Here is a 57,671-nt window from a genome sequence, read left to right as displayed (position 1 = left end):
ACGGCACCGTTAAAAAGCATCAAGACAACAACGAACAATGGCAATCGGGAGATTTCTATGCCTAAGGGGATTAAACGAACGGCTGGTTTCCAGTCCAGCCAGATTTCTCGCCGCGAACTCCTAGCTAGCGTGGCCGCCTCGGCTGCACTGGCTAGCGTCGGCTCCGTCCTGCTGAAGCCCGGGCATGCCAATGCGGCCGAACCGACCAAGGGCGGATTCATGAAATTCGGCGTGGGGGGTGGGTCCCAGAGCGACACGCTCGATCCGGCTACCTGGCCCAGTACATTCGCACTTGCAGCGCTCGGCGGGTCAATGTGCAACAATTTGACAGAAATCCTCCCCGACGGCTCGGTGGTGCCGGATTTGGCCGAAAGCTTTGAACCTTCGGAGGGCGCTACCAAATGGATGTTCAAACTCCGCAAGGGCTCCACTTTCCACAACGGCAAAAACGTCACCCCTGCGGACATCATCGCATCTATGCAACACCATATGGGTGAGGGGACCAACTCCGGCGCGAAGGCCATGCTGGCCCAGGTTGGTTCAGTCGCGGCTGATGGAAAGGACGGCGTCACCTTTGAATTGAAGAGCGGGGTCGCCGACTTCCCATATCTGCTCGCCGACTTCCACCTGCCGATCATGCCGGCGAAGGCTGAGGGCGGCCTAGACTGGACTGCGAAGGTCGGTACCGGTCCTTTCCTGCTTGAGCAATTCGATCCTGGCGTGGGCGCGAAGCTAAAACGCAATCCGAACTACTACAAGGAAGGCAAGCCTTATCTTGACGAGGTCGAGTTCCTGGTCATCACTGACGGCGTAGCCCTCACCAATGCACTTGTTACTGACGAGGTGCAGTTTATGGAAGGTGTCGATATCAAGACTCTCAACATGTTGAAACGTAATCCCGACATCGCGCTGCAGCTGGTACCCAGCGCCGGTCATGATTCCTTCGACATGAACACGCAGGTGGCGCCGTTCGATAATAAAGATGTTCGCCTGGCACTCAAATACGCCATCAATCGAGAGGAGATCATAGAGAAGATCTTTTTTGGTACAGCGAAACTTGGCAACGATAACCCGTTGGGGCCATCGATGCTCTTTGCCGTTGATCCGCAGCCGCAACATGCCTACAATATCGAAAAAGCGAAGGAGCACTTGAAGAAGGCGGGATACGAGACGCTGAAGATAGACCTGTCGGTAGCTCCTTCGGCTGCCACAGGAGCCGTAGAGGCCGCCTCTCTATTCAAGGAGCAAGCCGCCAAGGCCGGCATCGAAATCAATCTGGTACTTGAGGCCAACGACGGCTATTGGGACAAGGTATGGCTAAAGAAACCGTTCGCTTCGGCCGAATATTTCGGCCGTGCAACTGCCGACTGGCTCTTCACCCAATTTTATCAGACGGGCGCTGATTGGAATCCAACCCATTTCAGCAACAAGCGATTCGATGAGCTCTTGGTCGCAGCCCGCGGCGAAACCGACCAAGCCAAGCGCGCTTCCCAATACGCGGAAATGCAGCAAATTTTGCACGACGAAGGTGGCGCGATTGTGTATGCCTTCTTAAACTATACCAATGCAGTCTCCAAAAAGGTTGGTTTCGACAAAGTCGGCGGTGTATTTCCGCTGGACAATGGGCGTGCGTCTGAGCGCTGGTGGTTGACTGCATAGTTTGGAAATCGAACGATTGCGCGAGCGCCTGATTCGTCAGGCGCTCATCACCTTGGCGCGTTTCTTCCTTGGGACTCGGCTCAATGCCGATTGTTAACACGCCACGTAAGGGCATGCGATACAACGTCTTCGGCGGTGGCTCCGTAGGTCGTTGCACGCTGCGCGCTACATCATTGGGCAAACGTCCAATCACGGCTTTGCGGCTGACATCTGCCTGCCGACTGACATCGGCGGCAACGATTGTACCGCACCCCCATGTCCCTGCAATAGTGACTACTCGACTACTCGGAAGGCCGAAGAAATGATCCTCCGCAACTTAAAGATGATACCGCCTCTTATCCGAACAATCATCTCACGGCTGCTCCTCGGCGTTTTGACGCTGGTGGCTGTCTCGGTTATCATCTTTTCGACCGTCAGCATGCTTCCAGGCAATTTTGCGACCGCGATTTTGGGTCAGTCCGCTACCCCGGAAACAGTTGCGGCTTTTAAGTCCCGCCTTGGCCTCGATCAACCCGTCGCGACCCGTTACTTCAATTGGGTCGGCGGCATCCTCCACGGTGATCTCGGCGAATCCTTATCGTCCAGTCCAGGTGCACCCCGGTTCGTTGCCGACATTATTTCGTCGCGCCTCCGCAACACATTCCTATTGGCTAGTGTGACCGCGCTCATTGCGGTTCCACTTTCGATCGTCCTCGGCGTCCTCTGTGCATTGTATCGGGGTGCCGCCTTCGACCGGGTCGTGAACGGAATTTCGCTAACAACGATCTCAATTCCAGAATTTCTTATAGCGTATATCCTACTCATTTTTGTCGCCGTAAGACTGCGCTGGCTGCCGACCTTATCCAACGTCAAGGACGGCATGGACGTAGCCGAGTGGGTCCGGCGTATGACCTTGCCTGTCTTGGTCCTGACGATCGGGATTATTGCCCATATGATGCGCATGACCAGGTCGGCGATTATCGGCGTGTTATCCAGCCCCTATATCCACATGGCAAAATGCAAGGGTGCTTCCCCGGCACGAGTCATCCTGCGGCATGCGTTACCCAACGCTTGGGCCCCCATCGCCAATGTCGTGGCCGTAAATTTGGCTTATCTGGTGGTGGGCGTCGTGGTGGTGGAGACAGTCTTTGTCTATCCCGGGATAGGCCAGACAATGGTGGACGCAGTTCGCACGCGCGACTTACCGCTGGTGCAAGCGTGCGCACTTATATTTGCGAGCGCCTACATCCTCCTGAATCTCGTTGCGGACATTATCGCAATCTCCACGAATCCTAAGCTGCTCCACCCGAGGTGATGGATATCGTGAACACCCCCAATACAACCGATATCTCTTCGAGCGCCAAACTCACCTCAGGCAGGCGCAATAGATTTAGCTATGCCCTCCGGAAAGCGCCCCTCAACGTGAAGCTCTGCTTCGCCATCGTCGCGGTTTACCTGTTCGCTGCCTTTTTCGCAGACCTAATTGCTCCTTTCGGCGAATCCGAACTGGTCTCCCGGGAACCATTCGCGTCCTGGAACGGCATAAATCTGTTTGGCACGGATCAGCTTGGTCGAGACGTCCTCAGCCGACTTATTTATGGCGCGCGCAATTCCATTGGTATCGCCATCATAACGACGAGTATCGCTTTTTTGATGGGCGGCACGCTGGGCATCATCGCCGCGTTCTTCCGTGGTTGGGTGGACCAGGTGGTCTCACGCCTCATCGATATCCTCATGGCGATCCCTGGGTTGATCTTTGCACTGATGCTGCTGTCCGTTTTCGGAACATCGATCCAGAACCTGATCTTAATCATCGCAATTCTCGATTCAACCCGCGTTTTCCGACTCGCCCGCGCGTTGGCAATGGACGTTGCGGTGTCAGACTACGTGGAGTCTGCACAGGTTCGGGGGGAGAACCTGCTATGGATCATCACTCAGGAAATTCTGCCCAACATTCTCCCAATACTGGTGGCAGAATTCGGCCTGCGGTTTTGCTTTGTACTGCTGACCACCTCTTCGCTGTCATTCCTCGGCCTTGGCGTCCCGCCACCGATGGCGGACTGGGGCTCCATGGTTCGCGAGAATGCTAGTTTGATCACCTACGGGGATATCACCCCATTGATCCCGGCGGTTGCCATCGCTCTGATTACCGTAGCCGTCAACTTCATAGTCGATTGGTATCTGCAGATCAGGGGTGGCTCCAATGGCTGAGGAGAACGCAACGATCGAGAAGGTTGAATCTTTGCCGAGCGGAACGGAACGCGGCCCCTTGCTACTCACGATTCGCAATCTCGTCATCAATGGTTTAGTCGACGATACCACTGTTCCAATTTTGCGTGGTATAGATCTTGACGTTCACCGCGGCGAGGTTATCGGCCTGATCGGTGAGTCCGGTGCCGGCAAATCGACGCTTGGGTTGGCAGGACTGGGGATCGTGAACGAAGGCTGCATAATCGTCGATGGAAGCATCACTTTCGACGGTATCGACCTCCGCAACTGCCCGGAATCGGTCAAACGGCATCTGCGCGGCGTCCGCGTGGCCTATGTAGCGCAGAGTGCCGCCGCATCCTTCAACCCTGCGCATAAGCTGATCGATCAGGTGGTCGAAAGCTCTGAGATCCATAAGACAGAACCACGCAAGCGAGCCGTTGAAAGAGCGGTGACCCTGTTCGGTGAGCTTGCCCTCCCGGACCCCGCTCGGATCGGCGAACGATATCCCCACCAGGTCTCTGGCGGCCAGTTGCAGCGCCTGATGACGGCGATGGCGATGAACTGCGCGCCGGACCTCATCATCTTCGACGAGCCGACGACAGCCCTCGACGTGACGACTCAGGTCGAGGTCCTTGGGGCCATTCGCAAAGTCGTCCAGCAGTTTGGAACGGCCGCCATATACATCAGCCATGACTTGGCACTCGTGTCGCAGATGGCCCACCGGATCGTGGTCCTGAAGGACGGTGTCAAGGTTGAGGAAGCCGAGACGCGGCGAATGCTTGCGTCGCCCGAGCACCCTTACACCAGAACTCTTTGGGCGGTACGGAGCCTCGAAAAATCGGCGACCGTGGCGGCGCGACCTATTCTCGATATTCGGCATATCAACGCGGCTTATGGGCACGTGCGGGTGCTGGAGGATGTCAGTTTCACGGTGCCGCGCGGTCACACAGTTGCGGTGGTCGGCGAATCCGGCTCAGGCAAGTCAACCTTGGCCCGAGTCGTTTGCGGGTTGCTGAGAGTTCAGCAAGGCGAGGTGATGTTTGATGGCACTCGGCTTCCGCCGTTACGAAAAGAGCGCACTCGCGACATACTGCGCCGTATCCAACTGGTATATCAATCGGCCGACACCTCGCTGAACCCCAGCCACACAGTGCGCACGTTGCTCTCGCGTCCACTGCGACTCTATTTCGGACTGAAGGGGTCGGCCGCCAATCAGCGCGTAAACGAACTACTCGACATGATCGAGATGAGCGGGGCTTATATTGATCGCTACCCTTCGGAGCTTTCCGGCGGGCAGAAGCAGCGCATCTCGATCGCGCGCGCGTTGGCGGCCAATCCTGATCTGATCGTTTGCGATGAAGTGACCTCGGCGCTCGATCAAGTGATACAAGAGGGCATCCTGAAGCTGTTGATGTCCCTCCAGAGGGAACTGTCAGTCTCTTATCTCTTCATCACGCATGACCTTGCCACCGTGAAGGCGATTGCGGACGAGGTCGCCGTCATGCACCGTGGCCGAGTGGTTAGATTTGGCGAGAAGAATGCCGTTCTCTCGCCACCGTTCGATGACTATACGCAACTGCTGATGAGTTCGGTGCCACAGATGGACCCAGACTGGCTGGATGGCGTGATTCAGAAGCGTCCCGGCGAAAGCACCCATGAACCAGCGCAGGTGGTGCCGGGCAAGAGGACGAAGAGAGCAGATCGATTAGGATAATTTTTTGCCGTGCCAGGAACTGCGGATAACGACCGCATGACCTTTACTCGCCGCCGGCTCGCTCCCGCTAGCGTCGTGTAAGCTCACAGAAAACAGAGGCCCTGTATGTCCAGAAATCCCATCTCCCGCGTCCGCGCTAAGGGCGACGCCTTCTTCATCGGCGTCGCCCTCGGGCGAGCCAGCGCCGGCTTCCTCGAACACGCCCCGCGCAGCGCGCAAGATCGTGCACTGGAGAAGCGCTGGCTCGGACTATCTGAAGACGCTGGAATCCGCGGCTCGCGCGACCTATCCCCGCTTTGTACGCGAGATCGAGGGGATCGCCGCGGGCGTCGGGCAAGATTTCGAAACGGTCTTCCTCTGGAACTGTTGGGGCGACCTGCAGCTTTCCGAGGACGTCTCCCCGGCAACGAAAGCGCTCGCTACCACGGGCTGCACCTCGCTCCTCATTCCGCGGGACGGCGACGGCCCGCAGTAATTGCCCATAACGAGGACGGCGATGCCGAGATTCTCGGCGCCTGTCTCTGGGCCGAGGTCGAGCCCGATGAGGGCCCGGCCTGGAGCGGCTTCATGTACCCCGGCCAGTTGCTGGGGCACACATTCGGCTCGAACGAGGCAGGGCTCGTCCAGACTGTCAACAACATTAGCGCCCATGATCTTCAGCCGGGCGTGCCGCGGCAGATCATCTGCCGCGCGATCCTCGATGCGAGAAGTCTGGACGAAGCAGTCGACATACTTAGCGTAAGGACCGTGCCCGTGGTTTTCATCACAATCTCGGTGAGGCGAAGACCCGCCGGCTTGCCTCTGTCGAGGCGCCCGCCTCCGGCTGCGCCGTTCGGGAGGTCGCCTCGCCGCGTGCCCACGCCAACCACCTGCTCTTCGAGGAATTCGACGGGCTGGAGCAGACGATCGCCCTCTCTTCCCGCAACCGGCTGGATGCGGCGGACCTAATGATCGCGGAAGGCGCGCTCGCGAGGGGCGCGGAGGCGGTGCTCTTTGATGAGACCACCCCGATCTATCGCGGCGAGGATGGGCGGCGGGACGATTACGCCCAGACCCTTGCCACGGCCGTCTTCGCGCTTTTCCCGGATCGGGTCGTATGGCGCGTCCACGTCACGCCTGAGGAGCGCAACGCTCTTAGCGGGACGGTGCGCGTCGTCTAAGCCAGCCGGACAACCCGAGGAGTCATCCGGAAGGCGCGGATTAACTTCAATGACGACTGGGCCAACTGGATCTGGTGGCCGGCGTAAAGCGGGTGATGGTCGTCATGGACCATACCAACAGGGCAGGGGAGTCGAAGGTCCTAAAAGCCTGCACGCTGCCGCTGACGGCCAGGGCGTGGTCGATCGGATCATCACCAACCTTGGCGTGCTCGACGTCGTCGAAGGCGGTTTAGGTCGTGTGGACTCTTGGGATTCCCATGGCTGAGCAAATCAGATTCAAGGCTGTCTTTTGGAGACAGCCATGGGTGTTCTCGACCGTCTGATTCTTCGTGACGACCAGTGGGAGCGCATGTCGATGCACATCATCGGCGACCAGCGGACGCGAGGTTCGTCGGGCCGCGACAACCGGATGTTTGTGGAAGCGGTGCTTTGGATCGTTCGCACTGGCTCTCCCTGGCGCGATCTGCCCGATGCATTTGGAGATTGGAACAGCGTCTTCCGCCGGTTCAGCCGGTGGAGCCGCAAGGGCGTCTGGTGGCGCATCTTCGCGGCGATGTCGGATGATCCCGACTTTGAGTATCTGATCGTCGATTCCACCATCATCCGCGCCCACCAGCACGCCTCGGGGGCCAAAAAGGGGGGTCTGAAGATCAGGCCCTTGGCTGTTCGCGTGGCGGTCTGAGCACCAAGATCCACATGGCCGTCCGAGGCCTTGGGTGCCCAGTGCGCTTCATCCTGACGGCTGGCCAACGCGGCGACTGCCCGCAGGCCTATACTTTGATCGAGGGATTGCCCGCAAAGGTCGTCATGGCCGACGCGGCCTACGATGCCGACCCCTTGCGCCAGGAAATCGCAGACAAGGGCGCCATCGCCGTCATTCCCAACAACCCGTCACGGGCGCTCAAATATCCGATCGACAAGCACCTCTATGCCCAGCGTCACCTGATCGAATGCTGCTTCTCCAGGCTCAAGCAGTTCAGACGTGTCGCTACACGATTCGAGAAGACAGCCCGAAACTACCTTGCCATCGTCACCATCGCTGCAACCGTCCTTTGGATCAGATAAGTGTCCACACGACCTAAAGCTCGTTGAACTTGCCAACGGCATCACTGACAGCGAGCTGCGCAGCGCAACCGAAGCAACGATCGTTGACTGATCTACCAGGCCTCTAGTGCAAGCTAGACGTCACCGAGCCCCTATCAACATCCCAGGTGCTCCCCTGAGCACTCCATCCATCGGACAGCGATCAAGCCCTGTCCGGACTCTTCCGAAATCTGCGATAGTGGGGGCGCTTTCGCTCGGTTCCTATTTCGTTTTCGGCGGATCAGGTTGCGACTTGTCTAACCATCTGGCTCCGGTCGGAATTCTGAATCCCTGCTTTGCTCCCTGCCGCAGCATTTCCATGAGAATTTCGGCAGCCGGAGGCATAGGTGTCTGTGGATCGTGGATAAGATAGATCTCGCGTTCGACTGCCGGACCCACCAACTCTTTTTGGGCAAATTCACAAAACTGCATCATGGGCAGGACAAGGCTGGGTACCGCGGATACGCCTAGATTGGCGGATACGAGGCCTGCAACCGCGCCGACGTCACGAACCTGTGTGACGGTCCCGAGTTGAATTTCGGCAATTTGCAAAGCGCGATCCACACACGTGCGAATGCTGCTCAAAGGATCGAATGCGACGAAGTCTTCCCCAGCCAAGTCGTTCCAGGACACTGTTTCCATGTTCGCAAATCTGTGAGAGTTTGAGCAGATGCAGATCAGTCTATCCGCCGCGATCCGTTCGCAGACCAGCCGTCCTTTCGCCTTTGGAAAGGAAGTGATGCCGAAATCGACTTGTCCGTTGGATACGCAATTAACAACCTCCTCCGCAAAACCGTCCTTTACCGATATCCTAACGTTGGGCCTGGCTTTTCGGAATTCGGAAATGACCGTTGGCAGTAAGATGGACGCGACCGACGAAAGTGCCGCCAGGCTCACGACCCCATTCAGTCCGCTATGGTAAAGCTGGAACCGCGACAGTGCGCTGTCGAATTCCTCAAGGACACGGCGCGCGTTCATCAAGAACTGTTCGCCAGATGCTGTGACAACGACCCGCCTTGTGGTGCGCTCGAATAGGCGGGTATCCAGTTCCTCTTCAATCTCCACAATTGTTCGGCTTAAAGCCGACTGCGAGATGTTCAGAAACTGTGCTGCGGCGGTATACCCGCCGCGCTCCGCAATCGCGACGAATGCACGCAAATGCCTGAGAGTGATATTATTACTCATTCGCGATTGATCTTACCAAAAACATGTTCAACGCGCAATAGTTGGACGCGAGATTGATGGCCTGATATCGGGCAAGAAGTGCGGACGGCGGGTTGCGCAGACCCCCGGTGTCGGGCCGGTCGGTGCGTCGCTGCTGGTGATGAAGACGCCGGAGCCTGGGGCTTTTCGATCGGCCCGACACGTTGCCGCATGGCCAAGCTTAACACGAAAGATCATTCACCTGCTGACAAAATCAGGCTCAAGGCGCGCCGAATACAGAGTTAGCGGAGGGTGGAGGGCATCCATTTTTCACTAACTTGACAACCCAGGGGGGCGGTGATCAGCCGCCATCTTGATCGTCGGGTTTCACTGCGCGGCTGATCGCGTTTTCGGCGGCGGACGCTGGTTCATGTGTGCTTTTGTACTCGGGGACGAGATCGGCTGCTGTAGAAGGCGATAGCTTGATCCATCAATCTTGATGACGACGGAGGTCGAAAGTGCGGTTGCGGCAGGATCGCCGAAGCCTTGCCGCATTCGCCAAATCCTTAATTTGTAACAATATGGGACTCAGGTCAGGGCTCGATAATAGGCAGGTCGATGTAACAACCGGCAGGCCCTCGATGAAATTGGAGGGCGGGCGGATCGCCGTCGACGGGAACCTTTGCAAAGGTGGTCTTGTCGCTACCTGCGAGACACACCCTCAAACGGTAACCAGCCGGGACACGGGCGGAAATCGGATGAACGTGAAAGTCAGGATCGCCGCCTCGCCGGGTTTTAGCGGCTCGGCGTCGCGTTTCAGGTAGCTATGCTGCGCTCCAAGCATGCTGAATGGTGAGTCCGTCCACACCTTTCGGTGCAGGGCGCGAAGCTGGCCGTCGGTGAGATAACAGGACACTCCGTCGGGCTTCACAGCCTCCAGATAGACGAAAAAGTTACCGTCCTCGCGGGTCGAAGTGATGTTCAAATGGACCACGGTGTGTCCTGTTATCTCGACATCGCCGGTCTGCGGCTCGCTCGTGTAGCAAAGGCGAGAGGCGTCGAACTGTCGCCGATCTCCGTAATCTACCTTGCCCGCGTCGTTATTGGTGGCCCACCGATTCGATCTGACATCTCCCAAGGCAGGGTCGACCTGGAGCGTGTCGAAACCCATCTCGCAAGGCGACTCGCTTAGGCCAAAGTTATTTGCCATGTGCCACCGACGGCGGGTGGCAAGGGGAGGCCATGAGCGCGTCGATTTCCAAACGCCTTCCCCAAGGGTGTAGTAATGGAGAACTTTTCCCTGCTCGTTGGCGGCCTGACCGCTAAAGCACGCGTCCGCGAAGCGAATGTCGTTTGCCTGCTGCGTTGGTGTCGTGGGAGGAATTGTCTTACCGGGGCCGAGGAGTGGTTCGTAGGGAATGTCGCCGCCATGGTTCCACGGACCAATGATCACGTTCATCGGATATGACTGTCGCAGGAAACGACGAATGGCCCCTTGCGCGGTGCCGGCATCGAACCAGCCCGCCCAGGTCTGGGTTGGGGTCGCTGAGCTATCCAGTGTGTCCGCTACTTCCTGAATACTCCAGTCAAGCATGGAGGCCCGCCCCAGGACGGGGGACGATCGTCCTTGAACGCCACCCGTTCAAATCCCTCCCAAACAGACGGAACCCGCTCGTGATCTCGTAGAGCCGCGTTGAGCTCCGGCTCGCCGTTCGAGCCGACTGGACGCACGCCCGGCGATTTCTCGCCGTCCGCGAGCGTCAACAGATTGCGGTCGAGATCTTTGACTCGGTTGCCCCACGTCTGCCCTATGAAGGCATTCGGCACTCCTCCAGGAAAGTAGTCATCTTCATAAGGATCGTAGTCTGGAAATCGTGGAATGATGCCCTTGAGCGCAACATGGTTTCGTTCTGCCATCCAGTCGGCAGTAATGGCCGTGTAAGAAAAGCCGTAGCCCACGACGCGACCGGTGGACCAAGGCTGCGCGACGATCCAGTCAAGCACCTCGCTAAAATCCAATGTCTCATCGCGCGCGCGATGATATGGCCACACTCCGAAAGAGGCTCCGGTTCCGCGAACATCCCCAACGACAACGGCATAACCGTACGGCACAAATTGGTCAGCAAGGTGGTTGGACGGCCGCCCTTTGATACCGCGCCAGTAGCGGGTCATGATCAGAATAGTATCAAGACTAGTGCTGGGATCCTTATCCGATGGGCGGGAGACATCCAAGGCGAGCTTCACGCCGTCGCGCATCGTCACGTATGTCGATTCCACCTGTCCGACCTTACAGGCCTTCGCAGCAGCACCTTCGAGATCGAAGCGGAAAATCGAATTTGTCGTCCGCTGATGAGAGCGACTCATACAGTCTCCTTATCTCTGATCTTTCCGGAATGCTTTATCGTGTCCGATCCGCAGGTGAGGCTCGTTCTCACGATCGGAATCATTGGCGCGTACCACAGCACTGCGTCCAACATTATTTGGCTATAGATTGATCGCGAAAGGACACTAATAAAGCTGTCTGGTCAGGTATTTGCGTGTTGGTTGCGATTGTGGGCGAGGCGACACAGGACCGCGGCCTGGTCTTTGAACATCACTCATTGGCTGGTGGCACGAGGCGATAACATGGATTTTCGTTCATGCCCCGTTCGGAAGGCTTGAGGACCCCAACTGCTTTGCCGCCGATCGCCCAGCTCGTGACCGACATTTCGATATTGATTTTGTCGGCGTCACGGTCCGGATTTGCGCGCGACCTGCCGTCGACCTTCAATTCCAAGCTGGACACGACGGTCATGCAAACCTGAGCGGTGGGCTTGCCCCCCGCGATCCGCGCCAGCAACGGATGTCAGAGCGCCTACCGATTATTGCGCTCACGCGATCAATCTATGTCCACAAAATGTTGGACGCGCAATATTTTTTGCGGACACTGTGAGGATCACCCGCAAAGAGAACACCCATGAACGAAGTTGTTACGAAGCAAGAAAATCAAGCGTTTCATATTATCTTCAACCGGCCAGAGCGGCTGAATGCCGTCAACGAAGACCTCTATCAACAAACGTTGGATGCGCTGAAGTTTGCAGATGAAAACCCAAATATACGGTGTGTGATCCTTTCCGGAAACGGCCGGGCATTCTGTGCGGGCGCCGATCTAAAGGCCCACAAATCTGGCGACCGGACGCGCGATGAGCGCGAGGCCTATATCATGCTCGGGCAGTGTGTTTGCGAACAGATTCAGACGATGAAAACGCCTGTTATCGCCCAAGTCCATGGTTATGCCGTCGGGGGCGGAGCAGAAATCGCGACCTCTGCGGATTTTCTGATCATATCCGAGGATGCCCAGCTCGGGTTTCCGGAAGTTGCCATTGGTACTTATGTAGGGGGAGGTGTGACGGTCCGACTCCCTAGCCTTATTGGATTAAGAAATGCGGCAAGTCTTTTGCTGCTGGGCAACAGGATCACCGGCGCGAAATGCTTGGAGATCGGCCTGGCAACCGAGGCTCCGCCAGCGGATCAGCTGGTGGAGCGTACCACCGCGCTGGTGGAGCGACTCGTAAAGAACGCGCCGTTGCCGATGGCCCGCCTTAAGGCGGCAATCAATTTCCCGAAAAGCCCTGAAAGCCTATTCCGTGCCGAGGCCGAAGACGTGCTGGCGATCATGGAAACGAAGGATTGGGCCGAGGGAGTCGCAGCTTTTGCCGAACGCCGCTCCCCCAAGTTTGAAGGAAAATAGGAATGGACGCCCTCAATAAAGCAACAGCGGTGAGCCGCATACTTGAGCCGCATTCCGTCGCGGTCATTGGCGCATCTGCAAGTCCCTCCAAGCGCGGATATCAGATCATCAACGCCTTGCAAAAGGCCGGCTACAGTTATTCTATCCTTCCGGTAAACCCAAAGGGAGGGGCGATCCTGGGTTTGACCGTAGTCACCGAAATTGATGCCCTTCCGGAGGGCGTTGATATTGCGGTGATAGTTCGGCCGGCTGAGGAGGTGCCAGATCTTCTTCTGCAGTGCGGCAAAAAGGGCATCGCGGGTGCCATTATTGTCGCACATGGGTTTGGCGAGCGGGGAGACCAAGCAGCAAGCACGGAAAAGAGATTGCGTGACGCCTTAGCAGAAAGCGGGGTCCGCATTATTGGGCCCAACACGTCAGGCATGGTAAACTGTACCGTACAGGCGGACCTAATCGGCCTGCCGGAACTGCCCCCAAAGGGACCCGTCAGCGTCTTAACGCAAAGCGGTAACATGATTTTGACGGTGCTCGAAGACAGCCGCGCGATTAACGGTCCCGGCTTCGATGTCATTGCTGGTTTAGGGAACCAGGCTGATGTTGGATATGACGAACTGATCGAAGAGCTTTGTCTACGCAAGAGCACTCGTTCAATTGCGATCTACAATGAAGGTTTCATTGATGGGCGGCGTTTTCTGAATTCGGCCGCACGAGTAGCGGAGAGCTGTCCGATTGTAATGCTCCGAGGAGTGCGATCCCACGAAGGTGGAAAGGCGGCGCTTTCTCATACGGGTTCAATTGCCGGGGCCGACGATATTGCTCTGAGGGTGCTGCCGCAAATGGGCGTTACGCTGGTAGATCGCTCTGACGAATTGCTTCCGATAGCTGCACTTCTGGCAACCACGCCTCTTCCCAAATCACAAACTGGGATAGTGGTGCTGGCTGACGGTGGTGGACATGCAACGCTTGCAGTTGATGCGCTATCGCGTGCGTGCGTGCCCCTTGCGTCTCTTTCTGGGGAAACCAAAGCTAAGTTGAGAAAGGTGCTCGGGGAGGAAGCCAGTGTCGAAAATCCGATCGACGTTTACAGCGCCTTAGATGCCCATCCGGATGTCTTTCCGGAATGCATTGAGATCTTGGCGGCAGATCCAGAGGTAGGGCTCATTCTGACATCCGGGATGTTTGGAGCGTACCACCTAAGGTTCGAAGCTTCTCTTGTGACAGCTGAGAATTCGGCCGCCGAGCGTATCGTTGCATTGCAAAAGACCTCTGGCCTTCCTCTAGTTTTCCATAGTTGCTACGCCAGCCGAATGCCTGAGAACCACCAGATCTTGCGAAATGGCGGCATGCAAGTCTTTACCTCGTTGGATTGGGCTGTTGCAGGCGCGAGAGCGCTCTTCGAGAGGGCAACCTGGCTTTCAAAGCACAGCAGCCACAACGCAACGTTGGCAACTGGGGGGCCGCGCGTGGTCGTGCCCAACGGCTTGTCGGCAGAGACGACGGCTCGCGAGATACTGCAGAAATTGGGCGTGGACACTGGTCAATGGTTGGCTGCTGTCGACGCGGCATCAGTCGAGGCAGCCGTTTCCGGGTTCGCAACTTCTTGCGCGGTGAAGGTCGATTCGGCGGCGGTCAGCCACAAGTCTGATGTAGGCGGCGTGCGTCTCGGTGTGACGCGAGAGGCGGCGCGAGCTGCCGCCGCCGATATCGCAGGGGCCCTGGCGTCCCACGCCGCGCCGGTGACAGGCCTAGGTTTTATCGTCACGCCGATGGTGGATCGGGGTGTGGAATTGTTCGTGGGCGCTACCAACGATCCTGTTTTCGGTCCGGTGGTCTTGTTCGGCTCAGGCGGTGTGCTGGTTGAGGCGGCTGAAGACGTCACTTTCCGCGCGGCACCGGTTTCTCCAGAGGAAGCCTTGAACATGATTGAGGAAACGCGTGTTGCGAAGATCCTCGACGGTTTCAGGAACTTTCCGAGAGTCGACAAGCTATCTCTCGCCAACTTCATCTCGTCCTTGTCTGTGGCGGTCTTGAGAATGGAAAATCTTGCGGAGCTCGACATCAACCCGATTATCGCTAACGAAAGCGGTATCTATCCGGTGGATGTGAGGTTGGTCGGAAAATAATAGCCGCCGTGCACGCAGGCGATCCTTTGGTTGTCGATGACCAAATCGCTTATTTTCAGCCAAAGGCCTAGCCGATGGGCGAATTCGTTCGCATTTTCGAGATGTCGGCACGCGACGGGCTCCAAAACGAGCGGCGCCTCGTGCCGGCTGCTGAAAAGATTCGACTTATTGACATGCTGTCGGACTGCGGCTTGCAGAAGATCGAGGCAACCTCCTTCGTGTCGCCGAGGTGGGTGCCGCAGATGGCTGACGCTGCGGGGGTTATGGCCGGTATTCGCCGTGCGCCCGGCGTCGTCTACGCGGTGCTGGTCCCCAACTTGAAGGGCTATGAAGCGGCGCGGCCGGCCAACGCTGACGAGATCTCCGTATTCGCGTCGGCCTCCGAAACCTTCAGCCATAAGAACATCAACTGCTCAATTGCCGAGAGCCTCGAGCGGTTCCGCCCCGTGCTCGCCGCGGCTACCGTCGACGGCATTCCGGTGCGAGGCTATGTCTCCTGCGTCACCGACTGTCCTTACGAAGGGCCGATGCCACCGGCTGCCGCCGTGAGGGTTGCGGCCCAACTCCTCGCGATGGGCTGCTATGAGATTTCGCTTGGCGACACAATCGGGCAAGGGACCCCTGCCACTATCGCTGCCATGCTCGATGCCGTGTTGGAAGAGGTGCCGGCCGAGAGGCTTGCCGGACATTACCACGACACGGGGGGTCGGGCCCTCGATAACATCCTTGTAAGCTTGGAGAAGGGCTTGCGCACCTTCGACGCCGCGGTTGGAGGCCTTGGCGGCTGTCCTTTCGCCCCCGGTGCGAAGGGCAATGTGGACACCCTCGCCGTCGCCGCAATGCTAGCCGACAAGAGCTATGAGACGGGTCTCTATATAGAGCGACTGGGGGCGGCGGCCCGCTTCGCGGACAGCCTGAGAGGGGGCGGCCATGAACTTCGAGACCATCCGTGTCACGACTGACGAGATCGGCGTCTCTACGTTGACTCTCGCCCGCCCGGACAAGCACAACGCCATGTCGGGACAGATGATCGCCGAACTTACGGCCGCCGCCGAACTGCTCGCCAATGACGACAACGTGCGAGCGGTGGTGCTGACGGGCGAGGGGGACAGCTTCTGTGCCGGTGCCGATCTCGCCTGGATGCGGGCGCAGGCCTCCGCCGCGCGTGACGAGCGAATCGCCGAGGCCAGGAAGCTGGCCCTGGCTCTGCGCGCGCTCAACGAACTACCCAAGCCGCTGATCGGCCGCATCAACGGCCAAGCATTCGGCGGCGGTCTCGGCCTAATGAGCGTCTGCGACGTCGCGATCGCAGTCGACACCGCGAGGTTCGGCTTCACCGAGGTCAGACTAGGCCTCATCCCCGCGACTATCTCTCCCTATGTACTGGCTCGGATGGGGGAGGGCCGGGCGCGGCGGGTCTTCATGTCAGCCAGGATATTCGACGCCAATGAAGCCAGCGAACTCGGACTGCTTTCCCGCGCCGTGCCTCCGGCCGACCTGGAAGCGGCCGTCGAGGCCGAGGTCCGGCCTTATCACTCGGCCTCGCCGCAGGCCGTCGCCGCCGCCAAGGCGCTTGCGCGCCGACTTGGACCGGCAATCCACGACGCCCTCATCGGCGAGACGGTCGCGTCGCTGGCCGATACGTGGGAAACGATCGAGGCCGCCGAAGGAATCGCGGCCTTCTTCGATCGCCGCAGGCCGCTTTGGCAGGTGTGAGGCTGGCCGGGAGCCGGTCGTCGCTCGAACAGGCCGGAGCAACGAACGACTATTGTCGCTTGGCAGCTAGTCATCTGAATCTAAAATTCGCTGCATAAGGTCTGTTCGGCCTTTTGGCAGAAGCGCTTGACTGATGAGAGGATGTCGTCGGCGGATTTGACCCAGCTATAGGGCTTTGGGTTCTCATTGTGCCGCTCAATGAAGGAGCGGATGTCGGCTTCGAGTTGGCTGGTCGAGGTGTGGACGCCGCGGCGCAGCTGCTTGCGGGTGAGTTCGGCAAACCAGCGTTCGACCTGGTTGATCCAGGATGCCGATGTCGGCGTGAAGTGGACATGGTAGTGCGGCCGTCGCGCCAGCCATGACCTGACCAGCGCGGTTTTATGAGTCGCGTAGTTATCCATGACGATGTGGACGTCGAGGTCCGGCGGAATACTGGCATCGACCTGCCTCAGGAAGTCCAGGAACTCCGTGGCCCGGTGCCGTTTGTAGCACTTGCCAATAACGAAGCCGGAGGCGACGTCGAGCGCTGCAAACAGCGAGGTCGTGCCGTGCCGGACATAGCTATGTGTCCGGCGCTCGGGGATGCCCGGCATCATCGGCAGCACGGGCTGCTCACGGTCGAGCGCCTGAATCTGGCTCTTCTCGTCGACGCTGAGCACGAGCGCCCTATTGGGTGGCGACAGGTAGAGCCCGACGATGTCGCGCACCTTGTCGACGAACAGCGGATCGCTCGACAGCTTGAACGTCTCCGAGCGGTGCGGTTGCAGCCCGAAGGCGGTCCAGATCCTGCGGATCGTCGTGTGCGAGAAGCCGGTCGCACCGGCCATCGATCGGATTGACCAATGGGTCGCATCGCTGGGCGTGGAGCGCAACGTCCGCTCGATCACGGCGGCGACCTGATCGTCATCGATCGTCCGGGGCCTGCCTGGCCGGGCTTCGTCCAGCAGACCCTCCACGCGATCCTTGAGGAAGCGGCGCCTTCACTTGCCGACCGTATGCTCATGCACCCCCAGCTGAGCCGCGACGGCCTTGCTGGGAATGCCGTCGGCGCAACGAAGAATGATCCGGCACCGCTCGGACATGGATCGCGCCACACGCTGCCGACGCACCTGTCGTTCCAGATACTCGCGCTCTTCCCGCCCCAGAACCAGAGGCGCCGTCGGTCGGCCAGTCGCGTTCGCCATCGCTGCACTCTCCATCGAATAGGCGCACAGCTTACAATGTAACGAACTTCAGTTCCAGATGACTAGCTAGGGTCAGGACTTCGGTAACGGGGCCGTCCTCGTCAAGGCAAATTTGATGCAAGAAGGGATCGCCCATCCGGGTGTGCGGAGAGCGTGATTGCATTTTGGTTGTGCTATATCGCCTGCTTCCTGCCGTATGAGGTTCTGCCCGGGTTCATGCTTCGGTCCGTGGTCGGCGCGGCGGCCGCCAACATGATGCTTGTCCAATGGTTCCGATGCGCCCATCTCATTGGCGTGCTCGCCCGGCGGGACGGCATCAGTCCAGACCACGGCGTCATCGGGACCACGTCCCGGGTCGGGGACCTCGCAGGTCTGCGCTCAGGCAGACATCAACACGGAGATTAGCTCATGCATGGATCGGCTCTGGCGCTCCTTCCCAGCAGAAGTTTCTTCCGTCCAGCCACATCCGATGCAGGATCACACCGATCCGACGCGCCAAGGCCACCATGGCCCGCTTGGTGCCGCGCCGTTTCGCGACCCGCGAGGCCCATGTCCGCAACCACGACCCACGGCCCCGGTTCATCATGACGGTTGCGGCCTGGCATAAGGCGCGGCGTAAATGGGCGTCACCGGCTTTGGTGATACCGCCTGTCACGTCGCGCTCGCCGGACTGCTGCCGTGAAGGGGTGAGGCCGACCCACGGGCCGACTTTCTTCGACGACGAGAACCGAGCCGGATCATCCACGGCCGACTTGAAGGTCAATGCGACCACCGCGCCGACGGCCGGCATGGTCATCAGCAAGCGGCAGGTCGGGTCGTCCTGTGCTAGGCTGCGCACATGCCGCTCCAGTCGCGCCAGTTCATGGCGGAGGGTGGCACGGGCGCGAAGCATCGGCTCGGTTGCCGCCACAAGCGCAGTGTTGCTGGCAACCAGTTCCTGAATGCGAGCATCAAACCGTCCTTTGGAGATTGCGCCGACTTTCAAGCCGAAGTTCCGCAATAACCCGCGCAAGGACATTTCCAGAGCGATCACGCCCTGCTGGATGGATTTGCGCGCCCCGAGGAGTGCGCGGATCTCCTGGGCAGACACCGACTTGCAATGGACCGGCCGGAACCAGCCCAAATGTAGCAGCCGGGCAATACCTTCAGCATCGCGCCGGTCTGTCTTGATCGGCATGGCTTTCAGAGCACCCTTCACTTGCCGGGTTTCCATCAGAACCACTTCCAGGCCGGCTTCGGTAAGCCCACGGTGCAGCCATTGCGACAACGGCCCGGCTTCCATCCCGATCATCGCAATTTCGCCCTGTTGCTCCAGCGCGAATTGCGTCAGCGCCGCGGGATCGCTGCCGACCTCAGCCTCCTTCACGATCTTGCCGTGCTCGCTGACAACGCAGACCGCAGTCTTGGCGAGTGAGACATCCAACCCAATGAACAGTTTCATCCCGTAATCCTCCTGTCAGAATCAGATACGGGAGCGTCGGCGGCGACCGGTCAGCATGCAATCGGTAACGGGCAGCGCACGACGCAGGCCCCGTTACAGCATCTCATTGATTGAGCCAAAAGATGAAAGCTGCAGCGAAAGCGATCGCTGATAGAAACGTGTGAGCACAGCGGTCGTATCTGGTATGGATGCGTCGCCAGTCCTTGAGGCGTGCGAACAGGTTCTCGATCTTGTGGCGTCGTCGATAGAGCACTGGATCGTAGCTGTGCTGGATTCGGTGCTTGGCATGAGGCGGGATGCAAGGGGTAATACCGCGTTGGATAAGTGCATCGCGGAAGCCGATGGAGCTATCAGCTCGGTCGGCGAGCAGATAGCGCGCTGGCGGTAAGGCCTCGACTATCGCTGCGGCAGCCTTGTGATCGTTGGCCTGACCCTCGGTCAGGTAAAGAAGCAGGGGACGGCCATCGCCATCGCAGACCACTTGCAGCTTGGTGGTCAGTCCGCTGCGGCGCGACAATCAACGTGAGAGCGCGTACCTTGATTGTCGCCGCGCAGTCCGCCTCGGCTGCGCCCGATACATCGGGGTAGAGCCCCCTTTTAAGCAGGCTGGCGGCAGTGCGATGCGCCTTCAGGTGGGTGGCATCGATCATCAGTTGATCCGAGCCGCTGCCACGCGCAGCAAGTTCAGCCAAGATACGGTTGGACACGCCGAGCCGGCTCCAGCGGATGAACCGGTTGTAGATTGTCTTGTGCGGCCCGTATCCTGCTGGCGCATCGCGCCAACGAAGCCCATTGCGGATGACGAACAATATCCCGCTCAGGACGCGCCGATCGTCCACCCGCGGCACACCATGCGACAAGGGAAAATACGGCTCGATGCGGCGCATCTGCTCCGGCGACAACATCAATAGCTCACTCATTGTGGCACCTCCGCCGACAATGAATCAGGGCGCTGAACGACCCACAAGCTATTTAATAGGTCCTGACCCTAGCCGTGAGAATGCGGGACATACGGCAAAAGGGGACCGTTCTCGAACCGCGAATGTTCCGAGACCGGCTGGGCAAAGCATGTATTTTCCGCATTGGTGTGATGTCTCCACGGCGACCGTGGTCGCAATCTGGGCTTACCTTGAAACCGGATCTTGCACTGGTCCTTCTGCCTGACGAGGACTGTCGGCGCGTATCTCACTCGCATGTGCGAATTTAACTCTTCGCACCTGCACAAAAATGTGCCAAACGCGGCACCCATGGTTGGTAACGTTGGGGAAGGAGCCCTCTTGAGTGCAGTTGCTAACACCAAGGCGATCACACCGCCTGATATCCGTTCCCGGAAGGGTGGCACTCCACTCGTCTGCCTGACGGCCTATACCATCTTGTAGTGCCTCAGCTTGTACGACGGCCTCCTGGCCTTCCGTGCCACGCACGCGATGAGGTTCGGTCACTCTACCGTGCAATGGCGTTCAGAAATACGACAGGCAAACCACAATAGTCATGTTTAGGCTGAAGACTTTTCAGCTGACCGCGAAAAAAGGAAACGGGAGTTCTTCCGCTCCTTGGGAGGCCCCTCGACCTCACTTTCTCTGGAGAATAGAGGGCGCCAGTCGGCGTTCCCCTGTGAATCGGCTATTATGTGGTTGCATTCTTCTGCAGCCTTCTGCAGCTTCTCGAAGACAAACAACTTCCTTTGCGCACGCTGTCTTCGAGTGATCTCGCATTCGCCAGATGCGCCGCAATCGCGCTGGCCAGCATGCAGCCAGTCCCGCGCATCGACGCGGCAAGGCGTGGTGAGTCGAAGCGGGTGGGTTCTTGATCGGAACGCGACAGAATATCGGTCGATCGAGGTCCCGATGCATGGCCGCCCTTGATCAGCAGGGCCTGCGCTCCGGCGTTCAGCAATTCCCGGCCTTGCAACAGTGCGCCGTCCTCATCCACTGCCAGTTCCGAGCCAACCAGGAGCGCCAGCTCGATGAGATTGGGTGTGACGAGACAGCAAAGCGGCAGCAGATCACGCTTCATGACGGCGATGGCGCCGGCTTCCAGAAGCGTCCGGCCTGATGTCGACGCCAGCACCGGGTCCAGTATCGCCGGCACGTGCGGATTTTCACGCAGCACCGCTGCAACGGCAACGATGATCTCGGCAGTCGCCAGCATGCCGATCTTGATGGCCGTTACCTCGTTGGCCTGCAGTGCGGCGCGCATCTGATCGGCTTGGTGACGAATGACTGATTTCCATGACGGCGTCGTGCGTCTGCACCGTCAGCGCGGTGACGGCGAGGCAGGTGCGCACGCCAATGGAAGAGATCGTCTCGATATCGCGTGCAATTCCGGCACCTCCGCTGGAGTCCGAGCCGCCAACAACAAGCACATGCGGTTCTCGCCTCAGCGCCATCGGTCTGTCTTTTCGATCCATTCTCGCGTGCGCGCTTGGGGATCGGCATTCAATGTGATGTCGGTGACCACCGCCGCGCTGTCCGCACCGGCCGCAAAGACACCGTCGAGCCTGTCCGGGTTGAGCCCACCAATCGCGACCAATGGAATCGCTGCGACGCGGCGCTTCCACTCGTTGATCCGTTCGACGCCTTGCGGGGGCCATTTCATCTTCTTCAGGATGGTCGGGTAGATGGGGCCGAGCGCGATGTAGTCGGGCTCGGCGGCCATCGCCGTTTCCAGTTCGATATGATCATGCGTGCTCAATCCGAGCCTCACGCCGGCTACCCGAATCCGCGAACGATCGGCGGTCTGCAAATCCTCCTGGCCAAGGTGCACCGAAGAGGTTCCCAATGCCCCTCGGTCAACAGGTTACCAAAGTGCCCCAATGACATTCAATTCCGAACTGGCGCTAAGGAGCTGTCTTCATTAAGCTTATTGTGGTCCTGATTGGTAACTTAAGGCCACCCAACACGCGGATTGGTAACCCACAGGAACAAGTTTGGTAACCCTTATCGAGTTATTGCCGCTCGCACTCTCGGCGGATTCGTTTCAGCTCTAAGCCCGGCTTAATTCCGGACAACGACAGATAATTCTGAACGGCATAGCGCTCCTGCAATCTTGTAAGAGCGCCGGCAGAATACTGCCGGGCGGTGATTTCGGGAAAGGAAGTATCCTGTTCGGGCCAAAGCGCGATTTTAGCGATGTAGATTTAGGCCGATCGCGCCGTCGCTTGATCCGCGGCTCAATCCGGTAAGAGGGTGATGCGGCAGACAGTCTCTTCCTCAACGCGCTTTTTGCTGTAGACGAGCGGCACATATTCACCTTTAGACCATGTTTCGGCGAGATCGCCGTAATGGACCGAGCGCGGGTCGCCGGACTGGCCGGGCGCGTTGATGCAGACGCTGTTGTCCCAGTCGCCGACATCCATGACGAGTCGAACGGACGCCCCTAGGGTGACGCCGAAATCGCTCATCCGGTAGCCGGCGAGCATGGGCGTCGAACGGCTGCCGCCGAGTGGGAGGGGACCGACATTCCACTCCGTGACATTCTCCGGCCTGATGCGGCTGGTGGCATGCTCGAAAAGCGCCCGGTGCAAATTGCCCCATTGCCAGGCGAACGGATCCGCGCCGAGCCGCGCGCCGCAATCGGTAAAACCGGCTGAAAGCGTCGAAAGCAGCATGTCGTCGCGTTCGGCTTCGTCCCATCGGAGCCCGGGCTCGGCCAGAAGGGAGAGCATCCGGTCGACATCGCCCGGTAGCAGCAACTGCAGCACCGTCGGGTTCGGAGCGAATCTTGCGAGAAGCGCCGGGCGGAGGTGCTTCATCCACCAGACTTCGAATAGCGCCGCGGGGGGCTCGTGGCTTCAAGCCGGTGGTCCCAATTCCTGAGCAGATCGAGTGCCTTTTGCGGAACATCGTCGAAAAGTTGCCGGTCTGCAACTTTTTCAAGCATGCCGCAGATCGTGGCAGCCGGCCGGGAGTATACGTCCGTCTGCAACGCCATTGACGCTTTCAGCGTGTGTGAGGGATCGCTGGTGAGGACAGACCTGATGCGCCGGGCGCGGCTCACTTCCGCCCATTCATGTCCAATCGACGGGGCTTTCGGATCGCGGTCTGCCGGCAGGTTCATTTCGTTGGCGGAAGCCACGAAGCCCTCGGACGGATTGTATTTGCGTGGAAGTTGATTGGCAGGTAGGAAACCGTCCCATTCATGGCTACCGTGGCCGGGCACGGGCAAAAGACCTTCCCAGTTGGGACGGACAGGCGCGAAGCCGGCCGTGAACCAGCCAATATTGCCCTCCACATCGGCGCTGACATGGTTGACCGAAGGCGTGCCCCAATGGGAAAGCGTTTCAGAAAAACCCTTCACCGAGTTGCTACCGCAGGTAGGATAGGCTGCCGAGATACGCGGCCGAGCCCGGCGACAGCCAAACGGAGCGTATAGCGATCACCAGCCGCTTCTTTGAATTCTCGTACAGGATCGGACCGTGTCGGGTGAAGGAGAGCGTCAGCGTCTGGTCGGCAAAGCCCTTGACCGGAAAGGCCTCTTCGATGCGGGTAATCTTCTCCCAAAGATCGCCATTGCGGTAGGAATCCGGATCGCCGCCCTTCGTCTCGTAGACATATATGTCTTCCTGGTCGGCCCCGAAGATCGTGAGACCGAAGGCGATCTTCTCATTGTGGCCGAGGGAGACGCCCGGCGCGGTCGGCTCGCCCGTGCCTATAACATTGAGGCCCGGCGCTTCCAGGTGCACGAGGTAACGTAGCGATGGCACGGCATGCGCCCGGTGCGGATCGCTCGCGAGGATCGGCCGGGCGCTTTCGGTTCGGGAGCCGTGGACGGCCCAGTTGTTGGAGCCTTCTTCCATCTTTGCCTGGATGACATCGCCGAGATCGATCACCTCGGTCCACTTCCAGATGTCGTCCAAGGTAACGGCAATGCGGGCCTTGTCGAAGGTGACCGGCGCGGTCGCAAGCTTGAGGAGGCGCGTTGCGGCAAGCGGAATATCGGCCAGCGAAATGCCTGCGGACGCCTTCGGTCGGACGGGCGGGTCGATCTCGCAGCGCATCAGATCCGTCTCGGCATCAGCCAGCGCCATGATGTTGGCGCGCAGGATCTCCGACAGCCCGTTGCCGATCAGCGCGTTGGTGCGGACGCGGACAACATCGGAAGGCTGCCACCAGGCTGGCTTCGTACCGAACAGAGCAAATTCGGGCGGCAGGCGACCGGGCTCCGCTTCGCAGAGCGCGACATAGGCATTGATGCCGGCGGTGAATGCGGTGCAAATCTCTTCCGTATCCGGCGCGTAGGCTGTCCATTCCGGACCCAGGTCGCCGCGGTAGAGGAAATGCCGGGCGGCATGGTCTTGGGCCAGGTAGCCGGGGCCAAAATCCGCGGCGAGGAGGCCGAGGCCACGCTTGCGCCACAGATCGAGCTGCCAGAGCCGGTCACGGGCGGCGTTGAACCCCTGCAGCAAGAACAGATCCTGTTCGCTTGCCGCCCTGATATGCGGAATGCCCCAGTGGTCGATGCGGATCTCGGCCTCGGCCTCAAGGCCGGCCAGCCGGATGGTTTCGTTCGCAGGGGTATCGGTCATGGCCTGTCCATCACATGGTATCTCCAAATTCGGGTCTGGCAACCAGCGCCATCCATCACCGGATCAAACCCATGCCCATGGATTAGGGTGGTGAGATTGTTACTGAGGTCGAGAAAACGCTGCCGGTCAACGTCGACAATTTAGGCGCTTTCGCCTTTGAGGACGTAGCTCGGCAACGGATCGCGCTCGACTCTGACACGGCTGGTCCCATCCCGGATAACGTGGCAGCTGTGGCCGAACAATTTTACGGACTGGGCGCCAAGCAAAGAGGCGCTCTCCTCCTGATTTTCACGCAACATCATCATAAATATCCTAAACATAGCAAAAGTAAATCCGCACACGATACAGTATTTTGTAACAACAACACAGCAAAGCTCCAGCAACTACCCAAGGGAATCTTTGAATTTTAATTCATACGCGGGGCGATAATTGTGTTCATAACTGCAGTACGCGCTATACTTGGATCTGGAAGTGGAGACGATGCATAACGAGATGGCCTCGGTATTCTCATGCATTTGCTTCAGGGACAGTGTGTCGACGATTTGGTTGCCGCAGGCGGGGGCCGGGACTCTCAGTCGCCGGAGCGCGCACATGACAAGCCACGACCCGTCCGTCTGCCATCGGCACCAAAGGGGGTACCTCAATGCGGCATCGCTCGACCGCGAGCGGGCAACGCGGGTGGAACGCGCACCCGGTCGGCGGATTGATCGGGCTTGGCACCTCGCCCTCGACAGGCGCCTCGAGCCGAACCCGCGTGGGATCCGGCACGGGTGCCGCCGCGAGCAGCGCCTCGGTGTAGGGATGGACCGGTTTCGCGAAGAGCGCCTCGCTCGGGGCGAGCTCCACGATCCGCCCGAGATACATGACGGCAACGCGATGCGCGATATGCTCCACGACGCCGAGGTCATGCGAGATGAAGACGAAGGCGAGGCCCATCTGCTGCTGGAGATCCAGAAGCAGATTCAGAATCTGCGCCTGCACGGAGACGTCAAGGGCTGACACAGCTTCGTCGGCGATGATGAGCGAGGGGTTAAGCGACAGGGCGCGGGCAATGCCGAGCCGCTGGCGCTGACCGCCCGACAATTCGGACGGGAGCCTGTGCATCATTTCGGGCGCCATGCCAACCTTTTGGAGAAGGTCAGCAGCAAGGGCGTTGCGCTGCTTGCGGGTCAGACGTTCGAAATTCTCGACAGGTTCGGTGATGATCTGTCCGGCGGTGAGGCGCGGGTTCAGCGACGAGTAAGGATCCTGAAACACCATCTGCATCCGACGGCGATGCGCGCGAAGCTCCTGCTTTCTGAGGCCAGCAATATCGGTGCCATCGATCAGCACTCGTCCGCCGGTCGGATCCACGAGCCGCATCAATAGCCGCGCGACAGTGGACTTGCCGCAGCCGGATTCGCCGACGATGCAAAGCGTCTCGCCTGCCTCGACGGTGAAGGATACATCCTCCACCGCCCGGATCGTCGGAATGGTCTTCTTCAGGAACCCCGCACCGAGCGGATAATGCTTGGTCAGATTCTCGACTTTCAGCAAGGGACCGGTCATGCGCCCATCACCTCTTCGGCGCGCCAGCAAGCCGCGGCGTGGCTCGACCCGACGTCACGCAGGGGGGGCCTCTTCTCGCGGCAAATATCGATCGCGAAGGGGCAGCGAGGCGCGAAGCTGCAGCCGACAATGGGCTCGCGCAGGTTTGGCACGATGCCGGGGATTTCTGGAAGGCGGCGCTGACGGCCCCGCCGCGGATCAGGCACCGATCGCATGAGGCCCTGAGTGTAGGGATGCGCCGGACGCGCAAAAAGATCTACCACGTTCGCCTGCTCAACGATCCGGCCGGCGTACATAACAATCACGCGTTGGCATGTCTCGGCGACAACGCCCAGATCATGCGTGATGAACATCACGGCCGCTCCCATGCGGTCTTTCAGGTCAACGATCAGCCGCAGGATCTGCGCCTGGATGGTGACGTCGAGCGCCGTCGTCGGCTCGTCGGCGATCAACAGTTCCGGCGAGCAGGCAAGAGCCATGGCGATCATGACGCGTTGGCGCATGCCGCCTGACATTTCATGAGGATAGTTGCTGACACGGCGCTCGGGGTCCGCGATGCGGACGAGACGGAGCATCTCTTCGGCCTTTGCCATGGCAACGGGCCGCGAGGCCTTGGTGTGGATCTGAACCGCCTCGGCGATCTGGTGGCCGACCGTGTAGACCGGATTCAGGCTCGTCATAGGCTCCTGGAAGATCATGGCGATCTGGTCGCCGCGGATCTTTCGCATCTCCCGATCGGACAGCTCCAGGATGTCGCGTCCGTGAAAGCGGACCTCGCCGCCGACGGTCTTGGCGCTCAGCTTCGGCAGCAGGCGAAGAATGGAAAGGGCGGTGACGCTCTTCCCGCATCCGGATTCACCGACGACACCGACCGTTTCGCCTTTCTTCACCTGGAAGCTGATGCCGCCCAAGGCACGGGTGACGCTTTCCTCGCCGTAAAAGTGCGTCTCAAGGTCTCGGACATCAAGCAGGACGTCATCGCCCGCGAATTCTCGCATCAGCATGTCAGCGCCTCCGCTTCGCGCGGGGATCGAACATATCGCGCAGGCCGTCGCCAAGCAGGTTGACGGCAAGGACCGTGACGGCAAGGCAGATACCGGGGGCGAAGATCGTCAATGGGGCGATGGCGAGATACAGGCGCGAACTGGCGATCATGTTGCCCCAACTGGGGATCTCGGGCGGCACACCGACGCCAAGGAAACTCAGCCCGGCTTCGGTCAGGATCGCGCTGGCGCAGACAGTAGCGCCCTGGACCATCAGCGCAGGAATGGTACTCGGCAGGATATGCCGCCACAGCACCTTGGGCAGGCGCGCACCGCCGCAGAGCGCGGCCTCCACATAGGGACGCTCGCGAACCCCCAGCACCACCGAACGGACCAGCCGCGCGACGGCTGGCGTCTCCGGGATTGCGATCGCAACGATGAGGATGCCGATTCCGGGTCCCGTCAGAGAGATGAGCGCAATGGCCAGCAGAATCGTCGGGATCGACATCAGGCCGTCCATGATCCGCATGACGATGTTGTCGAAGCCGCGGCTGTAGCCTGCGACGACACCAATCAGTAGCCCGACCACGGCCGCGCTCGCTGCCGACAGCAGCCCGACCACGAGGGAGATGCGGGCACCGAAGATCGTTCGCGCAAACACGTCCCGGCCCAGATTGTCGCTCCCGAACCACATCTCGGCAGAAGGCGGCTGGAGGCGCTTGAACGGATCCATGTTCACCGGATCGCCAGCGTAAAGCGGGGCGGCCAGCGCCAGAATGATCAGGAGCGCCAGGAGCCCGCCGCCTGCAAGGACCAGCGGATGCCGCCTTGCCAGACGGGGAATCTCAGATAGTCGCAGCCGACCGATCGGCGCGGCTTTAACTGGTGCGGAGAGGAGGGTCATATCAGTACCGGATCCGGGGATCGATCAGGGTGTACGCCAGATCGACCGTGAGGTTGATAAGGACGTACAAACCCGAAGTCAGGATGAGCACACTCTGAATGATGGGATAGTCGCGGTTGTTGATCGCATCCACGACCAGACGACCGATACCGGGTATGTTGAACACCGTTTCCGTGAGGACAACCCCGCCAATGAGCCAGGCAAAGCTTAGGCCGATGACGGTCAGGATCGGGACGCCGGCATTCTTCAGGGCATGGTGGAAAAGCATGGCATAGGACGAAGCGCCTTTGGCGGCGGCCGTTCGCATATAGTCTTCCGACAGAACCTCGAGCATGCTCGCCCGCGTAACCCGGGCGATGAATGCAATGAAGCCAAGACTTAACGCCACGGTGGGCAGGACCAGGTGCACAAACCAAGGCCCGAGACCCTCACCGATCGGGGCATACCCCTGCACCGGCAGCCAGTGCATCCGGATAGCGAAGAAGTATATGAGGAAATAGCCGATGACAAAGACCGGGACGGAATAACCAAATGCCGAAAAGGCCGTGAGGAGGCGGTCGACGAAACCGCCAGATCGCCACGCGGCAAGGATGCCGAAAGAGACCCCGACCAACACCGAAAGGATCATCGTCAGGATCGACAGGGAAAGGGTGGGTTCAAGCCGCTGCGAGATGAGTTCGAGAACCGGTCGCCCAGAAAAAATTGAGATGCCTAAATCACCGCGGAGGATGCCGAAGGCCCAATGTACGAACTGAACCGGCAGGGGATCGTTCAAGCCCAGCTGTTCGCGAATGCCGGCGATCATCTCCGCCGTGGCCGACTTGCCGGCGATAATCGCCGCTGGATCGCCTGGCGCCAGCCTGAGAAGCAGGAAGACAAACATCCCGACCATCACCATGACGGCGATGGTCGAGACCATTCTGCGCAGAATGTAGATAGCCATTGCGCTCAGGCCTTCTGCATGTTCCACATCGGGAAACGTGAATCAGGTACCGCGATTAGACCCGTTAGCGCCTTCCGGTGCGCTACTGGCTGGACAATCTGCCCCAGCATCACGGCGCCAACGAAGTCCCACCAAACCCCTTGCATCTCCCGGGCCAGTGCTTGGCGTTTCTCGAGCGTTTCGGCGACTACCCATTTTGCCCGGAGAGCTTCGTATTCATCGCTCTTTGGCCAGCCCCACCAAGCTTTGTCGCCATTTGCGAACATGAAGGAGGTTCCGATTGGATCGCCGAAGTTGTAGTCGGACCAGTCCGAGATGAAGATGCTCCAGCCCCCATTTTCGACCGGCCCCTTATTCGCCCGACGCGTTGTGAACTCACCGAAGGACATCGCCCCAAGCTCGACATTGACCCCGATCTTGCGCAGCGTGTCGGCCAAAAGGAGCGCGGCATTGCTGGCCGCCGCCCAGTCCGTAATCTGGAATATAAAAACCTTCTCGCCGGCATACCCGGCTTCCTGCAATAGCTGTTTTGCCCGCTCCGGATCTCCACCCTTCTTGTACCACCCCGTATTTTCGTCATTGGAATACGGGGTACTGTTTCCAAACAGTGAGGTGACTGGGTGTGCAAATCTAGAATCAGGGGCCATGACCCGTAAGAATGCTTCCTGGTCGATCAGGTGAAGCATCGCTTGGCGCGCTTTTACGTTGTTGAACGGCGGCTGTAAAAAATTCATGCGTATATAAAGGTCACTGCCAGACGTATTTAGAACCTGGAGTTCAAGATTGGGGTCATTTTCGATTACCGGATAAAGATCTGGGGCAGGAGACAAAACGAAATCAGTCTCACCCGCCTGCAACGCGGCCAACGCAGTTTGCTGATCGGTAATGACCTGCCATTCAACTCGATCGACTTTGACGACCTTCCCGCCTGCGAGGCCCTCGGCAGGCTCTTGACGGGGGATATACTTTTCATTGCGGTCGTAGGTGAAGCTCGCGCCCGGCCGAACAAGGTTCTCATTGAATCTAAATGGCCCAGACCCAATATTCGAGGTCACCTGCTCGGTAGCGGGACGACCTGCATCCTTCTCGCGCATGATAGAAAGAAAATTTGTCCCAGCCGCCAGCAAGTCGAGCAGAATCCCCAACGGTTCCTTGAGAGCGATGGTGAACGTTTTTTCGTCTCTTTTTGCGATATCGCTGGTCCGCTCCATGATCAGTTTTCCACCACCATCGACTTGGCCCCAGCGACGGATTGATGCTATGCAGTCCGCCGCAGTAACGGGAGTGCCGTCATGGAATTGTAGGCCATCCCGGAGTTCGAACGTATAGGTTTTTTTGTCCTCGGAAATCTCCCACTTTCCGACCATTTGCGGTTGCGGCACAAGCTTGGCGTCGAGTGCAAATAGCGTGTCGTAGACCGCAAGGCTATGCATGTAGGTCTGGTCAGAAATGGACAAGAGTGGATCGAAGATAGTCAGATCTGGCATTACCATCCGAACCGTCCGAGCGGCATCTGGTGATGTCTGCGCCCGAAGGATCGATGGCATTGCTAGCGCCGTCCCAGCGGCCATGCCTGCCTTCATCAAGTAGCGTCGAGTGATTGTCATATTTTATTCCTCCTCTGTTTTTGATTTCTCGGTGTTTTATCCAAAAGCCGTAGCTGCAATCTTATATAGAGTGCCGACAGAATGCTGACGATCGTCGATTTCTGGAGTGGGAACATCGTGTCGGCCCGCCAGATGGCGATCATAGAATATCGTGGCCACGTTCAACCACGAAGGGCTCTTCCCCGGTAACCAGAGGGTTCCGCCTATTGGATTCGTGGCTAAGGTGGGCGACAAGAATGCGATAGGGTTGGGACATTTCAGACATGCGGTTAATCCCAATTTTTGAGGCCGTACATGCGTAAGCAGGTAGACCGAGACAACAGGTGATCGGCAATCGACCGATGGCAACGGCGTCGTGGGGAATCTTCGGCGCCGCACATCGCTTTTTTCATTGATGTGATTTGTTGCAACACTCTTGCGGATTTGTCAAGGGGCGAGCCTAGAGAAAAGACGGAACTGGGCTGATGCGATAACTTCAAACGCGTATCGGCGACGGCCATCTAGGTTGCGTATTGCCGACCTTCAGGTGAACGAAGCAGATCTTGCAGGTTCTATCGCATATTTGTTGCAACAAGTCCCCAAAAGAGTTTGATGATTTGAGGACGTGGCCTTATGAGACCTGCAAGCGGGTATCGGCGGATAGGTCAGGAGAAGTTTGGCTTTGTAGTTGAACGCGGTAAGTCGTACTTGCTGGATGCACTTGTCATGCTGATCGACTGGGCACCGATCGATGGCGCCCTCGGGATGATCTCCAGTGCTACCAAGGGCGAACCGGCCTGGCGGCCGCTGTTGTTGTTGCCCGAAAGGCCCTGGTCAGGGATTGGATAAGGTCTTGTTCGCGCAGATAACCCACCAGCTCAAGGCACAGGCGATCCAGGTCAAGACCGGCACGCTGGTCGATGCAACGACCAAGGCCTCGGCCAGCGAGGACGATGGTGAGGGCTGCTGGGTCAAGCACCAGGCCGACCTGCGGTTCATGGCTTCCATGCGCATGTCGGTGCCGACGCAGATACGGCTCTAGTCTTAGTCTAGGAGATCACCCGCCAACATCAAACGTTAGCAAGGCCGGTCCTGATGCCGATGACATGGCCAAGGAACGCCGAAGACGCTTAAGGAACCTACGACGGCGTCACACGACCGCCGCGGGATACGTCATGAAAGAAGCGCACTGCTTTTGTCACCCGCACTCCCGCCGCCCTTGCATCCACGCCACTGTGCAATCCTTTTCCTTGGACGGGCAGCACCATTCGATACCCGTAGAGAACGCCGTTCGCGCCTGCGGCTTAGCCAAACGCGTCTTTAGCGCACGTCGCCATCGGACTCGAAGCGCTCGTCAACGTCGATACCCGCGGCGCCACGCTAAAAAGCTCTGCCTTATGCCGCCCATCCGGCCATGCCGATTAAGCAAGTTTTTACCAACGTTTTCGGAGCCGCCGGCGCCGTCCTGTAATCAGCTAAATCCGCCGGTATGGTCCCTCATGCTTGGCTTCATCCCTGGCTTTAAGCATGGCATCAGCCGATCACTTATCCATTCCGGTCAGCTCCTGTCGATCAAGGAATATCTCGCGGCATCAATCAGCAAAGGAAGGAGGGGTGTTCGTCGCGCTCACGAAGAACATGCCCAAGATCGGCAGCTTCCAATCTTTCAAAACGGCGCGGCGTGACCTCGGCGTCGTGGAACACATCGGGCATCGCGTCGCCGGGCGGATCGTGGAGCTCGCCCCTAGCGAGGCCCTCTTTAGCAAGCCGGTACATCCCTATACGGAGGCACTAATCGCGGCAGCGGCGGTGCCGGATACGACACAGGTCTGGGTTGGCGGTGCGGTCGCGGGCGAGGTGCCCAGTCTTGTCACCCGCTCAAAGGGTGCGCGTTCCATCCTCGTTGCCCCCTTGCGGTTGATCGGTGCAGCATTGAGGTCCCGCGTTAGGTGGCAGATGCTCGGGGCGTCGCCTCTCATGCGCGCGCCAGAGACAGACAAAGCCGAATCCTTGACCAAACAAGAATTTTGTTGCATCACACGACAAACGTCCACATAACGGCTATATCAAGGAGAAGCTCCCATGCCCAATACTATCAGAGATTTTGTGCCTGCGGATGATGGCCAAACACTGCCCTTCGCAGAAATGGCCACCTTCATGCGGAGTCGAGCTCTGCCCATGGAGCAGGGTGGTGAGGCTGATATCGCTATCGTCGGCGTCCCGTTCGACCTTGGAACGGCGTATCATCTGGGCGGAAGTCGACATGGGCCGACCGCGATCCGCAAGGAGTCCCGAGGGTTAGGATCCATCGACAGTTATAAGAGCATAGCTCCGGCGCGCGTCGTAGACCTCGGAGACGTGCCTGTTTACCCGCGAAATTTCGACAAGAGCCTGGATATCATCACCGAGTGCTTCCGCAACCTGGCGGAAAAGGGTGTACTCCCGCTCGTGCTTGGAGGGGATCACACAATTCCGCTGCCTATCCTGCGCGGTCTCTTACGCGGCGGCGATGTCGGTATGGTGCATTTCGATGCTCATAGTGACACCAGTAACGAAACCCGCGGCATGAAGATCACTCACGGGACGACTTTCCGCCGTGCCGTTGAGGAAGGACTGATTGATCCAAAGCGAGTAATCCAGATCGGGCTCAGAGAGAGGTATTCTGAAGCCCATGCGTGGGCGCGCGAGGCAGGCATGACCCTCGTAACCACAGATGTTTTCGAAGAACGCGGTCGCGCGTGGGTGATCGAGGAAGCGCGGCGCGTTGTCGGCAATGCTCCCACCTATATATCTTTCGATATCGATGGGTTGGATGCGATCTACTGCCCAGGAACCGGCTGTCCCGAGCCGGGTGGATTTTCGATGCGTGATGCCATGGTCATACTGCGGGGCCTTCGCGGCGCGAACATCATCGGCGCAGATATTTGCGAAGTCTGTCCTCCTGTCGATTCATCCGGCATCACCGCGCTGCACGCAGCTCATCTCGGCTTCGAGTTGCTCTGTCTTTTAGCTGAGACAGCACGAAGCCGCGCGAGGTGAGAAAGACGATGTCAATGAACCTGGCAAACCCTAAGTGGTGCCATCAGGGGCCAGACAGTCCACTGCGATGGCGCCGGCAGTGCACCGGCGATGGCCGATCTTGATCCATCGCCATGTTAAATCGGCGCCACTCTCTCGGTAATCCCCGTCGCTAGTTGCAAGACGCTTTCTTCATGCGCGTCCACTTGCTCGCGGGATTACAAAGAATCCAACGCATACAATCAGGTACCTCAGCCAATTTCAGCCTGAGGTTTTGCAATTGACTTCGGTTAAATAACCCCAGCTTGGTTGCATCATGCGACATGATGCTCGTGTACCCGGCCGGTAAACAAATGAGCGTTAAAAACGCGGAGGAGAACGATGTCAAAACAATCGCCGCTAAGGCCATCGGACCCAATTGATAGGCTTGCGAACGCACGTATTTCGGGTTGCCTGAGATCCACAGATCTGGTCGAGCGGGCGCTTGATCACGCCGAAGCCCTAAGAAGTGCTGGAAGCCACGCGCTTACGCGGCTGTGGCGGGATGAGGCACTCGCTGCCGCTCGCTATGAAGACCGACTTAGCGAGCGGGGTGTGCTCTTGCCGTCTTTGCTTGCGGGCCTTCCAATAGTTGTAAAGGATAATTGCGATGTTCGCGGCGACATCACGCAGGCTGGATCTGCTTCCCTGGCGAATGCGCAGCCGGCTCAACGAGACGCAGATTGTGTGGCGCAACTGCGGGCAGCTGGAGCGGTCATCATCGGCAAATCCAACATGTCGGAGTTCGCTTTCGCTAACACGGGTGAGAACCGTGTTTTCGGCACTCCGCGCAATCCGCGCGACCCGTCCCGTCTTGCTGGAGGATCATCCTCAGGCGCTGCCGCCGCAGTAGCAGACGGATCTGTCGTGGCAGCACTTGGCTCTGACACCGGCGGATCCATACGCGGACCAGCTGCACTGTGCGGCCTTGTCGGCTTCAAAACCTCGGAAGGACGAATTTCGACCGACGGCGTCGTACCGCTTTCGACGACGATTGATACCGTCGGTCCCATAGCGCGTTCTGTCAAATGTTGCGCGGTTATGGACGCGGTTCTTGCAAAACAGCCATGGCGTCCTCTTCCGGAGTTTTCGCTTCACGGTGTGTCGTTGGGGGTTCTCCAGAACTTTGTGCTCGATGAGCTGGATCAGCCCGTCGCTTCGGCATTCGAAAACGCCCTCCGTGTTCTTCAGGACGCAGGAGCAACCCTTACCGAATTTTCATGGGACGAGCTCAACCGCCGTGACTGGCGGGAGGTGTTTTCAAAAATAAGTTACAGCGATATTTACGCAAGCCATGGTCGCTTCGCGGAAGAAAACGCGCAGTCGATTGGACCAGAAGTGGTCGATATCATGTTGACCGGACGCTCAATTTTACCACAAGACCGTGCAGAGGCTTTGACATTTCGTCGCAAAATTGTGTTGGGCGCGCATGATGTGATGTCTCGTTTTCATGCAGTGGTGATGCCAACTGTCCCAGTGGTTGCACCGCTCCTTTCCGCTCTTTCCGACCTGGAACATGCCAAAAAAGTCGAGAACATGATCGGCAGGAACAACGAACCGGGGAATTTCTTCGATTGCTGCGCGGCAACCATTCCTTGCCAGGCGGTGGGCGAGCTTCCGGTTGGCTTCATGATGATGGCGAAGAATGGTGAAGATAGGCGTGTCCTCGCCATCGCAAATGCCGTTGAGGAAGTTTTCAGAACGCGGGGGCTCGGATAAACGCGTACGGTTGGGCGTATCGCAAAGCTGTCGGCAGGAGCCCGCGAACACCCTGATCTTCATGCTTTGTTGACTTTTGCAGTCCGAAGAGCCGGGCAAGTAGGTCGTTTTCGTCGTTTGCAATCCAACTGCCAGAGAAGCCAAAGCCTTTCGAGAACGCACACAAGCCAAGTAAGGTCGCCGATGGAAATCGACGATTGTGGTCTTGGCGAGAAAACTGCTCATGGCACTTTGGAAGTTCGCTGTCGTTATCTCGCGATGGCACGAGCCACTATCGGTGGCAGGTGGTCGGCTATGCCGTGAGGAATACCAGAAATTCCAACATGCTCGGCACACACCCACCAAGAACACTCTTGATCTTGGTACGCCCGGTCGATTGCCACAGGTGAGATCTATGCCGGCTCGATTGTCGCCAGCACGCTAACGCAATCGCCTGCCTTAACGAGGCCAGGGAAGTGACGTGCGGCGAGCACGCCATCCATCTTCGCCCTCACTTCCAACCACTCGATCCCCGTGCGTCCCAAAGGATAAATGCGTGCCACATCTCGCCCTTTTTGACAATGTCAACGAGATCGAACAACGGCTCGAGCAAGCCACCATCCTCAGCAAACGAGAAGCAATTGTCGTCAGGCATGTCAAGCCAGATCGTCTCCCGCCTGTCGATTCTCCTCTAAGAGCCCGTCTCGAAAATTCGGAGCGGTGGCTTTGCCGGCCAGAGCGTCCGGACGCGCTTGGTCTTTTTTGAACGGTCGGCGCCTGTGTCGGATAGGTGTGATTCGGTCGTGATCACTAGCGATCGTGGTGTTCGATGAGCGCTTCGGAAAGCTGTGTCACGTTTTTCCGTATCCTGCCTAGTCAGGCAAAGGCGGGCGACGGGCGTCTTGAGCCATGATTATATTATTCTAATTCTACTGGATTTGTGTGGATCTACATCCACACAAATATGTGCTCCAATATTGATCTCGCCGAAGGGGTTGAGCAGCTGGCGCGGTCGTGATTCCAACGGGTTGTCGAAGCCTGATTGGAGAGACCTGATGTGGACGCCAGCTACTCGCCGCCAGCATAATCGCGAAAGCCTGCGTTACGAAACAGACATGATGGATGCAGAGTGGAGTTTGATCGCGCCACTCATGCCCACGGCCCGCCCGACGGGGCGACCGCGCAAATGGCCATTGCGCGAGATCGTAAACGCGATCTTCTACGTCATGCGCGGCGGGATCGGGTGGCGTCTTCTGCCATCGGATTTTCCGCCGAGGAGCACGGTGTTTCGCTGGTTTTGCCTGTTCCGTGACACATGCCTGTTCGAGAAGATCAACCACAAGCTCCTGATGCTGGATCGCGAACGTTGCGGCCGAGAGGCGTCACCCACGGCCTCCATCATCGACAGCCAGACCGTGAAGACCTGCGAGAGTGGCGGGCCGCGCGGCTATGACGCCGGCAAGAAGATCAAAGGCCGCAAGCGCCATGCGCTGGTCGACACCGACGGTCGGGCTCTCGTCCTTTATCCGCATCCCGCCAGCATCCAGGATCGCGACGGCGCCGGTCCGGTCCTGAACGCCTCGCGGCGACCATTCCCCTTTATCCGAAAGGTGTTCGCCGATTCTGGATATCAGGGACCGCGTGTGGCCGAGGCCACCTCGATCGCTGTCGAGATCGTCAAAAGAAAACCTGATCAGGTCGGCTTCGCCGTGCAACCGAGACGTCGCTTCTTTGCCTGGATCAGCCGCAACAGGCGGCTATGGAGGGACGCCGAGGCCACCATCGAATCCGCAACAGCTTTCCTCTACGCGGCAGCCGTCATGATCCTTGTGCGACGCATCGCGCGACATCAATGAGTTTCGGCACGGACTCTAAGAAGGCCAGCTTTGACGAGCACGTTGCGAACGCCTCGCTTGGCGATCAACGCCGTCTTAGCCGTTGTGGTACCGCCGCCGCCGAGCTCGGTGGTGATGAACGCCTTGCCCATCTCCTCTGAGGCGGTGTCGTCCCATGCCGACGGCATCGATTTCGAGGAACTGTGGGGCGGTTATGCGGCGAGAGCTGTTTCGTCTGGTTCGTGATTGTCGTTCGCCATTCCGGGATACCATTGCCGGAAGGTCGAGCGCAGGGAGCCGTCGAGGGTCTGCGATCTTCTGCTTCCGTGGACACACAAGGGTCATATCATCAAGATTCTGGCGCATGACGATCAGGGATGCTTACCGAACAGCATATACGCCGGGTCGGGCCCAGCGGCTCTAACTGCCAGATTTTTGTTGCATCAAACTACAAAATGCTGCTTAGTGGTGAAGCAGAGATTACGGAATCAGCGCAAGTCGCAAAATGGCGCAACAGCGATTTAGTCGGATTGAGACGAGATTGGCTTGAGAGGATTTCAATGCCGAGAGAGGCATCACGCTCTGAAATGAAAGCACTGACGGCAAACGGTCCAATGTCCAACGGTTTAGCACAATCAGGAGGTGAGTATGAAAATATTGTTCGGTATGCTCGTTCACGAAAGCAACTCGTTTGCGTCGGGGGCCGGGGACTTCAAAGGTATTTCGGTGGGCGAAGAGCTTTTTTCCATATACCGGAACAAGGTCGGTTATCTGGCCGGCATGATCAAAGCTGCAGAGGAATATGGCGTCGACCTAATTCCTTCCATTGCAGCAGGGAATGCGGGACCCAGGCTCACTAGGGAGGCCGTCGAATATGCCGTAGGGAAGCTTGTTACTATTGCCGAAAAACGAAAGGGTGAATACACGGGAATATGTTTGGCGCTTCACGGTGCCGGCGTTGCTGAGAACGCGGACGATCTGGAAGCCTACATCTTGGAACAGGTCCGGGAGGTAGTTGGTCCGGACATGCCCATCACGGTTTCTCTTGACCTTCATGGGAATATATCGCCAGAACTGGCCAAATTGTCGAATGGCCTTTTCGGCTGTAAGCAATATCCGCATATCGACGAAGCCGAGGCTGGCTATTTGGCGATGAAAACCCTTATTCGCATCTTGCGCGGCGAAGCGATCTCCCAAACAGCCGTTATTCAACTTCCTTGGCTGGTCGATGCGCGAATGGGCAACACCTTCGTAGAACCCATGAAATCCGTGACAGACTACGTAGCCGACTATGCTGCTAAACACGGCTTAATAGATGCGGCATTTTTCCATGGTTACGGTTATTCCGATGTGCCTTTCGTTGGCGCTTCCGTGGTGGTTGTAGCTGAAACAGGGGCACACGAGGCCGCCGCTGAAATCGCCAGGCACATTTGGGAAAAGCGGGAACTGCTTAAAGGGCCGGCGGCCCCGATGCCGGACGTGGCTGTGGATCATGCTCTCGCCGCGCTGGAAAAGCCGGGAACAGGCTATGTTGTCATTGTAGAAGTTTCCGATAACCCCGGTGCCGGAGGGCCGGGCACGGGAACCCATCTCCTGCGCGAGGTTCTGAGACGGAACCCTAAGAAGGCGATCTTCGGCTTCATTTGCGACCCGGAAATTGCGCTTGTTGCTCACGAAGTGGGTGTTGGGGGAGAGGTGTCAGGTTTGCTAGGGGGCAAGACCGACAAAATTCACGGTACCCCAATCGAGTTGCGCAATGCCAGAGTGTGCGCGTTATCAGACGGAAATGCCACCTACGTGTCTCCTATGATGGAAGGACTGCCGGTGTGTTACGGCAAGACCGCCCGTTTGCGCGTCGGTAATGTAGATATTGTCGTCACGGAGCAAACCGGCGCAGCTTACGATGATCGTCCTTTCTTGATTACTGGGGCTGATATTAACCAGTATGGAATAGTTTGCATAAAGGGGACAAATCATTTCCGAGCATTTTTCGATCCGAGGGCCAAGGCAGTCGTCGCTACTGATCCCCCAGGTGTCACAAGCAAAAATTTTAGTTCCTTCAATTACCAAAAGATTTGTAGGCCGATATATCCAATTGATCTCGACACCAACTTCTCGGCTTAAATTCAGCGCTCTAATCCCCGTAGCTTGCTGCGGGGAGGTTTATGTCTGGGCCTCTAATTCCTCGCGACCTTAGTGAGATACCAACACACGGGTGCACAGCGTGCATGGGCACGACACAATGAACCACGTAGTTGCCGCTCTAGCGCTCTAGCTGCTGGGTCGGAGGCAGTGTTCAGCGCCAATAGCTGTCGGGTTTTGGGCGCTCCACTCCCAGGGAGCAATTCGGGGAGCCGGGAGACTGCGAGGATGTCGGCTTGTTAGTATTGCGAACTGGATCTAAAATGAAGACCATGTGAGCATTGTAAAAACGGATGAACTTCATGTCTAAACAGTAGCCAGTTGGGACATCGGACACAATTGATACGCTCGCGCATGCACGTGTATCGGGTAACCTGAAATCCACAGACCTGGTCGAGCGGGGCTTGATCACGCCGAAGCGCTGAGAAATGCAGGCAGCCACGCGCTTACGCGGTTATGGCGGGATAAAGCACTTGCTGCTGCCGCTACGAAGACAGACTCAACGATGAGGGTGGGCTCTCCCCATCCTTGCTTGCCGGCCTGCCAATCGTGGTAAAAGACAATTGCGATGTCCGCGGTGACATCACGCAGGCTGGTTCAGCTTCCCCTTGAGAATGCACGGCCCGCTCAACGAGATTCAGATTGCGTGGCGCAACTGCGGGCAGCCAAGCGGTCATCATCGGCAAATCGGCAAATCCAACATGTCGGAGTTCACTTTCGCTAACACGGGTGAGAACCGTGTTTTCGGCACTCCGCGCAATCCGCGCGACCGTCCCGTCTTGCTGGAGGATCATCCTCAGGCGCTGCCGCCGCAGTAGCAGACCTCTTCCAGAGTTTTCGCTTCACGGTGTCATCGCTGGGTGTTCTTCAGAATCTCGTGCTCGATGAGCTGGATCGGACGGTCGGCCCGGCCTTCGAAAGTGCTCTGCGTGTCCTTCAAGACGCAGGAGCAACCGTTAAGGAATTCTCGTGAGGCGAGCTTGAGCGCCGTGATTGGCGGGAAGTTTGCTCGACAATAAGAGACAGAGATCTATAGAGCGACGATTTTGATGCCAAAGCGTGCGACCAAGTTGCCGATGGTTGCGTAGCTGACCGACACTCCGCATTCAGCCTACAGGTTCAGCCATTGGCAGCGTCAGCAACGCCTGTCACGTCAGCCTGAATATCGATCTATCGCTTTTGGGCCTCGCAGGTTCCTCCCAGATCGCTGCGCGGCACTGGGATCTCGTTCGGAGGCAAAGGACGCGTTAGCTATTGCCGACTTAATGGCTTAGTCCTTCTCAAGACTCTACGAACCCGGAACTGTCCTCCTCATTTGCAAAATTTGTTTTTTGGCATTGGCCCGCCAGCATTTTCCTATACACTGAGCGTATGTAATGTGGTGCAACAAAAATCTGAGATGGCGATGGAAGATGTTACTGAGGAGGAAACTGGAGAGGGTGCCGTTTCGACGGCTCACGATGACCGGCCGGCGGCCGAAACACTAGGCGTGGATCTGGCGCCACTCAAGAAGCATGCTCGACTGGGCGATCTCGCATATGACGCCATGAAAGAGCGCATAGTACGCGGCGCCTTCGAACCAGGGCGCAAACTGACAGTGCGCGCCGTTGCAGATGCACTCGGTGTGAGCTCTACTCCAGCGCGCGACGCCCTGAATCGCCTGGCCACTGAAGGTGCGCTCGTCTACTCGGGGCCAAAGACAGTCATCGTGCCCTATTTGACAATGCCCGCACTTGAGGAAATTACGACCATGCGGCTCGCCCTTGAGGGAGTGGCCGCAGAGCGGGGCGCGGCAAATGCTCCAGCGGATCTTGCGGACTCTCTTGAGGCGCTTCAGGGGGAGATCAACAGAGGGCTCGAAAGACGACGTTATGCCGACGTTCTTTGGGCGAACATGGAATTCCACTTCGCGGTCTACAAGTGCTGCGGCATGCCCTATCTGTTATCGACAATTGAAACCCTTTGGTTGCGGATTGGACCTTCATTTCACGACTTATACCCGGAATTCGCAATTCAGAAGTATGGCGTACACAATCACGAAGTCGTTATGGAGAGTCTTCGGGAAGGTGATAACCGAGCTGTTCGTGCGGCGTTTGAGAACGACATCCGCGATGGTTATCGGCGCCTGAGGCAGGCTATTCGTGCGCGAGCGGAATAATCAAGAAAATCGAAAGGGTTGTTGCTCACCTGATTTAACTTACGAGTTAATAGCACCAACATAATCGACAGCACTTATGCTGTATGTCGCCGACGGCTCGGTGCTTCTGTCCACCGGCCAACTCCGCTAGTCCCTATGATTGCTGGGCGGCCCGTCATCCGATATGCAACGGTACGAGGGTTAAGCCGGCTGGCCGGCGCAGAGCCTCATGCATAGGAGACGGGCCATATGGAACATATCAGATTTGTCGGTTTGGATATTCACAAAGAGCGGATTTCGATCGCGGTGGCAGAGAGCGGACGCGGCGGGTTGGTGGAATATCTCGGCGAGATTGCCAACGACCCTGATGCCATCAACAAGCTATGCGATCGTCTGCGGCGTTCCGGCAAGCCGCTGGCGTTTTGCTATGAGGCCGGCCCGTGCGGTTATGGCGTTTATCGCCAACTCACAAGCCTGGGCCATCGCTGCGACGTGGTGGCGCCATCGCTGATTCCAAGGAAGCCTGGCGATCGGGTGAAGACAAACCGTCGCGACGCCACCATGCTCGCCCGCCTCAATCGGGCCGGAGAGTTGACCCCCGTCTGGGTGCCCGATACCGATCACGAAGCCATGCGCGACCTGATCCGGCTGCGCAGCGTCGTGCGACAGGTGGTGACGCGAGCGCGCCAACATCTTCAAGGATTTCTGCTGCGCCACGGGCGCAAGCACGAGCGTGGGACGGCCTGGCGAATGGCTTACCGGCGATGGCTTTCGACCCTGGCCTTCGAACATCCCGCTCAGCAGATCGCATTTCAGGACTACGTCGATGCCGTCATGGATGCGGAACGGCGCCTGCAGCAGGTCGAGGAACAGATACTCAGCCTGCTCCCGGAATGGAACCAGCGCCCGGTGGTTGACGCCTTGCAGGCAATGCGCGGCATCGCGCTGATCAATGCCGTGGTGCTGGTCGCAGAGGTCGGCGACTTCACACGCTTCTCCAATCCACGCCAGCTCATGGCCTATTTCGGCCTAGTCCCTGGCGAGCAATCGAGTGGCGAGACCGTCTGGCGCGGCGGCATCACCAAGACCGGCAACACCCATGCCCGGCGCGCGCTGGTCGAGGACGCCTGGGCTTACAGGATGAGGCCGCGCATCGGCCGGCACAAGGTCGACCGGATCGAGGCGCTGCCAAAAGTCGTTCGCGATATCGGGTGGAAGGCGCAGGTTCGGCTGTGCACCCGATATCGTCGGCTGAGCGCGCGCGGCAAGAATGCCAACGTCGTCAATGTCGCCATCGCACGCGAGATGGTGGGCTTCATCTGGTCGATCGCCTGCACGATTCAATCCGCGCCAAAGGTGGCGTGACCGGTATTTGAAAGACAGCCAGCAGAGGAGATCGCAAAACCCAAACATCAGCCTCGGCGATATGCGGCGCTGGAGGCGGGACAATGCCGGGGAGCCCTCGTCTCCACTATGAGCCACGACGCTCGCCATCTAGACAGAGGCAGCCCCAAACGAAACAAGGTCATGCGGCCCGACCCGCGGATGAGAGATTGTTGACCGACGTTCAAGTCCCGCCTCTTGCACCTCATATCCGCCGTACAAGTACCTCGACCGCCGATCGGGTTCGGCGGGCCAATTTCTACGCCAAAGGCCGTTGTCAGCAATCATGAGAGTGGATGGAATCTAACGCTTGGTGCCCGCGCTTGACGGCGGCGATGATCTTGTCGGGATCGGCGGTCCAGGTGAAGGGCTTTGGCTGCTGGTTGTGCTCGGCGAGGAAGCGGTTGATGGCGGCCTGGAGATCGACGACGGAGTGGAAGACGCCGCGTTTCAGGCGGCGCTTGGACAGCTTGGCGAAGAAGCCTTCTACCGCGTTGAGCCATGAGCATGATGTCGGAGTGAAGTGGAAGGTGAAGCGCTCGTGACGGTCGAGCCAGGCGTGCGGCGCGACAATCAACGTGAGAGCGCGTATACATACAGATTGTCGCGCTATACAGGCGCGCACCTTGGGGTGCTTGTGGGGAGCATAGTTGTCGAGGACCACGTGCACCGCCTTGTCTGCGGGAACCTCGGCGTTGATGGCATTGAGAAAGCGGATGAACTCCTGATGGCGATGGCGCTGCATGTTCCTGCCGATGACGGTGCCGTCGAGGACGTTGAGGGCGGCGAACAGGGTGGTGGTGCCGTTGCGCTTGTAGTCATGCGTCATCGTACCGAGCCGCCCCTTCTTCATCGGCAGGCCGGGTTGGGTGCGGTCGAGCGCCTGGATCTGGCTCTTTTCGTCGACCGACAGCACGATGGCGTGGGCCGGCGGATCGAGATAGAGGCCGACGACGTCGCGCAACTTGTCGACGAACTTCGGATCATTGGAGAGCTTGAACTGGCGCCAGCGGTGGGGTGCGAGACCATGCGCCTTCCAGATGCGCCTGACGGCGCTGGCGCTGATTGCGGCGGCTTGCGCCATCATGTCGGCGGTCCAGTGGGTCGTCTCGCCCGGCGGATCGGCAAGCGTCAGTGCCACGACGCGCTCGCCGACATCGGGACCGAGCGGCGGAATGCGCGACGGCCGCGTCTTGTCGCGCAGCAGCCCGTCACAGCCTTCCGCGGCAAAGCGCTCCTGCCAGCGCCAGACGCAGGTCTTCGACTTGCCGGTGCGGCGCATGATCTCGACGGTGCCGACGCCGTCGGCGGACAAAAGCACGATCTTGGCGCGCCAGACATGCTTTTGCGGGGTATTGCGATCCCTGATCAGCGCCGTCAGACGGACGCGATCGGCCGACGAAACGGTGAACGATATTCCTGTGCGCATGCGCCAGACTCGCACGCGCAGGCCAGAAAGGGAATCTCTGACTGGACTCTTATGTCAGGCGGGAACCACTAGCAGAGTTGGCCTAGCCATGCCGGCTTACATACGCTTATCGGGTTGCTCCGCGTAACCATAAAGCGATCGAGCGTGATCGAGCGAAATTACGCCGTCGTCCAGGTCGCGGTGCACAGCCGCTCGGTCTCGCTTTCGCGGATCGCCCCATCCGCCTCCAGCGGAGGACTGAATCGTCAGTCGAGCGGGCGGGAAGTCTCGTTCACCATACTGAGGCGTATCTGCGACTTCTCCGGAATCGAGTTTAATGAACAACTCTCCCTTACTACCGTCGCACCCACCATTGACACCCAATCCGCTGGGTGTTCGAATACCCTCTCCTGTGAAATTATAGGACCCTGGCGCCATGACGTCGACAACATATGTTGCCCCGGTTCCGCCGCGAAATTGTCCAGCGCCAGCGCTATTTTTCCGAAACTCGTAACTATGTACATGGATAGGATAAATCTGCTCATAATTTTCTACGTTTGGCAAAGCAAGCCCGCCCATCGAAACAACTTGGCTCATAACATTGAACCCATCACGTCCGAAAACCGCGCCTGCTCCCGATGAACCGAACCAGTGCGAGATGCCAAATTTACCATGACTGAGATCGCTGTTCGAAGTGCTGCAGTAAGAGCATTTGCCCCAGGAACCACTCGCTCTTTGTGGGTCAGCCTGAGCAAGAGCCCTCCAACACGCGTTGATTATGTCGGCTGCTGGAAACATCGTGCACATGGTCACCGGCGCGGGCGCGCGCGCGTTGACCACAGTCCCTTCTGGTGCGATGATTTCGAGTGCACGCAAGGCGCCGCCGTTACGCGGCAAAGCGGCGCTCCCAAGAAAGCTCATAACACCTACGAATGCCGCAGAAGTTGTATTTGCGAGGGAGCTGTTTTTGAAGCTTTTTATTTGCGGATGACTGCCGGTAAAGTCGAGAGTAATTTTGTTGCCGCGTACTGTGAGTTTTACTTTCACAGGAACACTCACTGCCTCGAAACAATCGTTGTCGCTAACGTCCTCCGCCTCATAGACTCCGTCCGGAAGCTGGCCTATCGCTTCCCGCATCATCCGGTCCGCGTGCGCCAGCACTGCCTCAAGGGCCAACCGGCTTCGATCGGCCCCCAGCTCATCAAATAGCTTCTGGAGCCGTTGAGCGCCGATGGCAACCGCACCAAGCATTGCGCGCAAATCACCGTCCATTGGTTCCGGATAGCGCGAGTTGAGCAGAAGCAGTTCCCATACATCTTGTCGAGTTACACCAGCTTCAATTAGTTTCAAGACAGGAAGCCGGATCCCCTCATGAAAGATTTCGGTAGCAGAAGTATTGTATGATCCAACAGCACCGCCACCTATGTCGCTCTGGTGTGCTCGGTTGCACGTGAAGGCCACAAGAGTACCAGAGCAAAATACCGGGCGCACGATTGTCCAGTCGGGCAGGTGATTGCCGCCAGCAACGTAGGGATCGCTGAGGATGAAAACGTCCCCCGGAGCAATATTTCCGGCAAATCTATTCAGTACTGCGCGCAGTGCGAAACCGGCTCCTCCTGTGTGGATTGGGAGCCCGTCTGCCTGCGCAACCACTTCACCCTCGGCACTGCCAACGAAACAGGAAAAGTCATGCGACTGACTAAATATCGGGCTGCGAGCGGTTTTCACCATGACCCAACCCATCTGTCTGGAGACATGGTCAAGCTGTTTCTGTATCAGGGCCAATTGTACTGCATCGAAGCTCATGAACTCATTCCCGGCATATGATTTGCGTGGATAAGGAAATTGGATCCCGAGTCGACTTCCAGGCGACACCCTTCCGGCACAACCACGGTTGTGGTCGAGCTTTCCACGAGGGCCGGCCCGTCAATGGTGTCTCCATATTGTAGGGCGTCGCCCTCGAAGATGGGTGTCTTCTTGAAATCACCAATGTCCTCCGAATAAACAGGCCGCAACTCAATCGGCTCAATTTCTCTTCGCGTCCGCTCACAGCTTTTTTGTTCCGTGAATCCCAAGCGGACCGAGCCCACGGCGCGGCCGCCCGTAATATCGATCTCATCCTCCCCTTGGTCATGTGCGTAGAGTCGGCGGAACTGCTCCAGAAAAGCCCTTCGAATAGCGCTAATATCGGTCTCCTGAACCTGTACAATGACAGAAGACTGCTGGCCCTTATATTGGAGTTCGAGTGCTCTTTCGATGATGATGTCTTCCGGCGCAAAGCCTTCGTCCAAGAAGCGCTGGCGGGTCTCTTCTGCAAGCGTATTGAGGAATTCGCCGATATCGCTGGCAGAGGTCGTCGCCAGAGGCTTCAGCCACGACCTGACGACATCTTGCCTTGCATCTGCCGTGCACATGCCGAAAGCACAAAAAACACCAGCAACTCGAGGCACAAAAACCGTACGGCAACCCAGAGCGCGAGCGACAGAAGCGCCATGCATAGCTCCGGCACCTCCGACTGCGACGAGAGTGAAACGAGATGGATCAAAACCTCGTTCGACGCTCACTTTCTCCACGGCATGAATAACTTCTTGTTCCATAAGGCGGACAATTCCGGCCGCAGCGTGAACGGTCGTTAGACCTGATGGGGCAGCGATACGGTTGTTGATCGCGTCCTCTGCAAGTTTCTTGTCGAGCGATATCAGACCGCCGCCATAGCGACCGCTTTGAAGACGCCCCAACACAAGCTGGGCGTCGGTCACCGTCGGGTCAACGCCCCCTCGAGCATAACATGCTGGTCCCGGCAACGCACCTGCGCCATCTGGACCGGCGCGAAGCATCCCGCCCTGATCACGGCGCGCGATCGTTCCGCCGCCTGCGCTGACTGTGTGAATGTCGACTGCGGGCAGCGCGAGGTGATATCCATTGACTTCCGTGCTATTTGTCATCCCAACCCCGGCTTCATCCGTAAGGATGACATCGCAGCTGGTACCTCCGATTTCGATCGAAATCAGGTCCTGGGATCCAATCGCCTTGGCACAGACCATCAGTGCGCTGGCACCGGCGGAGGGACCGGACAGCATGAGGGATGCAGGCCGTTGTTCGACCTGTTGGACGGAAACGACTCCACCATTGCTTTGCATCAAGAGAAGCGGACGCTTGAGCCCACACTCTTTGAGTCGCGATTCAAGGCGTCGCAGGTAAGGTACGACGCGCGGCGCCACATAAGCGTTGAGGACAACCGTCGAGGTTCGTTCATATTCCCCGACCATTCGCACCATATCGGAGGAGGCGTACACCCAGACATCTGGCCACAGGCCGCGTACCATTTCCTTGCATTCGTGCTCATGCTGACTGCTGATGAAACTGTTCAGAAAGGCAATGGCGACCGCCTCTACGCCGCGGCTCTGCATCTCACTAACTGCTCGCCTGATGCTTTCGTCATCAAGAGGAACGACGCCTCGTCCCATTTTATCAGTCCTTTCGCGTATCGGTAAGCGAAGACTGCGCGGAACAAGCACAGGGGGGAAAGGCTTGCGGTGGTCCCAGGGATCCGAACGGATGCCACGGCGAATTTCGAGAGAGTCGCGGAATCCTTCCGTGACCAGGAGGCCGACTTTGGCTCCTTTTCCTTCCAGCAGAGTGTTTGTTGCTATTGTCGAACCGTGCACAAAATGGGAGCACCCGCCGAGCAACGATGCAGTTGATAGACCAGCGGCTTCTGCAGCTAGCCGCAGCACGTCGATCACACCTTCGGAGGGATCGTTTGTGGTGGTGGATGCCTTGTGTTGCCGAAGAAGGCCCTTTGCATCTATGAGCACGAGGTCGGTAAACGTCCCTCCAATATCGATACCCAGGCGCCAGGGCGGACTGAGAGTAGCGCGGTCGTGCATATTTCTTCCTGTTCGATTTTGGTGGACGCTTTGGGAAACAAAACCCCCTCCGGTGGTGCGGTTAGCTCTATTTTGTTGCAACAAGTACCACTCTGTCAAGACAGATGGTTCCTCTTGAGCAGCTTTATTTGGGCAATTTAGCTCCCGAGTGTCGGATGTGACGGGGGCTAAGGGATGGCACTTGCCTCCCTGCTTCATCACAAACTCGCCGTCACATGAATCCCGTCCCAACCCGTTGTCACCAAATCGAGCGCGAGGAGCCACTGCATAGTGATTTGAATGATGGGAAATTGCAAAAATCCCTTGCGTTAGGAGAGGACTTCGTTATTTTGTTGCAACAAACATACCTGTTGCGGGCGATGTCCCGTGCCTGACTTAAGGAGATACTTTGTATGTTGCACAAAAATAACGAGCCACTGAGCGCTGCATTGCCTAATGTGCAATCGGAGCGATTGTTCGCGCGGGGTCATGGAGTTTTTCCGGACGGTACCACGCGCGCCACAATCGAGCGCGATCCAACGCCGCGGTACGTCCAAAGGGGCGAGGGCGCCTATCTGGTCGATGTGGACGGACAGCGGTTTCTCGATCTCAACAACAATTTCACGACTCTGATTCATGGGCATGGGTATGCACCAGTGATGGACGCCGTTGCGCGTCTTCTTCGGGATGGGACCTGCTTTTCCAATCCGACTGTGCATGAGATCGATCTTGCCGAACTACTAATTGATCGTATCCCATCAGTTGAACAGATCCGCTTCGTCAATACCGGTACCGAGGCCGTAATGTTCGCCATCAAGGCGGCTCGCGCATTTACCGGACGCCCCTGCATTGCCAAGATTGAAGGCGCCTATCACGGCTCCTATGATTGGGCCGAGGCTGGACAAGGGGGTACGCCTTCAACTTGGGGATCGCCGGACGCGCCGGTCGCCGTACCGGCCTATGCCGGCACCCCAGGATCGGTCGCCGATGAAGTCGTCATTCTTCGCTTCAACGATACAGAGGGGGCTCGCCGCCGGATCGCGGCTGCCGCTGACCGTTTGGCCTGCATCCTGCTCGACCCGATGCCGAGCCGCGGCGGCCTTATTCCACCTAATCCCGACTTTGTCGCCGCTGTCATAGAGACCGCACGACATTATGGTATCCTTGTCGTCTGCGATGAAGTGCTCAATCTCCGCCAAAGCTATCGTGGCGCCTCGTCGCGGTACGGCATCGAGCCTGATCTCATTGCCACCGGTAAGATTATTGGCGGTGGATTCCCGATCGGTGCAATCGGTGGATCACGAGACGTCATGAGCGTCTTTGATGGATCGACAGGACGGGCCAAACTAGCGCAGGGCGGCACCTTCTCGGCGAACCCAGTCTCCATGGTGGCCGGTCGAGTCAGCATGGCAGCTATGACCGAGGCTGCATTCGCTCGCCTGGACGTCCTGGGCGATCGTCTTCGAGCGGCCCTTACCGCCGCTATTGAACGACGACAAGCTCATTATGTCGTCAGCGGCACTGCGTCGCTCTTTCGCATTCATCCAAAACAGACCCTGCCGCGCGATTATCGGGACGCCTATCCATCGTCTGACGAAGCGGCATTGATGAAAGCTATGACACGTTTCTTCCGCAACGAGGGTGTGATTCTGCCTGACGGCGCAGCGGCCTGTCTCTCTACGGCCATGACTGACGCCGACATCGACAAGATCGCGAACACCTTTGATCGGTTCTTGGCGGCAGCACCCGTCCTCGAAAAGGAGACACATTCATGAACATTTCCAAAGAATCGGCCGCAACCACCCCAATAATCAAGACGGTAGCCGAGCGCGTCGCCCATGCACTCCAGCGTCACGGCGTGGACACCATCTTCGCGCAGAGCCTTCCCTCCGCTGTGATCCTCGCGGCGGAAAGGATTGGCATTCGTCAGGTCTCCTACCGACAGGAAAATATGGGCGGCGCCATGGCCGACGGTTATGCCCGTCGTTCAGGAAAAGTTGCAGTTGTTGCAGCTCAAAATGGTCCCGCTGCAACGTTGCTCGTTCCTCCATTGGCTGAGGCACTCAAGGCAAGCGTTCCGATTGTGGCTCTCGTTCAAGAGGTCGAACGTGATCAGGCGGACCGTAACGCCTTCCAGGAACTCGACCATCTCGCTCTGTTCCAGGCTTGCGCCAAATGGGTCCGCCGGGTGGTCGTCGGCGAGCGAATTGATGACTATATTGACGCGGCCTTCACAGCCGCTGCTTCCGGTCGTCCCGGTCCGGCAGTTTTGCTGCTTCCAGCCGATCTTTTGCGCGAAAACGCTCTTGCTCCGACATTTGAGCGGCATTCCAGTCTCGGTCACTGGCCGCTGGACCGCGTGCAACCCGACGCCGCGACCATCGAGGAGGCTGCCCGAGCCATAGCCGAAGCCCGCAGCCCTGTCATTCTGGCGGGCGGTGGTGCTCACTCTGGAGGCGGGGCGACGGAGCTCGCCCAGCTTCAGGAAATGGCATCCCTCCCGGTCTTCACCACAAACATGGGGAAGGGAGCAGTAGATGAACATCACCCATTGTCGGCCGGTGTTTTGGGGTCGCTGGTTGGTCCTCGGTCTCTCGGTCGCCACAGCCGCGTTCTGCTGGACGAGGCCGATCTCGTCGTGCTTGTCGGAACGCGCACTAACCAGAACGGCACGGATAACTGGCGTCTGATTCCAGCCGGGGCCAAGATCGTACATATCGACATCGATCCGGGCGAGATCGGGCGAAACTACGAATCCCTGAGGCTCGTGGGTACCGCCGCTGAGACACTACGGGCCTTGCGCGAAGCCTTGCAGCGGCACTCCCTGATCCTTCGCCAGCAGGCGAGAGCAAGCGTCGAAGCGAGGATTGCAGCGGCTTGGCGGGCGTTCGAAGAAGACCGCTACGCCGTAACGCATCGAACGGACGGCCCAATCCGACCTGAGTTTCTCATGCGCGAACTCCAGGCGCGGCTAACCCCAGAAACGACCATAGTCACCGATGCCAGTTATTCGTCCTTCTGGGCAACCGGGCAGCTCCGCAGCCTTCAGGCGGGCATGCGCTTCATCACGCCACGCGGCCTGGCCGGACTCGGATGGGGATTGCCTCTTGCAATCGGGGCAAAAATTGCCCGCCCGGATCATCCAGTGATTGCCATCGTTGGCGACGGAGGATTTGCGCATAGCTGGGCCGAACTGGAGACACTCGTTCGTTCGAATATCGCGCTTACCGTGATCGTCCTCAACAATGGCATTCTCGGATTCCAGAAGCACGCCGAGACGGTGAAGTTCAAGGGTTATACGACAGCCTGCCACTTCAGCGCAGTTGACCACACGAAGATCGCGGAAGCTTGCGGCTGCCCGGCTATGCGCGTTGCGCGGATTGAAGAGCTCGGCGTAGCACTTGATCGAGGACTGGCGGGGCGGGGACCGCTTTTGATCGATATGATCACAGATCCCGGCGCATTTCCGCCGATCTCGTTGTTCGAGAAACTGGAGGAAGCAGCATGAATACGGAATCGCCTGCCCGAGTCGCGGTCGTTACCGGTGGCACGGCTGGTATTGGCCTCGCTTGTGCGGAACATCTTCTTGTCACCGGTCACAGGGTCGCGGTCTTCAGTACCCAGTCTGCGCGCGTAGAAAAGGCGCGCGACGACCTCTCTCGGAAATTCGGCGCGGATAACGTTCTTGCGGAAACGGTCGATTTGCGACAACCCGAGGCGCTTAATGCGTTTTTTGAACAAGTTGAAAAGAGATGGAGCTTGCCCGAAGTTCTGGTTTGCAATGCCGGGTTATCTCCAAAACATAATGGTCAGCGCCTCGCATTCGATGCCATTCCTCTTGGTGAGTGGAATGACGTTTTGGCCATCAACTTGACCGGCGCCATGTTGTGCTGCCAGTTCGTGGCACCCGTAATGGCCGCCAAAGGGTTCGGGCGCATCATCTTGATCGGATCGATCGCCGGCCGAGCAATGCCGCAAATGGCGGGTGCAAGTTATGTGGCGTCCAAGGCAGCCTTGGCAGGGATGTCGAAGTCCCTGGTCAGCGAATATTCCTCTCGCGGAGTCACGACCAATACGGTGGCGCCGGGCAATGTGCTGACGGAGATGATGGCTCCACCGGACAGTCCGGCCGGTCAAGCCGCACTTGGTCGGATTCCGTCCGGGCGAATGGGGCGGCCCGAGGATATCGCCGCTTTGGTCGCGTTCCTTGCGTCCGATCAGGCAGGGTTCATTAACGGCGCAATTATCGACGTCAACGGTGGAGAGTATCTGCCGTGCTAGCGATTGGTAGCTACTGCGTCACTCGAACGGGACGCCCGCCGATTGCGTGATGCAGGGTCTTAAATCCCGCATCTCGGGCTTCGAATATCACAGGACTAGTGCTGGGCGAAAACCGATCACGCCGACAACTGTCAATTTTCTGGAATTAAACAATGACCGTACGCCAGAGCCTGCTTGTGAAACTGACCGATACTTCTCTTGCTATCAATAAGGCACTTGTTGGTGCCGAATGGGTGTCAAAAAGCTCGACAGGCGATGTCTTTGATGTGACCAACCCGTCGACAGGAGAAGTGATCGCCACGCTGCCCGACCTTGGAAGGCAGGAGGTCACCTGCGCCATTGATGCGGCGCATGTCGCACAGAAGACGTGGGCGAAGCGCACAGGAAAGGAGAGGGCGGCTATTCTCCGCAGGCTCTACGACCTCATGGTGGCCAATGCCGACGACCTTGCAACGATCCTGACCATGGAAATGGGCAAGCCTTGGTCCGAGGCGAGGGGAGAGATCCTTTACGGCGCCTCGTATGTCGAGTGGTTCGGCGAGGAAGCCAAGCGCGTCTATGGGGATACCATTCCCGGTCATCAGCCGGACAAACGCATCATTGTGATCAAGCAGCCGGTGGGCGTGGTCGGCGCCATCACGCCCTGGAACTTTCCCAACGCCATGCTTGCCCGCAAGGTGGCTCCTGCACTCGCGGCAGGCTGCAGCATGGTATCGAAACCCGCCGCACAGACCCCGCTGTCGGCGCTGGCACTTGCTGTTCTCGCAGAACGGGCCGGCCTCCCAGCAGGTTTGTTTTCAGTGTTAACGTCCACCGCTTCTTCCGAGATCGGCAGAGAGTTCTGCAGCAACGAAAAGGTTCGCAAGGTCACCTTCACGGGCTCGACCAATGTCGGAAAAATCCTCATGCGGCAGGGCGCGGACCAGATCATGAAGCTTGGTCTGGAACTTGGCGGCAATGCGCCATTCATCGTTTTCGACGATGCGGATTTGGAAGCCGCTGTAGAAGGTGCGATGGTCTCAAAATATCGCAATGCCGGTCAGACCTGCGTCTGCGCCAACCGCCTCTACGTGCAGTCCGGCATCTACGACGCCTTTGCCAGCAAGCTTGCAGAGCGCGTTCGACAGATGAAGGTCGGCGACGGCTTTGCCGAAGGCGTCACGACTGGACCGCTGATCGATGAAACCGCGCTCAAGAAGGTTCAAGAGCATGTCGCCGATGCGGTCGGAAAAGGCGCAAAGGTCGAAATCGGTGGCAAACCCGCCGGCCAGGGTGGCCTCTTCTTCGAGCCCACCATTTTGACGGGGGTCACGGCAGATATGCTCGTCTCCACTGAGGAGACCTTCGGTCCGGTTGCTCCTCTATTCAGGTTCGAGACGGAAGAAGACGTCATCGAGTTGGCCAACAATACTGTGTTCGGACTGGCATCCTATTTCTTCTCGAAGGATGTCTCCAAGATCTTCCGAGTAGCGGAAGCGCTCGAGTACGGCATGGTCGGAGTAAACACTAGCTTGATCTCGACTGAGGTCGCGCCGTTCGGCGGCATCAAGCAATCCGGCTTGGGGCGCGAAGGGTCGAAGTACGGGTTGGAGGACTACACGGAGATCAAGTATCTGTGCTTGAGCGTGTAGCTAGTAGGGGAACAATTGTGATGGATTTGGCCCCGTTCCGGATTTGCGATGTCGCGCTCGACAGTTCGCTTAACGCACGGAACCCTCGCGTCGAGCGTGAACAAGCATTCACTGTAATCGACCTTCTTGAGACGAACACATTCGTGCCTCTCGGACATACCGGCGGTCCATATCGTCTAAAGCTCGGAACGGCGGTCGGGCGGCTGACACTTCATATTGATGACGATCAAGGGGCGCCTATCGTTAGCCATTGTTTCTCACTCACCCCTTTCCGACGGATGCTCAGGGATTACAAGCGTATTTGCGAGAGCTACTACGAATGTCGCTTGGGACCTGAGCGACTTGAGGCAATCGATATGAGTCGACGCAACACTCACAACAAAGCTGCCGAGCTACTTAGAGAACACCTATCCGAAAGAATCAGCATCGATAAAGACACGGCGCGTCGGCTGTTTACGCTGATTTACGCGCTGCTCGCTCGCAATGCTACGCATGAAGTTTTGCTGTCCTGATACAGGTACTCTGTGTACCCAAAACTTCGATACAAGGGGAAATTCAGGTGAACACAATTCTTCGAGCGGATATCCAAATCAGCGGGGCAAACTCCGCCGGCTTTCTGGAAAGCGTCGACCAAAACTTCCGCCACGCCATGTCTTTCCTGGATCTGCCGGAGGGACTGGCAGAGCGCATCATCCAGTGCAACTCGACTTATACGGTCCGCTTCGGTGTTCGCTTGCGCGGTCGCATGTACAGCTTCATCGGCTGGCGATCGGTGCATAGCGAGCATTGTGAGCCCGTCAAAGGCGGCATTCGTTTCGCTTCGAGTGCGGACGCCGAGGAGGTCGAAGCGCTGGCAGCGCTGATGACCTTGAAGTGCTCGCTCGTCGACGTGCCATTCGGCGGCTCTAAGGGCGCGCTAAAGATTGATCCGCGCGAATGGACGGTGCAGGGACTCGAGCGCATTACCCGCCGCTTTACCCAGGAACTGAATAAGCGCGGTCTGATCGGACCGGGTGTGAATGTTCCAGCTCCCGATATTGGCACGGGCGAGCGGGAAATGGCCTGGATGATGGATGAATTCCGTCGGGCCAATCCGACCGATGTCGTCAACGCGCGTGCTTGCGTCACCGGCAAGCCGCTTTCCAAGGGCGGGATCGCCGGGCGAACCGAGGCCACAGGTAGGGGCGTGCAATTCGCAATCCAGAGTTTCCTTCGCGACCCCCGCACTCAAGGTCTTGATGGCCGGCGCGATCTGAAGGACGCATCGGTCATCGTCCAGGGCTTCGGTAACGTCGGCTATCACGCCGCAAAGTTCCTATCGGAAGAGGATGGCGCACACATCACCGTCGTTGCTGAGCGTGACGGCTTTGTTGCCAATCCCGAGGGTCTTCCCATCGAGGCGCTGAAGCAGCACCAGATCCGTACCGGCAGCATCCTCGGCTTCGAAGGTGGCAAGTCCTTCGCCGGCGATATGACCGGCATCGAACAGCGCTGCGATCTTCTGATTCCGGCGGCGATGGAAAATGCCATCCATGCCGAGAACGCCGAGCGCATCAACGCGCACCTCGTTGTCGAAGCCGCCAACGGCCCCGTCACCTTCGAGGCGGACAAGATTCTCCGCTCCCGCGGCGTGACCGTCCTTCCCGATCTCTATGTAAACGCGGGCGGCGTGGTTGTCAGCTACTTCGAGTGGGTGAAGAACCTCACGCACATCCCCTTCGGCTTGATGGAGCGGCGGCGGCGCGAGCGGCGCAACCAGACCATTGCTACAGCGCTCGAGCGGATGACCGGCAAGGAGTTCCCGGCCGATATCCGCGATGAGTTCCTGGAAGGGGGCGCCGAGATCGATCTTGTTCGCTCAGGCCTCGAAGACGTCATGCGCAGCACCTGGACCCGCATTAGCGATCTCCTGAAGAAGCAGCCGGAACTCGGAGACTATCGCACTGCGGCTTATGTCGCCTCCATCCGGCAGATTGCCGAAGCTTATGAGGCGATTGGAATTTAGTGGAAGTCTAAACTGCTCAAGCTCCTTGGTTGTCGTCAACAACAGTCGGCGGGAGTTCCTGTGGTGGTCTCATTTACTCGGAGATCGCGGACTTCTTTACTGTGGCTAAATTGAATGCTGACGTTTACCGACTAGCGTTGAAGAGCAGAGGCGAGGATTTCGGATGAGCGTTGACTTTGATTACTACCTCGCAATGAGGGCGGCGCGGGAATGTCACACAACTGTGGGTCCGGGACGTCTGCGAAAGGAGGAAGCCATTGGGCTATTGTCGGATTTGAGTGAGCTCGAAAAGTTTCGCCGCAATGATGTCACCGGCGCAGAGATACCGCCGTTTTTCCGATGGCTTCTCAACAAAGTTCACTCGGTACGATTTCGAAAGCATGAACTCTGACCCGATAAAACTGCTCACCGCGTTCGCAAGTGGCGCGACAATGGTTGGCCCCGTGTTCCAAAGAGCGCAGTTTCGGCAGTGAAGCTGGGTGAGTGAGTGGAAAGAATGGCTCTGGAAAACAGGTGCTTGGTTTGTCATTGCGTGTTGCGCTTCCGAAAACAAGCGGTTTGTTGCTTTCTGAACGATCTCAAACCTCTACAACAGTGTCATCCAGCAGGGAAATCGAAAGTAATCTTAAAACGCGGGGGGACCTCACGGAACATTATCTTGGAGAACTCAACACCTGGGGCGCTTAGTCGCCGCGCGGGTTTGACTGCAAAGTCAGGGATCCATTGCAATGCGAGCCCACGCTTTCTCACAAAAGTCGCAACGGGATTGCATGACCTTGTACGCGAATACCGCTTGTGTTCGCTCAACCTCCAGGACGGCATGGCTCCGTCGAGCGCGCTTCGGCGGCAGCCACTAAATCTACCGGAACACGTTTGCCAATGCGGGACCACTGCGGCAAGCGCATCGCGCAATTCTTCAAAGAACCTCTCAGGCAAGAGGACCACAAAGCTGAAAGAACGAAAGAACTGAAAGGATCGCCTCGCCAAAGGTAAACGAATGATGCACCATGTAGAGCCCCATCGATCCAGTTCGACGACCCTCGCCCCGCTCCGGAACGGGGTGTTTCGTTCGATCTGGACAGCCACACAGATATCCAGCGTCGGCTGGCTCGTGCAGACGGTCGCCATCAGTTGGCTGATGGTCACCATTTCGGCGTCGGATCAGATGGTGGCGCTCGTGCAGGCGTCCACCACGTTGCCGGCATTCTTCCTTTCGATCTTAGCCGGCGCGATCGCCGACAATTTCAGCCGGCGCGGGGTGATGCTCGCGGGCCAATGCTTGATCCTATTGGCCTCGGTGACGCTGACGGTTTCCGTCGGCCTCGGATTTGTCAGTCCCTGGCTCATCCTTGGTCTCGGCTTCCTTGCCGGCTGTGGATTCGCTGAATGATCCGGCCTGGCACGCTTCCGTCGGCGATATCCTTCACAAGCGCGACATTCCGGCTGCGGTGACGCTGATGTCTGTCGGCTACAACATCGCGCGCAGCATCGGGCCGGCGCTGGGCGGATTGGGGTCGGAACAAGAACTGTTCAGAATCTTGCGCTAAGGTCGAACGGAGTGAGAACTTATGCGGCACGCCGTAGCCCAACC

General features: G+C 58.3%; 38 protein-coding genes and 14 pseudogenes. 30 read left to right on the top strand and 22 right to left on the bottom strand.

The window, feature by feature from the left end:
- The first annotated feature begins 57 nt into the window (after positions 1-57).
- The 9 genes and pseudogenes from CIT26_RS00425 (at position 58) to CIT26_RS00395 (ending at position 7,788) form a co-directional block, all read left to right on the top strand.
- Positions 58-1,659, top strand: coding sequence for an ABC transporter substrate-binding protein (locus CIT26_RS00425; protein ID WP_095490732.1), 1,602 nt, complete (start codon positions 58-60; stop codon positions 1,657-1,659).
- A gap of 301 nt (positions 1,660-1,960) precedes the next feature.
- Positions 1,961-2,953, top strand: coding sequence for an ABC transporter permease (locus CIT26_RS00420; protein WP_245318905.1), 993 nt, complete (start codon positions 1,961-1,963; stop codon positions 2,951-2,953).
- 8 nt (positions 2,954-2,961) lie between these two features.
- Positions 2,962-3,849, top strand: a complete 888-nt coding sequence (locus CIT26_RS00415; RefSeq protein WP_342586977.1) for an ABC transporter permease — start codon at positions 2,962-2,964, stop codon at positions 3,847-3,849.
- Positions 3,842-5,563 carry an ABC transporter ATP-binding protein gene (locus CIT26_RS00410; RefSeq protein ID WP_095490730.1) on the top strand — a complete coding sequence of 574 codons (1,722 nt, stop codon included), beginning with the start codon at positions 3,842-3,844 and terminating at the stop codon, positions 5,561-5,563. Before CIT26_RS00415 ends, CIT26_RS00410 begins: the two co-directional genes overlap by 8 nt.
- Before the next feature lie 223 nt (positions 5,564-5,786).
- The gene (locus tag CIT26_RS37235) at positions 5,787-6,038 is read left to right on the top strand and encodes a C45 family peptidase (protein WP_245318929.1); all 252 of its coding nucleotides are present in this window, start codon (positions 5,787-5,789) and stop codon (positions 6,036-6,038) included.
- A pseudogene (locus tag CIT26_RS38160) lies at positions 5,930-6,238 on the top strand (carcinine hydrolase/isopenicillin-N N-acyltransferase family protein); the annotation flags it as partial. The gene CIT26_RS37235 and the pseudogene CIT26_RS38160, both read left to right, overlap by 109 nt.
- A 131-nt stretch (positions 6,239-6,369) precedes the next feature.
- Positions 6,370-6,723 (top strand): annotated as a pseudogene (locus CIT26_RS38155) (C45 family autoproteolytic acyltransferase/hydrolase); the annotation flags it as partial.
- A gap of 59 nt (positions 6,724-6,782) precedes the next feature.
- Positions 6,783-6,988: pseudogene (locus tag CIT26_RS37230) on the top strand (CoA-transferase); the annotation flags it as partial.
- Between the two features lie 36 nt (positions 6,989-7,024).
- A protein-coding gene (locus CIT26_RS00395) for an IS5 family transposase (protein WP_095490729.1) occupies positions 7,025-7,788 on the top strand; the annotation gives its coding sequence in 2 pieces (ribosomal slippage) (positions 7,025-7,360 and positions 7,363-7,788; 762 coding nt in all).
- 240 nt (positions 7,789-8,028) lie between these two features.
- Here CIT26_RS00395 and CIT26_RS00390 read toward each other — a convergent pair.
- A complete protein-coding gene (locus tag CIT26_RS00390; protein WP_095490728.1) occupies positions 8,029-8,991 on the bottom strand; it encodes a LysR family transcriptional regulator in 963 nt (320 codons plus the stop codon).
- A 79-nt stretch (positions 8,992-9,070) separates the two neighbouring features.
- Between CIT26_RS00390 and CIT26_RS35500 the strand changes: the two are divergent.
- Positions 9,071-9,231, top strand: a pseudogene (locus CIT26_RS35500) (transposase); the annotation flags it as partial.
- A 439-nt stretch (positions 9,232-9,670) separates the two neighbouring features.
- Here the strand turns inward: CIT26_RS35500 and CIT26_RS37225 are convergent.
- From CIT26_RS37225 to CIT26_RS00375, 3 genes are all read right to left on the bottom strand, one after another.
- The gene (locus tag CIT26_RS37225; RefSeq protein WP_245318903.1) at positions 9,671-10,543 is read right to left on the bottom strand and encodes a CocE/NonD family hydrolase; all 873 of its coding nucleotides are present in this window, start codon (positions 10,541-10,543) and stop codon (positions 9,671-9,673) included.
- Entirely contained in the window at positions 10,516-11,313 is a 798-nt protein-coding gene (locus CIT26_RS37220) for a CocE/NonD family hydrolase (protein WP_245318900.1), read from the bottom strand. Before CIT26_RS37220 ends, CIT26_RS37225 begins: the two co-directional genes overlap by 28 nt.
- A gap of 229 nt (positions 11,314-11,542) precedes the next feature.
- Positions 11,543-11,743: a hypothetical protein gene (locus CIT26_RS00375; protein WP_095490726.1), complete on the bottom strand. Its 201-nt coding sequence runs from the start codon at positions 11,741-11,743 to the stop codon at positions 11,543-11,545.
- Positions 11,744-11,905: 162 nt separating this feature from the next.
- On the opposite strand from CIT26_RS00375, the gene CIT26_RS00370 reads away from it, so the two are divergent.
- The 4 genes from CIT26_RS00370 (at position 11,906) to CIT26_RS00355 (ending at position 16,518) form a co-directional block, all read left to right on the top strand.
- The gene (locus CIT26_RS00370) at positions 11,906-12,679 is read left to right on the top strand and encodes an enoyl-CoA hydratase/isomerase family protein (RefSeq protein WP_095490725.1); all 774 of its coding nucleotides are present in this window, start codon (positions 11,906-11,908) and stop codon (positions 12,677-12,679) included.
- A 2-nt stretch (positions 12,680-12,681) separates the two neighbouring features.
- A complete protein-coding gene (locus tag CIT26_RS00365; protein ID WP_095490724.1) occupies positions 12,682-14,802 on the top strand; it encodes an acetate--CoA ligase family protein in 2,121 nt (706 codons plus the stop codon).
- Between the two features lie 74 nt (positions 14,803-14,876).
- Complete coding sequence (locus CIT26_RS00360) at positions 14,877-15,764, top strand: hydroxymethylglutaryl-CoA lyase (protein ID WP_095490723.1); 888 nt, start codon at positions 14,877-14,879, stop codon at positions 15,762-15,764.
- The gene (locus tag CIT26_RS00355; RefSeq protein ID WP_095490722.1) at positions 15,733-16,518 is read left to right on the top strand and encodes a crotonase/enoyl-CoA hydratase family protein; all 786 of its coding nucleotides are present in this window, start codon (positions 15,733-15,735) and stop codon (positions 16,516-16,518) included. Before CIT26_RS00360 ends, CIT26_RS00355 begins: the two co-directional genes overlap by 32 nt.
- Positions 16,519-16,598: 80 nt before the next feature.
- On the opposite strand, the pseudogene CIT26_RS00350 reads toward CIT26_RS00355, so the two are convergent.
- From CIT26_RS00350 to CIT26_RS00335, 3 genes and pseudogenes are all read right to left on the bottom strand, one after another.
- Positions 16,599-17,702, bottom strand: a pseudogene (locus CIT26_RS00350) (IS630 family transposase).
- Positions 17,703-18,108: 406 nt separating this feature from the next.
- Positions 18,109-19,143 carry an IS110 family RNA-guided transposase gene (locus tag CIT26_RS00340; RefSeq protein ID WP_095490720.1) on the bottom strand — a complete coding sequence of 345 codons (1,035 nt, stop codon included), beginning with the start codon at positions 19,141-19,143 and terminating at the stop codon, positions 18,109-18,111.
- Positions 19,144-19,246: 103 nt separating this feature from the next.
- A protein-coding gene (locus CIT26_RS00335; protein WP_425350314.1) for an IS5 family transposase occupies positions 19,247-20,063 on the bottom strand; the annotation gives its coding sequence in 2 pieces (ribosomal slippage) (positions 19,247-19,658 and positions 19,657-20,063; 819 coding nt in all).
- A 357-nt stretch (positions 20,064-20,420) separates the two neighbouring features.
- On the opposite strand from CIT26_RS00335, the pseudogene CIT26_RS37215 reads away from it, so the two are divergent.
- Positions 20,421-20,513, top strand: a pseudogene (locus CIT26_RS37215) (3-methyl-2-oxobutanoate hydroxymethyltransferase); the annotation flags it as partial.
- Positions 20,514-20,823: 310 nt separating this feature from the next.
- Here the strand turns inward: CIT26_RS37215 and thiD are convergent.
- The 9 genes and pseudogenes from thiD to CIT26_RS00290 all read right to left on the bottom strand — a co-directional run.
- Positions 20,824-21,532 (bottom strand): annotated as a pseudogene (gene thiD, locus CIT26_RS38610) (bifunctional hydroxymethylpyrimidine kinase/phosphomethylpyrimidine kinase); the annotation flags it as partial.
- Positions 21,523-21,921, bottom strand: a pseudogene (locus CIT26_RS00325) (thiamine phosphate synthase); the annotation flags it as partial. The pseudogenes thiD and CIT26_RS00325, both read right to left, overlap by 10 nt.
- 394 nt (positions 21,922-22,315) lie before the next feature.
- Positions 22,316-23,442, bottom strand: a pseudogene (locus CIT26_RS38150) (penicillin acylase family protein).
- A 7-nt stretch (positions 23,443-23,449) separates the two neighbouring features.
- Positions 23,450-24,670, bottom strand: coding sequence for a penicillin acylase family protein (locus CIT26_RS38145; RefSeq protein ID WP_280951070.1), 1,221 nt, complete (start codon positions 24,668-24,670; stop codon positions 23,450-23,452).
- A 507-nt stretch (positions 24,671-25,177) separates the two neighbouring features.
- Positions 25,178-26,218: an ABC transporter ATP-binding protein gene (locus CIT26_RS00310; RefSeq protein WP_245318923.1), complete on the bottom strand. Its 1,041-nt coding sequence runs from the start codon at positions 26,216-26,218 to the stop codon at positions 25,178-25,180.
- The gene (locus CIT26_RS00305; RefSeq protein WP_095490718.1) at positions 26,215-27,222 is read right to left on the bottom strand and encodes an ABC transporter ATP-binding protein; all 1,008 of its coding nucleotides are present in this window, start codon (positions 27,220-27,222) and stop codon (positions 26,215-26,217) included. Before CIT26_RS00305 ends, CIT26_RS00310 begins: the two co-directional genes overlap by 4 nt.
- Position 27,223: 1 nt before the next feature.
- Positions 27,224-28,105, bottom strand: coding sequence for an ABC transporter permease (locus CIT26_RS00300; protein ID WP_095490717.1), 882 nt, complete (start codon positions 28,103-28,105; stop codon positions 27,224-27,226).
- Between the two features lies 1 nt (position 28,106).
- Complete coding sequence (locus CIT26_RS00295) at positions 28,107-29,048, bottom strand: ABC transporter permease (protein ID WP_095490716.1); 942 nt, start codon at positions 29,046-29,048, stop codon at positions 28,107-28,109.
- A gap of 5 nt (positions 29,049-29,053) precedes the next feature.
- Positions 29,054-30,655 (bottom strand): ABC transporter substrate-binding protein, encoded by a 1,602-nt coding sequence (locus CIT26_RS00290; protein ID WP_095490715.1) that lies wholly within the window; start codon positions 30,653-30,655, stop codon positions 29,054-29,056.
- 832 nt (positions 30,656-31,487) lie between these two features.
- Between CIT26_RS00290 and CIT26_RS00285 the strand changes: the two genes are divergently transcribed.
- The 4 genes and pseudogenes from CIT26_RS00285 (at position 31,488) to CIT26_RS00270 (ending at position 35,410) form a co-directional block, all read left to right on the top strand.
- Positions 31,488-31,676, top strand: coding sequence for a hypothetical protein (locus tag CIT26_RS00285; RefSeq protein WP_206072697.1), 189 nt, complete (start codon positions 31,488-31,490; stop codon positions 31,674-31,676).
- A 638-nt stretch (positions 31,677-32,314) separates the two neighbouring features.
- Positions 32,315-32,583 (top strand): annotated as a pseudogene (locus CIT26_RS37210) (oligopeptide/dipeptide ABC transporter ATP-binding protein); the annotation flags it as partial.
- Between the two features lie 133 nt (positions 32,584-32,716).
- Entirely contained in the window at positions 32,717-33,673 is a 957-nt protein-coding gene (gene speB, locus CIT26_RS00275) for an agmatinase (protein ID WP_095490714.1), read from the top strand.
- A 360-nt stretch (positions 33,674-34,033) separates the two neighbouring features.
- A complete protein-coding gene (locus tag CIT26_RS00270; RefSeq protein WP_095490713.1) occupies positions 34,034-35,410 on the top strand; it encodes an amidase family protein in 1,377 nt (458 codons plus the stop codon).
- A gap of 64 nt (positions 35,411-35,474) precedes the next feature.
- Here CIT26_RS00270 and CIT26_RS35490 read toward each other — a convergent pair.
- Both CIT26_RS35490 and CIT26_RS37205 read right to left on the bottom strand, forming a co-directional pair.
- Positions 35,475-35,561 (bottom strand): annotated as a pseudogene (locus tag CIT26_RS35490) (IS6 family transposase); the annotation flags it as partial.
- A gap of 241 nt (positions 35,562-35,802) precedes the next feature.
- Positions 35,803-36,059: pseudogene (locus CIT26_RS37205) on the bottom strand (N-alpha-acetyl diaminobutyric acid deacetylase DoeB); the annotation flags it as partial.
- A gap of 385 nt (positions 36,060-36,444) precedes the next feature.
- On the opposite strand from CIT26_RS37205, the gene CIT26_RS00260 reads away from it, so the two are divergent.
- The gene (locus CIT26_RS00260) at positions 36,445-37,245 is read left to right on the top strand and encodes an IS5 family transposase (RefSeq protein WP_095490712.1); all 801 of its coding nucleotides are present in this window, start codon (positions 36,445-36,447) and stop codon (positions 37,243-37,245) included.
- Positions 37,246-37,247: 2 nt separating this feature from the next.
- On the opposite strand, the pseudogene CIT26_RS36960 reads toward CIT26_RS00260, so the two are convergent.
- Positions 37,248-37,428, bottom strand: a pseudogene (locus CIT26_RS36960) (N-alpha-acetyl diaminobutyric acid deacetylase DoeB); the annotation flags it as partial.
- Positions 37,429-37,872: 444 nt separating this feature from the next.
- On the opposite strand from CIT26_RS36960, the gene CIT26_RS00250 reads away from it, so the two are divergent.
- The 3 genes from CIT26_RS00250 (at position 37,873) to CIT26_RS00235 (ending at position 42,868) form a co-directional block, all read left to right on the top strand.
- A complete protein-coding gene (locus CIT26_RS00250) occupies positions 37,873-39,348 on the top strand; it encodes a M81 family metallopeptidase (RefSeq protein WP_095490711.1) in 1,476 nt (491 codons plus the stop codon).
- A gap of 1,333 nt (positions 39,349-40,681) precedes the next feature.
- Complete coding sequence (locus CIT26_RS00240; protein ID WP_245318897.1) at positions 40,682-41,524, top strand: GntR family transcriptional regulator; 843 nt, start codon at positions 40,682-40,684, stop codon at positions 41,522-41,524.
- Between the two features lie 228 nt (positions 41,525-41,752).
- Positions 41,753-42,868, top strand: coding sequence for an IS110 family RNA-guided transposase (locus CIT26_RS00235; RefSeq protein ID WP_095490709.1), 1,116 nt, complete (start codon positions 41,753-41,755; stop codon positions 42,866-42,868).
- 295 nt (positions 42,869-43,163) lie between these two features.
- Here CIT26_RS00235 and CIT26_RS00230 read toward each other — a convergent pair whose 3' ends face one another.
- The 3 genes from CIT26_RS00230 to CIT26_RS00220 all read right to left on the bottom strand — a co-directional run bounded on the left by CIT26_RS00230 (position 43,164) and on the right by CIT26_RS00220 (position 48,283).
- Positions 43,164-44,315, bottom strand: a complete 1,152-nt coding sequence (locus CIT26_RS00230; protein WP_095490708.1) for an IS630 family transposase — start codon at positions 44,313-44,315, stop codon at positions 43,164-43,166.
- A gap of 96 nt (positions 44,316-44,411) precedes the next feature.
- Positions 44,412-46,100 (bottom strand): hydantoinase B/oxoprolinase family protein, encoded by a 1,689-nt coding sequence (locus tag CIT26_RS00225; protein WP_095490707.1) that lies wholly within the window; start codon positions 46,098-46,100, stop codon positions 44,412-44,414.
- Complete coding sequence (locus CIT26_RS00220; RefSeq protein WP_245318895.1) at positions 46,097-48,283, bottom strand: hydantoinase/oxoprolinase family protein; 2,187 nt, start codon at positions 48,281-48,283, stop codon at positions 46,097-46,099. The genes CIT26_RS00225 and CIT26_RS00220 overlap by 4 nt, the downstream gene beginning before the upstream one ends.
- A gap of 293 nt (positions 48,284-48,576) precedes the next feature.
- Between CIT26_RS00220 and CIT26_RS00215 the strand changes: the two genes are divergently transcribed.
- The 7 genes and pseudogenes from CIT26_RS00215 to CIT26_RS00185 form a co-directional block, all read left to right on the top strand.
- Entirely contained in the window at positions 48,577-49,938 is a 1,362-nt protein-coding gene (locus CIT26_RS00215) for an aspartate aminotransferase family protein (protein WP_095490705.1), read from the top strand.
- Positions 49,935-51,671, top strand: coding sequence for an acetolactate synthase catalytic subunit (locus tag CIT26_RS00210; RefSeq protein WP_095490704.1), 1,737 nt, complete (start codon positions 49,935-49,937; stop codon positions 51,669-51,671). Before CIT26_RS00215 ends, CIT26_RS00210 begins: the two co-directional genes overlap by 4 nt.
- Complete coding sequence (gene fabG, locus CIT26_RS00205) at positions 51,668-52,444, top strand: 3-oxoacyl-ACP reductase FabG (RefSeq protein WP_095490703.1); 777 nt, start codon at positions 51,668-51,670, stop codon at positions 52,442-52,444. The genes CIT26_RS00210 and fabG overlap by 4 nt, the downstream gene beginning before the upstream one ends.
- Positions 52,445-52,596: 152 nt before the next feature.
- Positions 52,597-54,075: an NAD-dependent succinate-semialdehyde dehydrogenase gene (locus tag CIT26_RS00200; protein WP_095490702.1), complete on the top strand. Its 1,479-nt coding sequence runs from the start codon at positions 52,597-52,599 to the stop codon at positions 54,073-54,075.
- A gap of 20 nt (positions 54,076-54,095) precedes the next feature.
- Positions 54,096-54,587 (top strand): UPF0262 family protein, encoded by a 492-nt coding sequence (locus CIT26_RS00195; protein ID WP_095490701.1) that lies wholly within the window; start codon positions 54,096-54,098, stop codon positions 54,585-54,587.
- Positions 54,588-54,724: 137 nt separating this feature from the next.
- Positions 54,725-56,080 (top strand): Glu/Leu/Phe/Val family dehydrogenase, encoded by a 1,356-nt coding sequence (locus CIT26_RS00190; RefSeq protein ID WP_095490750.1) that lies wholly within the window; start codon positions 54,725-54,727, stop codon positions 56,078-56,080.
- 1,000 nt (positions 56,081-57,080) lie between these two features.
- Positions 57,081-57,591, top strand: a pseudogene (locus tag CIT26_RS00185) (MFS transporter); the annotation flags it as partial.
- Positions 57,592-57,671 lie beyond the last annotated feature (80 nt).

It is taken from the genome of Mesorhizobium temperatum, from assembly GCF_002284575.1.
GTDB lineage: Bacteria > Pseudomonadota > Alphaproteobacteria > Rhizobiales > Rhizobiaceae > Mesorhizobium > Mesorhizobium temperatum.
Note: the sequence above shows the minus strand (reverse complement) of the source record. Positions and strands in the feature narration are given on the sequence as shown.

Bases quoted from the DNA above. Each gene is read 5' to 3' on its own strand.
- CIT26_RS00340 (WP_095490720.1), bottom strand. From the start codon at position 19,143: ATGAAACTGTTCATTGGGTTGGATGTCTCACTCGCCAAGACTGCGGTC.
- CIT26_RS00235 (WP_095490709.1), top strand. From the start codon at position 41,753: ATGGAACATATCAGATTTGTCGGTTTGGATATTCACAAAGAGCGGATT.
- CIT26_RS00355 (WP_095490722.1), top strand. From the start codon at position 15,733: ATGAACTTCGAGACCATCCGTGTCACGACTGACGAGATCGGCGTCTCT.
- CIT26_RS00195 (WP_095490701.1), top strand. From the start codon at position 54,096: ATGGATTTGGCCCCGTTCCGGATTTGCGATGTCGCGCTCGACAGTTCG.
- CIT26_RS00210 (WP_095490704.1), top strand. From the start codon at position 49,935: ATGAACATTTCCAAAGAATCGGCCGCAACCACCCCAATAATCAAGACG.
- CIT26_RS00295 (WP_095490716.1), bottom strand. From the start codon at position 29,048: ATGGCTATCTACATTCTGCGCAGAATGGTCTCGACCATCGCCGTCATG.
- CIT26_RS00225 (WP_095490707.1), bottom strand. From the start codon at position 46,100: ATGAGCTTCGATGCAGTACAATTGGCCCTGATACAGAAACAGCTTGAC.
- CIT26_RS00310 (WP_245318923.1), bottom strand. From the start codon at position 26,218: ATGACCGGTCCCTTGCTGAAAGTCGAGAATCTGACCAAGCATTATCCG.
- CIT26_RS00190 (WP_095490750.1), top strand. From the start codon at position 54,725: ATGTCTTTCCTGGATCTGCCGGAGGGACTGGCAGAGCGCATCATCCAG.
- CIT26_RS00390 (WP_095490728.1), bottom strand. From the start codon at position 8,991: ATGAGTAATAATATCACTCTCAGGCATTTGCGTGCATTCGTCGCGATT.
- CIT26_RS37220 (WP_245318900.1), bottom strand. From the start codon at position 11,313: ATGAGTCGCTCTCATCAGCGGACGACAAATTCGATTTTCCGCTTCGAT.
- CIT26_RS00375 (WP_095490726.1), bottom strand. From the start codon at position 11,743: ATGACCGTCGTGTCCAGCTTGGAATTGAAGGTCGACGGCAGGTCGCGC.
- CIT26_RS00360 (WP_095490723.1), top strand. From the start codon at position 14,877: ATGGGCGAATTCGTTCGCATTTTCGAGATGTCGGCACGCGACGGGCTC.
- CIT26_RS00420 (WP_245318905.1), top strand. From the start codon at position 1,961: ATGATCCTCCGCAACTTAAAGATGATACCGCCTCTTATCCGAACAATC.
- fabG (WP_095490703.1), top strand. From the start codon at position 51,668: ATGAATACGGAATCGCCTGCCCGAGTCGCGGTCGTTACCGGTGGCACG.
- CIT26_RS38145 (WP_280951070.1), bottom strand. From the start codon at position 24,670: ATGACCGATACCCCTGCGAACGAAACCATCCGGCTGGCCGGCCTTGAG.
- CIT26_RS00270 (WP_095490713.1), top strand. From the start codon at position 34,034: ATGTCAAAACAATCGCCGCTAAGGCCATCGGACCCAATTGATAGGCTT.
- CIT26_RS00410 (WP_095490730.1), top strand. From the start codon at position 3,842: ATGGCTGAGGAGAACGCAACGATCGAGAAGGTTGAATCTTTGCCGAGC.
- CIT26_RS00425 (WP_095490732.1), top strand. From the start codon at position 58: ATGCCTAAGGGGATTAAACGAACGGCTGGTTTCCAGTCCAGCCAGATT.
- speB (WP_095490714.1), top strand. From the start codon at position 32,717: ATGCCCAATACTATCAGAGATTTTGTGCCTGCGGATGATGGCCAAACA.
- CIT26_RS00305 (WP_095490718.1), bottom strand. From the start codon at position 27,222: ATGCTGATGCGAGAATTCGCGGGCGATGACGTCCTGCTTGATGTCCGA.
- CIT26_RS00290 (WP_095490715.1), bottom strand. From the start codon at position 30,655: ATGACAATCACTCGACGCTACTTGATGAAGGCAGGCATGGCCGCTGGG.
- CIT26_RS00230 (WP_095490708.1), bottom strand. From the start codon at position 44,315: ATGCGCACAGGAATATCGTTCACCGTTTCGTCGGCCGATCGCGTCCGT.
- CIT26_RS00250 (WP_095490711.1), top strand. From the start codon at position 37,873: ATGAAAATATTGTTCGGTATGCTCGTTCACGAAAGCAACTCGTTTGCG.
- CIT26_RS00215 (WP_095490705.1), top strand. From the start codon at position 48,577: ATGTTGCACAAAAATAACGAGCCACTGAGCGCTGCATTGCCTAATGTG.
- CIT26_RS00365 (WP_095490724.1), top strand. From the start codon at position 12,682: ATGGACGCCCTCAATAAAGCAACAGCGGTGAGCCGCATACTTGAGCCG.
- CIT26_RS00300 (WP_095490717.1), bottom strand. From the start codon at position 28,105: ATGACCCTCCTCTCCGCACCAGTTAAAGCCGCGCCGATCGGTCGGCTG.
- CIT26_RS00260 (WP_095490712.1), top strand. From the start codon at position 36,445: ATGTGGACGCCAGCTACTCGCCGCCAGCATAATCGCGAAAGCCTGCGT.
- CIT26_RS00370 (WP_095490725.1), top strand. From the start codon at position 11,906: ATGAACGAAGTTGTTACGAAGCAAGAAAATCAAGCGTTTCATATTATC.
- CIT26_RS00200 (WP_095490702.1), top strand. From the start codon at position 52,597: ATGACCGTACGCCAGAGCCTGCTTGTGAAACTGACCGATACTTCTCTT.
- CIT26_RS37225 (WP_245318903.1), bottom strand. From the start codon at position 10,543: ATGCTTGACTGGAGTATTCAGGAAGTAGCGGACACACTGGATAGCTCA.